Below are 46844 nucleotides of genomic sequence, written 5' to 3'. Positions count from 1 at the left end.
CGGGCGCCTCAAGGACTGGCGGCGCGTCGCTACCCGCTACGACCGCTGCCCGATCGTCTTCTTCTCCGCGGTCGCCCTCGCTGCCACCGTCATCTTCTGGCTGTGATCAACGAGTCCTGATCCTAGGGCGATATGCAGCGGCATGGCTTCCCTCGCAAGCAGGGCCAGAATCCTCATCGCTTTTCTATCTTTTGCGGAGCCAACATCTTCTGCGCGGCTGCGCGTTCAGCAGGCATCCTTACATGAGCAGCGTTGTCAAACGTCCTCGCATCCTTTCCGCCCCGCTTTTTCGCACTGAGCGCCAGTTGTTCGAGATAGCTGGCACGTCGTAGATATATCTCGTCGTTCAGAACGGCCTCGTAGCGGGCGTTTCCTCTGCCGACCTTGAGGTCGGTGTTTTGTACTGCTTCGGCGATGAACGTCGGCGCGTGATGGTGCTGAACCGCGGCGGAGAACACCGTCTCTCTCAAAGCGTCGCTGTGCGCGCTGAGATCGAAGCCGGCCGGATCATGGGCCGTCACCTCGCGCCATTTCACGGCGAACGCGGGCGATCCCGGTTGAAGGTGCGCGAACGCTTGAGCATATCGAGCGGCTTCGGGTGAGGCGACGAACGCCTTCGCCATCCCGGCCTTCGTCGAGATCTGGAAGACGCCGTAGGACACGCCGCCGGGATCGTACCGCCCTGACGATACCGTGCCCATTTGTAGTGCCTCGAGCTCCCCTGCCAAAGTTCCCGTCGGCAGCCGCCGCGGCGCCGCAACGCGCCGCGCACCGGGCATGCTCGCGCGCGACACGGCACGCGCACCCGCGGGCCCGGACGTGAAGCGTCCGTTCGCCGGATCGTGGTCGGGGTTGAACTTGAGTTCGGGCGGCGGCTCCTCGGTAAAGAACGACTCCGTGACCCGCTGCCCCGTGCGAATATAGTGGAGGAACGCCCGGCTCTCCGGTGAACGCTCGTTTCCCTGCCGCATGCTGCCGCCCTCCGCGCTGACGACAGGATCGTACCTCAGCTGACGCGGCGCAGGACATAAGGGGAACGGACCGGCTCGCCGTTATGGGTCAGCTCGCGGCCAAGTTTCCGGCGCGGCGGGGGTACTACCGCCCTCGCTGGAGCTCAGAGTAACCGCGCGCAGCACCGGCGACCCTTGGGCTCCTGCCCGCGCAGGAGCACGGCATTCCGACGGCCCCCCCGCGCCCAATCAGCGCGGCGGCAGCAGCTTCGCCCATCGCGCGTCGAGCCGCGCCTGCGCGCTGGCACGCGGCACGCGCGTCACCAGCGAGAGCCCGCGCAGGCTGATGCTGTGGCCGCTGAACAGATGGCCGCTGATCGAATAACCGATGTCGTAGAGCGCGACGTCGTCGTGCGGCGCGCCGTCGACGAGGTAGCGCGTGACGATCGCGACCGGCATCTGCTCGTCGCCGCGACTGTCGTCCGGCCGGTGCGCCGCCGCGCGCGCCTTCTTCAGTGCGCCTTCGAACCAGTCGCCCTCGATCCGCGGCTCGCCCGTGGTCTCCACTGGGTCGAGCCCGAGCGCGGAGGGGAACAGCAGGGTCTGGCCCTGCACCGACTGCGCGTCCGAGGCCGGCCGCAGCGTGATACGGTCCTTGGAGGCCGCCGACGCCACCAAGGTCAGCGTGGTCGCGCGCGAGGTGGCGCGCGTCGATTCTGCGGCCTGGGCGACCTTGTCGTCGCGCCGGTCGCTCCAGTTGCTCCACAAGGTCAGCGCCGAGATCACCACCGCGACCAGCGCCAGCACCTCACCCAGGGTGACCCAGCGGCGTCGGATCGCCGCCGCCTCGACCGCGCGCTTCTCGGCGCGGGTGCCGGCGTCATTGTTCTGGCTCGGTGGCAGCTCGCTCATGCCTCGCCTTCGATCATCGCGCGCGGCGCGGGTCAAGCCGGCTGGCATGTCGAAGCGGCGAGAACGCGCGTCCCCACGCGATGCGCGGCACGGCGCGAGGCGTCCCTGCCCCCTGCACGCACGGCGCTGGGCAACCTCCCTGACATCTGGTAAGGCCAATGCCGATCGGCATAGCCGGCAACCATGGGAGGATGAGGATGGCACGGTCTCGGCACGGCATGTGGTCGCTGCTGGTCTCGTCCACGCTGGTCGGGCCGCTCGCGGCGCAGACGCCGGCATCGCTTGCCTGGATGACGCCCGCGCTGGTCAAGGAGCAGCGCACGGCGCGATCGGACGAGGCGCGCGAGGCAGTCGCCCGTGAGCGGGCACATGCCCTGGTCCGCGCGATGACGCTGCCGCAGAAGATGCAGCAGCTCACCGGCAGCAAGCCTTCGGTCTTGCCCGAGCTGCCGAGCTGCTTCGGCGCGCGCCACGTCGACGGCATCGCCGCGCTGGCGATCCCCACCTTCCGCATCACCAACGGCCCGGTCGGCGTCGGGCAGAACGACTGCGTCTCGCTCGCCGTGCGCGATGCCATGACCACGGAGCGGCGCTCGATGTACCGCGCCTACAGCGATCCCAGCTCGGCCAAGGCGACCGCGCTGCCGTCCGCCATGGCGGTCGCCGCCTCGTTCGACCCGCGAGTCGCCGCCGATTTCGGCGCGGTCATCGCGCGCGAGATGAACGACCTCGCGCTTCACGTCTTCGAGGCACCGGGGATGAACCTGGCGCGGCTACCGATCCTGGGGCGCAACTTCGAGTATTTCGGCGAGGACCCGTACCTCGCCGGCACGATGGCGGTGGCCGAGATCCGTGCCGTCCAGGCCGCCAACATCATCGCCATGGCCAAGCATTTCGTCGCCAACGAGCAGGAGACGAACCGCATGACCATCCAGGAGAGCGTCGACGAGCAGGTGCTGCGCGAGTTGTACCTTATTCCGTTCGAGATGAGCGTGAGGGACGCCAAGGTCGCCGCGGTGATGTGCTCCTACAATTTCCTCAACGGTCTGCAGGCGTGCGCCAACAAGCCGATGCTGACGGGCGTGCTGCGCGACGACTGGGGTTTCACCGGCTATGTCCAGACCGACTTCTTCGCGCAGAAAAGCACCGCGGCCGCGCTCGACGCCGGGCTCGACCATGAGATGCCGACGCCGATCCACTGGGCGCCCGACAAGCTGACCGCTGCGCTCGCCGAGAACGCGATCGCGCCCGCGCAGATCGATCGCGCGCTGGAGCGCCGCTACACGCAGATGTTCAGGGCGGGGATCTTCGACCGCGCGCTGCGTCAGACGCCGATCGACTATGCCGCGGGCGCGCGAGCCGCGCGCGCGATCGGGGCGCGCGCCGCGGTGCTGCTCCAGAACAACGGCGCCCTCCCGCTCGCCCGGGCCGCGCGCACGATCGCGCTGGTCGGCAAGGCCAGCCAACCCTATGCACAGCAGGCGATCGCGGGCGGCGCTATCCTGGGCAAGCCGATGGGCGCGGGTGGCGGCAGTTCGGACGTGGTTCCCGCTTACACGGTCACGCCCCTCGAAGGCCTTCGTGCCGGGCTCCGCGACATCGGCCGCGCCGATGCCACCGTCAGCTACATCCTGGTCGACGATGGCAATCGAAACGCGACGGTCGACGGCCGCGCCGTCACGTTCGAGCAGGCGCTCGTGCGGATCACGGCGGCGGAGGCGGTCGTGGTGATGGCGGGAACGAACGCCGAGGAGGGCGCCGATCGCGCCAGCTTCACGCGCAAGGACGGACACGAGCTCGCCCAGCCGGCCTCTGCCGGCCTGTCGCTCGACTGGTACGTCGCCAAGCCGAGCGCGATCGCTACCGCCGATGGCGAGACGGCGAATCCCGCCCACTCGAGTGAGACGGTCGCGATGCTGACCGCGATCCTGTCGGCGCGCTCCACCACCGCGGCAGCGATGCCGGCCAAGACCGTGCTGGTCCTGAAGGACAATGCCAGCGTCGCGCTGGATCCGGCGCTGCTCGGCCCTCATGGCCCGTCGATCCTCGAGGTGTGGTTTCCCGGGCAGGAGGACGGCCATATCGTCGCCGACGTGCTGCTCGGCCGCGCCGAACCGAACGGGCGCCTGCCCGTCACCTTCCCGATCAAAGGCCGCAGCTTCCTCGACTCGATCGCACCATCGCAGTTCCCCGGCATCCCCGCCGGCGACGGCAGCACGCAGACGGTGACCTACAGCGAGGGGCTAGAGATCGGCTACCGCTGGTACGATTCGCACTGCGGATCGACGCCGTGCGTTGCTTTTCCCTTCGGTCACGGCCTGTCGTACACGCGTTTGGTCACGAGCGAGGCACGCCTCGAGCCCGTCGGCGAGGACAAGGTGCTGCGTGCGAGCGTGGCGGTGCGCAACACCGGCTCGCGTGAAGGGACGGAGGTAGTGCAGGCCTATCTCTCGCTGCCGCCCGGCGCCGACGTTGGAGGCGCGCGCCAGCCGCCGCGCCGACTCGTCGCCTTCGAGCGGGTCACGCTCGCCCCTGGCGAGTCGCGCCGGGTGACGATCGCGATTGATCCGGCGGCAAGCCACCATCCGATGAGCGTGTGGAACAAGGCGCAGCACGCCTGGGTGACGCCGCACGGTCGCTACGTGCTGCGACTCGGCACCTCGTCCGCGCTGCGCGACCTGATCGAGGCGGGCAGCGTCACGCGCTGATTCGTCCAGAAACGAGAAGGAGGACGGCGCCGCGAGACGCCGTCCTCCCTTTCACCAGGATCGGCGGCCGTGCCGCCGACGCCGGTTAGATCGCCTGGCTGAAGCGCACCGCCGTGCGGCGGCGACGCATCGCATAGCCGACCACGCCGAAGCCCATGATCATCATCGCCCAGGTCGCGGGCTCAGGCACCGCCGCCGGGGTGAAGGTCGCCTGGCCGCCGTACGCGCCGTTGCCGCGCGACACGCCGTTGACGACGAGACGGTTGAGCTGGCCCGCGATGATCGGCACGTTGTTGATGAAGGCCACCTCGAACGCGCCGCCCGCGGTCTTGGTGATGTCCGCGGCGAAGCCGTTGATCGTCACCGAGGTGAAGTCGAGGTCGTTGACCGAGCCGAGCGCAGTGACGCTGGTCGTCACCGTGCCGCTGCCCAGGCCATTTGCCGGCAGCGTGAAGGTGAAGGTGTCAGTGAAAACGCCCGCACCGATGCCGGTGTTCTTGAAGGCGCCCGAGAAGGTGCCGCCGGCGCCCGCGGTCGCGGTGAAGTTGGGCGAGCCGACCGGGAAGGTGGCTGCTTCGGCCGAGACGGCGCCCAGCGCCGCGGCGGCCGCCATGGTGATGGCAACGAGGCTTTTCATAAGAACTCCCTTTGATTCGAGTCGGCCTGATTTCATCTGCCTGCCCGGCGTATGACACGCCTCCCCTGAAGGATGAACAAAAAATTAACGATAGCTGCTCCCATTCGGGGCAATCGCCCTGCAACAAAAAATCGTTGCGTTGCGGAACTTCGGCGCGGCCGTTCCGAACGTCCATCCGAGAAATCGCACGACTCACCTTTCGGCGCCTCGGACCGACTAGGACCTGTTAACTAAATCTGCTCTAGCGAGGATGCCGTTACGAACTCGCTCAACGTGCTGATGAAACACGAACGATAAAACCAGGGGTCCAATCTAGTTCTGACGCGGATCAGTCGTGCGCCTGTCCTGGCGCCGACTGAGAGGATTAGCTTGTCAGTGATGTACGTACGGCATCTGGCATCACTGCTGGATACCGCGCGGGATAGTGTGTCTGCGGCGATCATCGCGTCCGCGGCGATGAGAGCGCATGTCCTAAGTCCAACTGTCGAAACGGTTCCTCGATCCAAAGGTGATGTATGCCTCCACGTTCACTTGACCTGGGCCGACACATCGACGGCTCGTCTTCTTCTCTGCTTGAGAGCGCGCTGGCTCCACTGCGCCAAGCATTTCATTTCTCGACCATGATCACCGGCAATGATGGCCAGAATCACGCGCTTGTGATCAAGGTCGCCGCCGGCGAGGCCGACCGCGCCGCAGCACGATCGCTGCTCAACAAGCGGTACGGCTGGCGCGGCTATGGTGAGACGCACAGCATCCCGACCAGCGCGACTCACTCGACCTTCACCGCCTACATCGACGGTGCGCTGGTCGGCACGCTCACGCTCGGGGTTGACTCAACCGCGGGCATGGAGATCGACCACACCTTCCGCAACGAGCTCAACACCTACCGCCGCGTGCCCGGCGCGCAGCTGTGCGAGCTCACCAAATTCGCGTTCGAGACGTCGGTGCAGTCGAAGGCGATCCTCGCTGCCTTCTTCCACTTCATCTTCATCTACGGCGAGTGCCGCTACGACTGCACCGACCTGTTTATCGAGGTGAACCCGCGTCACCGTCGCTTCTACGAGGCGATGCTCGGCTTCGACCGGGTCGGCGGGCTGAAGGAGAACGAAGGGGTGGGGGCGCCGTCGCAGCTGATGCACCTGGAAGTCGCGCAGATCCGCGCACAGGTCGACGACTATACGCGCGCCGCCGGCGGCGTCAGCGAGCGCTCGCTCTACCCCTTCTTCCTCTCGGGTGAGATCGAGAGCGACGTACGGTCGAAGATGGAGCGCGGCGGCCTCTCCGCCTCGCATCTTCATCGCGCCGCGACGATCGCGAATCAGCGGCAACCGAACGCGAACGACGCCGGCGTGACGGTCGGTCACGCCTGAGGCTCCCGGCCTGCCCAGGCGCCGGTGACGCGGTGGAATGAGGCTGGCCCGCACGCTCGATCCCGACAGGGCCGCGCGCTAGATCGTGCGCCGGTCCAGTGAGTCGGAGGAGGAGAGTTGGCGCTTCACACCTGGTGGCTGTTCGTCGGCGCGGTGTTCCTGCTCTCGGGCACGCCGGGGCCGAACATGCTGCACGTCATGTCGCGCTCGGTTCAGATGGGGCTGCGACGCAGCGTCGCGGCGATGGCGGGGTGTCTCGCCGCCGTCGTCTTGGTACTCGCCGCCTCGGCCGCGGGGCTCTCCACGCTGCTGCTCGCGGTGCCCGGCGCGTTCGCGGTGCTGCGCTACACAGGCGCCGCCTATCTCGTCTATCTCGGCATCCGGGCGTGGCGCGCCGAGGCTACGCCGCTCGATGTCGGCGCGGGCGAGCTGGTCGCGCGGCAGTCGCGCGCCGCGCTGTTCCGCGGCGGCTTCGCGATCGGCATCAGCAATCCCAAGCTGATTCTGTTCGCCGCGGCCTTCCTCCCGCAGTTCGTCGATCCAGCGGGGCCCGAGCCACCCCAGTTCCTGCTGCTCGTCGTCACCTTCGCGGTGATCGAGGCGGGCTGGTACATGGCCTATGCGCTCGGCGGACGCTCGCTGGCGCGCTGTCTGACACGCCCGGCGATCCGCCGCGCCTTCGAGCGGCTGACCGGCACGATCTTCATCGGCTTCGGCCTCGCGCTGCTGCGCGTCCGGCCGGCTTGATCGGCAGGGCAGCGGCATCCTAATCGTCGGTGAGGGGGCGACAAGCATGACGGACACGATCGGGGTGGGACTGATCGGCTACGGCCTCGGCGGCCGCGCCTTCCACGCGCCCTACATCATGACCTCAGCCGCGCTGGAGCTGCGCGGCATCGTCTCGCGTGACCCCAGCAAGGTTCACGCCGACTGGCCAACGACGCGCGTCGTGCCCGACGTGGCGGCGCTGCTCGACGACGGGTCGATCGCGCTGGTCGTCGTCTCCAGCCCAGACCATCTCCACGCCGAGCACGCCCAGGCCGCCCTGGCGGCGGGCAAGCACGTCCTGATCGACAAGCCGTTCGCCACCTCGTTGGCCGAGGCGCGCGCGCTGATCGCGGCGGCCGATCGGGCCGGGCGGCAGCTCACCGTTTTCCACAATCGACGCTGGGACGCCGACTTCCGCACCCTGCGCGGGCTGATCGCGGACGGCGCGCTGGGCGAGGTGGTGAGTTACGAGAGCCGGTTCGACCGCTGGCGGCCCGTTCCCGCGGCGACCTGGAAGGAGGCGCGCGCGGGCGGCTCGTGGCTCGACCTCGGGCCGCACCTGGTGGATCAGGCGCTACTGCTGTTCGGCCGCCCGAGCGCGATCACGGCCGACATCGCGACGCTGCGCCGCGACTCGCCCGCGCCCGACTATTTCCACGCGACGCTGCGCTACCCCGACAAGCGCGTGACGCTGCACTCGAGCAAGCTCGCCGCGGATCACCGCTTGCGCCTCGCCGTCCACGGCACGCGCGGCAGCTGGGTCAAGCACGGGCTCGACCCGCAGGAGGCAGCGACGATCGCCGGTCGGCGGCCGGGTGGCGACGACTGGGGCCATGATCCGCTGGAGGGAGTGCTCACCCCAGGAGCGCCGGGTGCCACGTCGACTCGCGCGCCCAATCGCCGCGGCGACTATCGCCTGTTCTGGTCGGCGCTGGCGACGGCGATCCGCGGCGAGGGCCCGAACCCGGTGCCGCCGCATGAGGCGCTGGCCGTGATGGAGGTGCTCGACGCCGGGCTGCGCAGCGCGGCGGAGCGGCGCGAGCTCGCACTCTGACACGTCGCCGGGCTTCTCTCGCTGACGCGCGCTGCTAGGCTGGCGCGAAAGGAGGAGACAGATGCGCACGGTCCTACTCTCGGCGACACTGGCGCTCGCGGTCGCTGGAGGCGCGGTCGCGAGACCCGCGGCCGATGCCCGATCGCCGGCAGCGTCCGTCCGGCTGGAAGGCCCGTTCCAGCTGCAATCGCGCGTCTACCCTGGCACGGTGCGACGGTACTGGGTCTATGTCCCGCCGCATTATGATCGGGCGAAGCCCCCCAACCTCCTGCTGTTCCAGGACGGTCAGCGCGCGACCAACCCGACCGGTTCGCTCAGGGTGCCGGCGGTACTCGACAGCCTGATACGCGGCGGCACGCTGCCGCCGACGCTCGGGATCTTCGTCACGCCGGGCCATCGCGCCGCGACCTATCCGACCGATCTCGGCATGCAGAACCCCGATCATCGCGTCGAGGAATACGACTCGCTCTCCGATGATTACGCGCGCATGACCTTGGACGAACTGCTGCCCGCGGTGGCGCGGCGCTGGCGCTTCGCCGACGACCCGCGCCTCCGCGCGATCGGCGGCACGTCGAGCGGCGCGATCGCCTCCTGGACGGTGGCGTGGCGACACCCGGAGGCGTTCGGCAACGTCATCAGCTTCATCGGCAGCTACACCTCGATCGGTCTTCGCCTCGGCGCCGATGGCGCACCCGTCGCGCTCGGCGGCGACCTCTATCCCGGGCTGATTCGCAAGTCGCCGATCCGCCCGATCCGCGTCTTCTTCCAAGACGGCAGCGCCGACCTCGACAACGAGCACGGCAGCTGGTTCCTCGCCAACCAGCAGATGGTCAAGGCGCTCGCCTGGGCCAACGCGCATGCCGACGCACAGCATCAGCCCGGCCCGCGCTACGACGTCCGCTACCAATGGACCGCGGGCGGTCATTCGGACGCGGATGGCGGCGCGCTGCTGCCCGAGGCACTCCGCTGGATCTGGCGCGATCGGCCCACCGCCCGATGAACGCGGCGGCAGGCGGTGAACGATCCGCCGCGCGGATCATTGTGCGGCGGTTCACCCCCTCGCGACTCGGAGCGACCCGACCATGAAGACCAGCGGCAACACGATCCTGATGACGGGCGGCGGCAGCGGCATCGGCGAGGCGCTCGCGCACCGCTTCCACGACCGCGGCGACACCGTCATCATCGCCGGGCGCCGGCGCGACGCGCTCGAGCAGGCTGCGGCCGGACGCGAGCGGATCCACACCGTCACGCTCGACGTCGAGGACCCCGCCGCGGTCGACGCCTTTGCGCGCCGGATCGTCGCCGACTTCCCCGCGCTCAACGTGCTGTTCAACAATGCCGGGATCATGAAGTTCGAGGATCTGACCGCGCGCCGCGACCTCGCCGACGCGGAGGCGACGGTGGCGATCAACGTGCTCGGCCCGATCCGGCTCACCAACGCGCTGATCGATCACCTTAGCGCCCAGCCCGACGCCGCGATCGTCACCGTCACCTCGGGGCTCGCCTTCGTCCCGCTGGTGGCGGCGCCGACCTACTCGGCGACCAAGGCCGCGATCCACTCCTACACGATCTCACTCCGCACGCAGCTGGCGGGCAAGGTCGAGGTGATCGAGCTGGCGCCGCCGGGCGTGCAGACCGATCTCACGCCGGGCCAGGCCAACCGTCCCGGCTATATGCCGCTCGAGGCCTTCGCCGACGCGGTCGCGGCACAGTTCGCCCAGCAGCCGACCCCGCGCGAGATCCTGGTCGACGAGGTGCAGTTCCTCCGTCAGGCCGAGCGCGAGGGTCGCTTCGACGAGACGCTGAAGACGCTCACCGAGCGCGCCGCCCAGCAGCGCGCCGCGGGCGGCTCCTGATCACACCGGGCAGCATGGGCCGGTGCGCTCACCAGCCCATGCTGCCCAGCACGCCTTTGAACGGGCCCACCACGTCGGGCGTGATCCAGCCGCCGTAGAAACCGCCCGGCTGCGGCGTCACCACCGCCTCGTCCACGGTGCAGCGGTCCAGCGGCGCGGCATAGAAGGCGAGATGATCGCGCAATGGCGCGAAGCCGGGCGTCGGGTCGGGGTAGCTCCATGCCACGTCCCGCAGCAGCGCGTCGCCGAGCGCGAGATGCCAGTAGACTGCCTCCCCCTTCCACTCGCAGAAAGAGCGCCGCGTGGAGGCCCGCAACAGCTCACGCGCTACGTCGGCCGGCGGCAGGTACCAGCTCGGCGGGTGGCTGGTCTCCAGCGTGCGGATCGCTGCGCGCGTATCCGCCACCGTCACGCCGCGATGGACGATGCGGACGTGGCGGCCGCTCGGCTCCGCCACGGCCGGGCGCGGATAGTCCCACACGCTCTCCTGCCCCGGCTCCGCCCGCTCGCGCACCGGCCTCACGCCACACCCCGCCCGGCCCAGCGCTGCAGCCGCGGACGCACCCGGAGGAAGACGAGGTAGAGTCGCTCGAGCAGCGCCAGCACCACCGGGTGGCGTGCTACCAACCCGAGCGGGCGCAGCAACGGGATCGCGCGCCACAACGCCGCGAACGCCGCCGCGCCCGAGACGATCGGACCGCCCTCCTCCTGCGCGTGGAAGCGCGCGAGCATCCCCGCGCGGTCGAGCGGGCAGGTCGCCGCCGTCGCGTCGACGAAGTGGATGCGGCCGCGCCGATCGAGCCGGCGCATCAGCGCGATCTCGCGCTGACACAAGGGGCAGGCACCGTCGTGCCAGACGGTGACCCGGCTCATCGGCCGCGCGCCGGATTGTCGCGGCGGATCCGCTCGGCCAGCAGCGTCGCGAGGCCGAGCCAGCCGACATAGGGCACCGCCGTGGCCGCGGCGGTACGGTCGACACGCGCCGCGGTGGCGACGAGCGCCACGCCCGAGGCGAGCATCGCGCCCGACACCGCCGCGCTCGCGCCCAGCTGCTTACGGCGGAAGAACAGCTCGCTCCACCCGCCGATCATCGCGCTATTGGCCAACCACAGCGCGACCGCGGCGTTCCGCCGCTGGCTCGCGGGACGTCGCATCAGCCGGTAGCCCCCGACCGCGAGCCCTGCCTCGAGTGCGGGCCATACCGCGCCGAACACGGCGTCGGGCGGCGTGAAGTCGGGCTTGTCGAGCCCCCGATACCAGCGCCGGATCGTCGGGTGCGTACGGTCGGGCGCGTTGCGGCGCCCCAGTACCGCGCTCGCGCCGAGCACCAGCCCGACGAGCCCCAATGCGGCGCGGGGCGACCGACCGGCGGAGCGCACCGCCGCGGCGTCGGCCGGTTCCGGTGCCGGCGGGGCCGGCGCCACCGCCGACGCCGGATAGGCCGACAGGTCGGGCCTGGTCTTGCCTCCGTCGCGGAAGAGCCGCCCCGTCAACGCGGTGACCAAGGGCTGGCTGGCGAGCGCCATGGCCGCGTGCAGCGCTCGGATGACGGCGCGGCTGTACGGGTCGGCCAGCCGCTTCGATTGTTACCGGCGACGCTCGCGCCGGTGATCAGGACCCTGCTCGACACCCACTCTTCTCCTTCACGCCGCCAACGCGGCAGCGCGCGAAAGGGGCCGCGGCGCGCGGGCGAGATCGGAGCGCTGTCCCGCCGATGTAAGATTCGCCGCCTAGGGCGAGCGCATGGTCGAGGGCACGACATGAGCTGGTTACGCGACATCGATCGCTGGTTCATGGCCGAGGTTCTACCGCACGCGGCCGCCTATCGCGCGCGCGCCGCGCACCTGTGCGGCGCCGACGAGGCCGATGATCTGGTGCAGGAAGCCTATGCCCGCGTGCTGGGCAGCCAGAATCACCAGGCCATCCTCGCACCGCGCGCTTTCACGCTCACCGTCGTCCATCACCTCGCGCTCGAGCGGTTGCGCCGCGCCCAGGTCGTGCGGATCGAACTGCTCGCCTCGATGCAGCTGCTCGAGGTGGCGGACAGCGCGCCCGACGCCTTCGCGGTCGCGGCGGGCCGGTCCGAGCTGCGGCGCCTCGAGCAGCTGATGGCGACGCTGCCGCCGCAATGCGCGCGCGTTCTGCACATGCGCAAGGTACAGGGGATGGCGCCCGCGGCGATCGCCGAGGCGCTGTCGATATCGCTCTCGACGGTCGAGAAGCACATCGCTAAGGGCCTCGCCCTCATGATAAAGGCGCGTCGCGCCGATGAGGCGCAGGCGGAGGAAGCGTGTCCGGTCGTTCCCCCACACCGCAGCCGAGCGCTGACCTGATCGAGGAAGCCGCCGCGTGGCTCGCCGCGCTGGACGCGGGCACGGCGTCGGACGCAGCGTTCGCGACATGGCGCGACGCCGACGCGCGCCACGCCGTCGCCTTCGCCGAGGTCGCGTCGACGTGGCGGGATCTCGACGCGCTGCGCCTCGTCGCCGGTGAGCGCGACTCTCTTCCCACGGCCGCCGCCGCTCCGACGCGTCCGGGTCGACGCCACGTGCTGCGCGCCGCCGCCTCGGTCGCCGCGGTGATGGCGGTGGGGGGCGGGTTGGCCTATCGCGGCGAGGCGCGCGAGACGATCAGCACGCGCGTTGGCGAGCGCCGCAGCGTCGCCGCCGCGCCCTCCATCACGCTGGACGTCAACACCGACAGCGAGGTGCGCTGGCGTGCGGGCCGCCCCTTTCGCCTGTGGCTCGAGCGCGGCGAGATGGCGATCCGACTGGGGCGCGGCGAACAGGCCGCTCTGTGTGTACCCGCCGGCACCTTTCGGCTCGCGCCGGGGCGCTACAACGCGCGGCTGCGCGGCGAGAGCTGCGAGCTGGCGGTGATCACCGGCGCCATCACCGACGCGGCGAGCGGTCGGCTGGGCGCCGGCGAGATCGCGCTCCTCAGCGGCGACACGCTCGGCGCGGTCGTGCCCAGGGCGGCGGACCTGCCGCGCGTGACCGCCTGGCAGCGCGACACGCTGATGCTGTCGGGCGAGAGCCTCGACTATGCGCTCGCCGAGATGAACCGCTATCTGCCGCACAAGATCGTGATCGGCGACCCGGCGCTGTCGCGGCTCCGCCTCGGCGGCACCTTCGCCACCACCAGTCCGGCGGAGTTCCTCCGCGCCCTCCACGCCTCGTTCGGGATCGAGGCCACCACCGGCCGTGGCGGCGGGATCGTGCTCACCCGCGCCTGATTATTTTCACGGGCGCATGGCGGTTTTGCCGCGCCCATCCATCCTCCCTGCGACAATCGTGTAAAGCGGGGACATCTCTCATGGTTCGTTACCTCACGTCGGTCGCCCTGGTGGCGATCGCGCTGCCCGCGGCCGCGCCCGCGCGGCCCCAGGCCGCCCCGATCGCCTTCGCGATCCCGGCCGCGGACACCGCCGCGGCGCTCAACAGCTTCGCGCGGCAGGCCGGGGTCCATCTCATCTTCCCCTACGACGCGGTCGCCGGGCGCCGCGTCGCCGGGCTGCGAGGCCGCTTCACCCGCGGCGAGGCGTTGCGCCGGTTGATCGCGGGGCAGGGGCTAGTGGTCGCGGAGGAGACCGCGACGATGATCTCGCTCAAGGCCGCCCCCATGCCGGACCCAGCACCGACGCCGGCGGAGACCGCGACGGCCGCCTCCCCTGACGTGGTCGTGCTCGGACAGGGACAGTCGCGCCAGGTGCAGACGGTGACGAGCCGCGCGACGCGCAAGCTCACTCCCGGCACGTCGCCGCTGCGAGCGCTCGGCCGCCTGCCCGGCGTCAACTTCGACTCGTCGGACGCGCGCGGCACCTATGAGGCCGCCACGCAGCTCGCGATCCGCGGCTTCCTCACCGACCAGATGGGCTACACGCTCGACGGCGTGCCGCTCGGCAACATGCAGTATCGCAACAACAATGGCCTCTCGATCAACCGCGCTCTGCTGAGCGAGAACAACGGCGCGGCGACGCTGTCGCAGGGCAGCGGCGCGCTCGGCACCGCCTCGACCAGCAACATCGGCGGCACCGTCGACTTCACCTCGATCGATCCCACCACCACCATCGGCCTCGACCTCGAGCAGAGCTACGGCAGCGCCGACTCATGGCGCAGCTTCGTGCGGCTCAACAGCGGCGAGCTGCGCTGGGGCGGTCGGCTCTCGCTCTCCTACGCGCACGATCGTCAGGGCAAGTGGCGCGGCTGGGGCAACCAGAACCAGGACCAGCTCAACGCCAAATACATCCAGCCGCTAGGCGGTTCGGTCACTTCGACGACGTTCCTCAACCTGATCCACCGCCGCGAGGACGATTACAACGACGTCTCGCTCGCGCGGCTGCGCACCTATGGCTGGCGCTTCGACAACATCCGCGATTTCGCCCTGGCGGAGCAGCTCGCGCGTCTGACGCAGAGCGGCGGCACCGCACCTGCACCGTTCGCCGCCCCCGACGACACGATCTACCAGGGCGGTGGGGTGCGCCGCGACCTGCTCGGCTATGAGAAGCTCGACTATCAGCTCTCGCCGCGCCTCTCCGGCGTCACCACCGCGTACATCCATCTGGACAAGGGCATCGGAACCTACGCCAGCCCCTATGATCCCACGCCGGCGGCGTACGGAGGCTCGCCGATCTCGGTGTCTGCGCTGCGCTACGACATCGATCGCAAGGGCGTGATCTCGCGCCTGATGCTATCTGCCGGCGCGCACAAGATCGCGGCCGGCGTCTGGTACGAGCGCAACGCCTTCGACCAGGGCTCGTACCTGTACGGCCTTCAGGCCGGCGTTGCCCCGCGCGACTTCCAGCGCTTCTACACGAACCCGTTCCGCACCACTTTCTACAACGAGTACCGCACCGAGACGCTGCAACTCGACGTCGGCGACACCTGGCAGGCGAGCGAGCGGCTGCGGCTCAACGCCGGCGTGAAGGGCGTGGTGTCGACGAACCGCGCGCGCAGCATCGTCAGCACCAAGCCGATCAACGGCTCGATCAAGGCGGAGAACTGGTTCCTGCCGACTGCCGGCATCCTCTACACGCTCGACCAGAGCAACGAGCTGTTCGCCGACTACACCCGCAACATGGCGGCGTTCGTCGCCTCGACCTCGAGCGGCCCGTTCTCGAGCAGCTCGCAGGCCGGCTTCGACTATATCCGCGGCGATCTCAGGCCGGAGATGACCGACACCTTCGAGGGCGGCTATCGCTATCACGGAGGCGCGCTGCAGCTCTCGCTCACCGGCTATTACGTCAAGTTCACCCATCGCCTTCTGGCGTCGTCGATCAGTGCGACGGTGGTCGGCAATCAGAACGTCCTCCAGAACGTCGGTGGCGTGTCGTCGCTCGGGGTCGAGGGGGCCGCGAACTGGCGCTTCCTGCCGCATTGGTCGCTCTACGGCAGCTGGGCCTATAACGATGCCACCTACGACGACGACGTTCGCCCGCTCGGCGGCGCGGTCGTGCCGATCCGCGGCAAGCAGGTCGTGGCCTCCCCCAAGCAGGTCGGCACCGTCGAGCTCACCTACGACGATTCGGTGCTCTGGGGCGGCGTGAACGCGCACTATCGCAGTCGCCGCTACTACAGCTATCTCAACGATGCCGAACTGCCGGGGGCGGTGAACGTCAACCTCATGGCGGGCTATCGCTTCAGCCGCACGCTGGACGTGCAGATCAATCTCACCAACGTGTTCGACAAACGCTACATCGCGTCGACCGGCACCGCCGGCTTCGTCACCTCGGATCCGAACGGCACCTATACCACGCTGCAGCCCGCCGCGCCGCGTCAGGTGTTCGGCACGGTGCGGCTGCACCTGTGAGCGCGAGGTGATGATGCAGCGACGCCATCTCCTCCAGCTCGCCGCGGGTGCGCCGCTCGCATCCGCGGCCGCCGCGACGCGACTCCCCGGCGCGGGCGGCTCGTTCCGCCTCGCGCTGCTGGGCGACTGCCACATCCGGCCCGAGTTCTCCGCGGCGCGCGCCTGCGCGATGTGCTTCGAGCAGGTCTCCGCCTCGTCGGTCGACTTCGTCATCCAGGCCGGTGACCATATCGAGGATGCGCTGGAGGTCGGCCGAGCGCGCGCTGCATCACTGATGGACTTGTACCAGCGGATCGAGCGCCAGCACCTGCGCAAGCCGGTGCGCCACGTCATCGGCAACCACGATTGTCTCGGGGTCTTTCCGGCCAGCGGGATCGATCCGTCCGCGCCCGATTACGGCAAGGCCTTCTATGTCGAGCGCTTCGGCCCGACCTATTATGCGTTCGACCACAAGGGCGTGCACTTCGTCGTGCTCGATTCGGTGGGGATCACCGCCGATCGCAGCTACGAGGGGCGGATCGACGCCGCGCAGCTCGACTGGCTGCGCGCGGACCTCGCCGCGCAGCCGCGCGGCACGCGGATCATCGCGGTCACGCACATACCGCTGATCACCGCGATGCGCTGCTACGAGCCCGAGTCGTGGCTCGACACGCCGCACAACTGGACCTTCGTCAGCAACGCGCGCGAGGTGCTGCGGCTGTTGCGCGACCACGACGTGATCGCCGTGCTGCAGGCGCACAGCCACGTCTACGAGCAGATCGAACTCAACGGCATCCGCTTCATCACCACCGGCGCCGTCGCAGGCGCCGACTGGCGCGGCTCGTTCCTCGGCACAGCCGAAGGCTATACGGAGATCAGCGTCGACGGCCGGTCGGTGGAGAGCCGCTACCGCACCTACGGCTTCCGCAGCATCGACCCGGCGGACGTGCCGATCTGAGCGCCCGGCGCCTCGCCGTAACGCCCCGACCGGCGCGCAGCGGAGCCGTCCCCTCGTGCGTTATGCTCGTACGAGAGGAGAGATCGCATGTCATCGATCGATCGGCAGAAACGTCTTCACTTCGACATGGTCAACGTCGGCCTGCGCGCGCAGGCCACGGCGGTGGGGCTGGTCCAGCTCTGCGTCGAGCTGCGCGACGCCGGCGTGCTGCCGGACGCCGCGCTCACCCGGATCAAGGACGTGATCGCCGACGAGGTCTCGGTCGCCGGACCGCGCCGGCGCGGCCAACAGGACTATCGCCGCGAGGTGCGCGACCGGCTCGATCAGCTCTTCGCCGGCGAGGCGAAGGTCGGCCCGGCCGAGGCGCTCTCCTTCGGGGAACAGCCCGAGCCGTGACCGCCGAGCGCGGTCGCCGCCGTCGCGCCGGCCGCGCCGCGCCTCAGCGGAGCCCGAGGGCGGGCACCACGGCGAGCAGCATCGCGTAGAGCACGCCCGAGAGCAGCGTCGCCGCGGGCAGCGTCATGATCCAGGCCAGCGCGATGTTGCGCACGGTGCTGCGCTGCAATCCAGCGCCAACCGCCACCATCGTCCCGGCGACGCCGCTCGACAGGATCTGCGTGGTCGAGACGGGCATACCCTTCACCTGCGCGAGCAGGATCGTGCTCGCCGCGACCAGCTCGGCCGCCGCGCCCATGCCATAGGTGAGATGCGCCTTGCCGATCTTCTCGCCGACGGTGACGACGATCGGCCGCCACCCGATCATCGTGCGGAGCCCCAGCGACAGCGCGACCGCCACCTTGACCCAGGTCGGGATATAGCGTGTGCCCTTCTCCAGCAGGTGCTCGTAGTCGCTGAGCGCCTTCGCGCCGCCGCCGGGGAAGCGCTGCACCGACGCATCCTTGTCCTCGCCGAGCAGCCGTAGCGTGTCGTACACCAGGTACATGTCGTCGCGGACGTTCTTGGTCTGCGCCGCGGGCAACTTGCGGAGCGAGCCGTAGGTGCGCAGGTCGGTAGCGACCTCGGTGGAGACGGTGTTCAGCGCGGCATATACCTTCGGCCTGTCGGTCGTCTTGGTGCGCAGCGCGTCCTGCAGCACCGCGTGCGTTCGCTCGGGCGCGACCTGGGTGCCCGCGGCCCTGGCGCGGAACACGCGCTGCGCGCTCGTGGCGGACTGGGTGAACGCAGGGGTCGAGCTGTCGGGCATGGTGCGGTTGAGCGCATAGGCGGTCGGGGCCACGCCGATCAGGATCAGCATGATCAGCCCCATGCCCTTCTGCCCGTCGTTGCTGCCGTGCGCGAAGCTCACCGCGGTGCAGGTGAACACCAACAGCGCGCGAATGTGGAGCGGCGGCGGGCGCTGCTCCTCGGGCTCCTCGTACAGCTGGCGGTCGGGCAGCAGGCGCTTCATCGCCCAGAGCAGCAGCATCGCGCCGAGCAAGCCGATCACGGGGCTGACCAGCAGGGCGAGCAGCACGCTCTCGGCCTGGCTCCACTCCACGCCCGCGGCGCCGGCCCGACGAGAGCCATCGGTCGGCGACGCCGACGCCGACGCCGAGCCGAGCCGATCAGCGCGTGGCTCGACGAGTTGGGCAGGCCAAGCATCCAGGTGCCGAGATCTGCGTGCCAGGGCCGAGATCATAGCCGCGGCTGTCGATCAGCTCGGCGCCGATCGCGAGCGGCCCCGGCCCATATTCGACCGCGACGCCGGTGCGGAGCAGAACCGCGTCCTCCGCCGTCGCCTCCATCGGACGCGGTCGGCCGTCGACTGTCTCATAGCGTAGCCGGCTCGAGGCAGTGACGATCAGCCCGCTCAAATCCTCCTGAGGCGCGGTCTTCTCCTTGCCGGGCTTCTCGACCCACGAGGCGGGCGAGGCGGGGAGCGACTGCGCCGTCGCCGTGGCGGTGCTGGCGAGCAGCGCCGCGAGCGCGAGGAGCCGTGGCGTGAGGACCATCAGACATGTTCGGAAACAATCAACGTCGTTTAATGACACTTGCCTGATTTTCTCGGTCACGTCGCAACGATGTGAGGAGAAGCGCTGGGACAACGCCTCAACGCCCGCGGTGATCGTCATCGGCGAAGCGAAGCGTCACGCACAGCCCGGGACGTGTGTTCTCGATCTCGACCGTCGCGCCGAGCCGCTGCGCCGCCGAGCGCACGATCGCCAGGCCCAGTCCGCTGCCGTCCTGCCCCGCGCTGGTCGTCAAACGCACGAATCGCTCGCCCGCCCGCGCGATGTCGACCTCCGACAGGCCGGGACCGTCGTCCGCCACCGAGAGGGCAACCCCGCCCGCCTCGCGTTCGATCGTGATCATCACGGTACCGCCGCGGCGATGGTAGCGGATCGCATTGTCGATCAGGTTGGAGAGGATCTCGAACAGCAAGGTGCGGTGGCTGGCGATCGTCACACCCGCGGGGGGCGCGCGCAGATCGACCTCGACTCCCGCCTCGATCGCCTGCGCGATACGGCGGTTGAGCACCACGATGGCGAGCGCGCGCAGCTCGACCGGCTCGAGCGGCGGCGAGCTGCCCGCCTCCTCCGCACGCGCGAGCGCCAACAATTGCGCGACGAGATGCTCGAGCCGGTCGGCGGCGTCGGCGATCTCGGGCAGCGCCGCGGGATCGCCGCGCCGCGCGAGCGCCACCTGGATCTTGAGCACCGCCAAAGGCGTGCGCATCTGGTGCGAGGCGTCGGCGGTGAAGCGGCGCATGCCGGCGGTGGCCGCGTCGAGCCGCGCGAGAAGGTTGTCGAAGGCGCCGGCCAGCGGCAGCAGCTCCGCGGGGAGCGGGCCGGGGTTGAGCGGGGAGAGATCGGGCGTGGCACGCGTGTCGCGCGCGGCGACGGCGCCGCGCAGCCGCGACAATGGGCGCAGGCTCCAGGCGAGCGCGGGACGGATCAGCAGCAGCGCCACGCCCACCAGCACCGCCTCGCCGCCCAGCAGCGCGCCGAGCAGGCGGCGGCGCAGCGCGGCGCGGCCGTCCAGCGTCTCGGCCACCTGCACGATCACCGGCGCGTCGACGCGCGGCAGCTCGCGCCGCACCTCGGCGATCCGAACGCCCTGCCCGCGGAAGCGCGCGTAGCGGAAGCGCGGGGTATCGGCGGCAAGCTCGTCGGCGCGCGGCGCGGGCAGGTCGCCGTAGCCCGTCAGCACCCGCGCGCCGACCGCGATGCGGTAATAGACGTTGTCGCGCTCGTTGTTCTCCAGCATGCCGAAGGCGGCGGCGGGAAGGTCGAGCGTCACCTCGCCGCGCTCCACCTGCACCGTCTCGGCGATGGCGCCGAGCGCGCCCCCCAGCACGCGATCGTTGGTCCGCCGCACCACGTCGCTGATCAGCGCAGCCCCGGCGAGCCCCAGCAGCACCGCGATGGCGAGCAGCGGCGCCAGCAGTGCGGCGAGCAGCCGCGTGCGCAGCGCCACCGCGCGCGGCCGGTCATCCGGCATCCAATATATATCCCACTCCCCGGACCGTGCGGATCGCGGGCCCCTCGGGTGCCAGCTTGCCGCGCAGGCGCGTGATATTGACCTCGAGCGCGTTGGGTCCGACCGGCTCGTCGAAACCGAACACTTCCGCCAGCAGCGTCTCGCGCGGGACGATCTGGCCGGCGCGGGTCGCCAGCGCGTCGAGCACCGCCCACTCGCGCCGGCGCAGGTCGAGCGTGCGGCCGGCGACCTGCGCCTCGCCGTTCGAGCGGTTGAGCACCAGCGCACCGACCACGAGCTCGGGCGTGGGATCGCCGCCGCGACGTCGCCCGAGCGCGCGAACCCGAGCCTCCAGCTCTACCGGCGCGAACGGCTTGCGCAGATAATCGTCGGCGCCGAGATCGAGCCCGCGCACGCGGTCGTCGAGCGCGTCGCGCGCGGTCAGCATCAGCACGGGGACTCGCTCGCCGCGTCGCCGCAGCGCCTGCAGCACCGCGAAGCCGTCCTGCCCCGGCAGTCCGACGTCGAGCACGACCAGCGCGTATGGCTCGCCCGCGGTGACCATCAGCGCGTCCTCGCCGGTGGCGACATGGTCCACCGCGTGGCCGGCGCCGCGCAGCAGCGCCACCAGGCTGCGCGCGAGCGCCGCATCATCCTCGACGATCAGGATGCGCACGACGGGCACGCGCGCTGAAAGGTTGCTGACAGGTAAAGGACGTAGCCCATGATCCCAGAGCTTACCCGAACGCAGAGGCGGGAAGCGAGAGGAGCTTCGAGATGCGCGTGGTGCTGTTCATCCTGTATCTGTCAGCGCTCGCTGCTCCCGCCGCGGCACAGCGCCCGGCCGGCTATCCGCGCTCCTATGACGCGCTGATCGCCGAGGCTCGCGTCGAGCGCGGCGTGCGTGTCTACGGCAACGCCGATGCCGCATCGATGGAGGCGGTGATCGCCGCCTTCCGCCAGCGCTACCCCGGCGTGATGGTGGCCTATCACGACCTGGAATCCCGCGAGATCTTCCGCCGCGTCGTGACCGAGCGTCGCGCCGGCGCGGCCCGCGCGGATCTGATCTGGTCCTCGGCGATGGACCTCCAGGTCAAGCTCATCAACGACGGCTACGGGCAGGCCTATCAGAGCCCCGAGAAGCCAGCGCTCCCCGCCGCCGCGGTGTGGAAGAACATCGGCTACGGCGTCACCGCCGAGCCGGTCGCGCTGGTGTACAATCGCCGCCAAGTCGCGCGCGCCGACGTGCCGCGGACGCACGAGGCGCTCGAACGCTTCCTTCGCGCCGATCCCGGCGGCCGGCGCGTCGCCACCTATGATCCGGCGCGCTCCAACGTCGGCTACCTCTATCTCGCCGAGGACTGGGCGACCACCAATGACACGCGCTCGCTGCTCGGCGCGATCGCGGCGACCCGGCCGCTGCTGGCGGCCACCGCCAGCCCGACGCTCGATGCGGTCGCGGACGGGCGCGCGGCGATCGGCTACAATGTGGTAAGCGCCTATGCGCTCGCCCGCGCCCAACGCGACGCGCGGCTCGGCGTCGCTTTCTTCCGCGATTATTCGATCATCGCCTCGCGCGTCGCCTTCGTCGGTCGCGACGCCCCGCACCCCGCCGCGGCGCGGCTGTTCCTCGACTTCCTGCTGTCGCGTACCGGGCAGACGCTGCTGGCGCGCGCCTGGCTGCTGCCTGTCCGCAGCGATGTCCGCGCGCCGCGGCTCAACCCGGCGCAGGTCCGCACGATCCGCGTTGGTCCGCAGCTGCTGGTCAACCTCGACACCATCAAGCGCCGGCGATCCCTTGCCGAGTGGCGCACCACCCTCGCCCAGGAAGCTCCCCGCCCGTGACGACCTTCGCCACCGCCAGCGCGCTCGTCGCCCTGCTCGCCGCCGCACCCGCCCTCGCACAGACCACGGGCCAGACCGAGCTCGAGGCGCTGGTGCGCGCCCAGGCCGCCGAGATCGCCGGGCTCAAGGCACGGCTCGACCGGCTCGAGGCCGGTCAGACCGCGAGCGCCAGCCAAGTCGCGCCTCCGTCTGCCGCGCCGGCTACCCCGCCATCCACACCGACCCAGCTCGCGCAGCTTGACCGGCCGGTCGTCACCTCGCCCTATGCGCCGCAGCTGGTGCCGCCCGGCCCGGCCGAGCGCGACGTGGCGCGCGCGCGCGAGGCGAACGAGGCGGGCGTCACCACCGAATGGGGCTCTGGCCTGCCCGTCTTCCACTCTGCCGACGGCATCTACACGTTCAAGCCGCGCGGGCGTATTCTCGCCGACGTCAGCTCGTCGTTCGGCTCGCGCGACGCGGCTCGCAACATCACCACCACCGGCATGCGCGCGTTGCGCCTCGGCATCGAGGGCGGCGTCGGCACGCACTTCTTCTACCAGTTCGAGACCGACTTCTCGGAGAACGAGGTCGACATCGTCACCGCCTTCATCGGCTGGCGCGACCGGATCGTCCCCGGGCTCGATTACGACGTGCGCGCCGGCCATCTGTTCAACGACCGCGCCTTCGAGGGCTCTACCGGCTCCGACTCCACGCCCTTCCTCGAGCGCAGCACGGTCTCCACCGCGATCATCCCGCAGCGTGGCTTCTACGGCATCGGCATCATGCCGCGGCTGTTCTGGAAGTCGGGCCACGCCTCGCTCACCGTCACCGGCGATCGCGTCGACGGCAACCAGTCGGTCAGCGACAGCCGCACCGTGCTCGGCCGCGCGCATTGGAACCCGCTCAAGAGCAGCACCGGCGTGCTTCACCTCGGCCTATGGGGCTTCGACGAGGGACTGTCGTCCGCCGCCACGACGCTGACGCGCAACACCGTGATCGGCGGCCGCTTCAACGGCGCGCTGCGCGTCTCCACCGGGCCGCTCACCGGCGGCACCGGCACCACCGGCTATGGCGCCGAGCTCGGCGGGTATCTCGGCCCGGTGTGGCTGATGGGCGAGGCCGGCCAGCGCCACGCCCGGCTCGACGGCGGCCGGCCCGACTTCGTGAGCAAGGCGTACAGCCTGTCGGGCGGCTGGTTCATCACCGGCGACCTGCCGCCGTACAACCCGCGGCTGGGCAGCTTCGGCCAGCCGCGCGTGCTGCGCCCGATCTTCGAGGGTGGCCCCGGCGCGATCGAGCTGACCGCGCGCTACGAGAATCTCGACTATAAAGATCTGGCGACCGGCGGCCGCGGCTGGGCCGCGACGCTGGGCGCCAATTGGTACCTCAACAGCTTCACCCGCATCCAGGTCAACGCGATCCACTGGGACACCGACAACCGCGCCGGCGCGGTCACCGGCGCCGACGACGGCGAGACCGTCAGCGCGCGCGTCGCCGTCACCTTCTGATCGCCCGCACACAGGACTTCCCCCGCGATGAACCTCGCTCTGCTCGGCTTCCTGATGGTGGCCACCTTCATGACGCTGATCATGACCAAGCGGATGACCCCGCTGGTCGCGCTGATCGTCGTCCCCACCGCCTTCGCGCTGCTCGCCGGCTTCGCCGCGGGGCTGGGCGAGATGATGATCGACGGCATCAAGAATCTCGCGCCGACCGGCGTGATGCTGCTGTTCGCGATCCTGTTCTTCTCGACCATGACCGACACCGGCCTGTTCGACCCGCTGGTCAACCGGCTGCTGCGGCTGGTGCACGGCGACCCGCTCAAGATCCTGGTCGGCACGGTCGCCTTGTGCGCGATGGTGAGCCTCGATGGCGACGGCTCGACCACCTACATCATCACGATCGCCGCGCTGCTGCCGCTGTACAAGCGCTACGACATGAACCGGCTGTACCTGTGCTGCCTGCTGATGACGACCAGCGGCATCATGAATCTGACGCCCTGGGGCGGCCCGACCGCGCGCGCCGCGAGCGCGCTCAAGCTCGATCCGGCGACGCTGTTCCTGCCGCTGATCCCGGGGATGATCGCCGGGCTCGCCGGGCTGGTCGCGCTCGCGGTCTATTTCGGCCGCAAGGAGCGCCGCCGCATCGGCCAGCTGCACGCCGAGGCGCCGACGAGCTTCACCGGCATGGCGGTGTCGCAGTTCCCCGAGGCGCGGCGGCCGCGGCTGCGCTGGTTCAACGCCGCGCTGACGGTGGCATTGCTCGCCGGGCTCGTCTCGGGCGTGCTGCCGCTGTCGGTGCTGATGATGCTGGCCTTCGCGGTGGCGATGATCGTCAACTACCCGCAGGTGGCCGAGCAGAAGGAGCGGATCGCGGCGCACGCGGGCAATGTGCTGTCGGTGGTGTCGCTGATCTTCGCCGCGGGCATCTTCACCGGCATCCTCTCGGGCACCGGCATGGTCGAGGCGATGAGCAAGGAGGTGGTCGGCGTGATCCCGCCCGCGCTCGGGCCCTATATGGCGCCGATCACCGCGGCGCTCAGCCTGCCTTTCACCTTCTTCATCTCGAACGACGCCTTCTATTTCGGCATGCTGCCGATCCTCGCCGAGGCGGGCGCACACTATGGCGTCGAACCGATGGCGATCGCGCGCGCCTCGCTGATGGGCCAGCCGGTCCACCTGCTCAGCCCGCTGGTGCCCTCGACCTATCTGCTGGTGAGCCTGGCCGGGGTCGATCTGGCCGACCACCAGCGCTTCACGCTCGTCCCGGCCGCCGCGGTCTGCGCGCTGATGACGATCGTCGGCATGCTGGCGCTCGCCTTCCCGCTGGTCGGCTAATCCCCTCCCCTCGTCGTCCCGCATCGGAGATCCGATCATGACCGCCAAGCCGATCCCGCTCGTCCTGCTGCCGGCGATGGGGTGCGACGGCCAGCTCTGGGCGCGCCAGGTGACCGATCTCGCCGACCTCGCGCATCCCGAGCTGGGCGACCTGACCGTCGACGACACACTCGAGGCGATGGCGGCGCGCGTGCTCGCGCACGCCCCGCCACGCATGGCGGTCGCCGGGGTCAGCCTCGGCGGCTATGTCGCGCTGGAGATGATCCGGCAGGCGCCGGCCCGCGTCGAGCGGCTCGCTTTGTTCGGCACGCGCGCCTCGATGCGGCTGCGGCCGCGCAGCGTGCGCGAGCAGGGCTTGCTCGCCACCGCCCCGCACGCCGATCCGATGCTCACGCCGATCGTCAGCGGCCCGGTGCAGGCGATGGCGGAGCGCGTCGGGACGGCGATCTTCGAGCGTCAGCAGCGCGCGCTGCTCGCCCGTCCCGATATCGCGTCCGCGATCGACGCGGTGCGCGTACCGACACTGGTAGCGGTCGGTGACCGCGACCGGATCTGCCTGGCCGAGGACGCGCATGCGCTCGCCGAGAGCATAGCCGGCGCACGCTTCCATACCATCCGCCACTGCGGTCACCTCGCGCCGATGGAGCGGCCGGGCGAGGTGACGATGCTGCTGCGCGAGTGGCTGCGTCGCTAGCCGCGCTCGCCGCCCGCGTTCACGAGATACCAGACGCCGTCCACCAGTCGCACGCTCGTGGAGGCCGCTGCCGGCCCAGCTATCGCCAGCTGACGCGGCATAACCGCTACCTCGATCTCGAAGCGCTTGATCAGCCGGTACAGCGTCGTCCGCCCGACTCGCAGCTGGCGCGCGGCGTGGGACATGTTGCAGCGATTGTCGCGCAGCGCGGCCTCCACCGCCGAGCGCTGCGCGAACGCCATCGTGCCTTCGATCTGGCATTCCTTCATCGTGACGCTGTTCCTTGCTTGCTGTCACCAGGCCGTCGGATACGGTTCACCACGGTGGCGGGCGTGTCCGCCTGCGCCAGACGTTCATTCCAGCAGCATGTGTCGGCGTGGCCAGGCATCGTGGCGCCGCGGCACGGCGGGCTGTTGACGATCGTCGCGGCGCCGGTGCCCACGCAGAGCAGCACACCGCCGCGTTCCAGATAGCGGCTGGAAGAGGTCGTCTGATAATCGCACCGGGCGCTAGCCTCAGCGACCTCGGCGCCCGGGCATCCCACGCGCTCTCCCGCGCCTCAAGGCGTCATGTCCGCTATCTCGCCGTCGCGGACAACGGCGACACGCAGGTCGGACACGGCGTGGTGCGCGTCCGCCTGCGTCTCGTAATTGGCCGAGGCGATGCGCGGCATCGTCCCTGCCGCTCGCCTTAGCGCACCGTGCCGCGGCGAAAGAGGTTGACGATCCCGAGCAGCACGACCGCGCCGAGCAGCGAGACGAGCACCGACTGGATGCTGAGAACACCGCTGGTGATCGGTGCGCCGCCGATCAGCGGGGTGACGACGAAGCCCGCGAGCACCGCGCCGACGATGCCGACGACGACGTTGAGGAAGATGCCCTGCTGGCCATCGGTGCGCATGATCACGCTGGCCAACCAGCCGATCACGCCGCCGACGACGAGAAGTACGATGAGACCCATGGCGATTACTCCGTTAGTAGATTGGTACCGCATCAACGGAAGGCGCCGACGACAAGTTCAGCCGGCGTGGGGTGCGCTCGTTCGCGGACTAGTGCGAGCGCACTAGGTTCGCTGATGCTGCGCCGGGAACGGTACGGGGGTGGCACGGTTGATGGCGGATGCCGCGCGCCCCGCTTCTCTCCGCCCAGCCGACGCTTCGTCACCTCGAGCAGCTGATCGCGCAGCTACTCGACGGCGTGATCCTGCTGGACCCGAGCGGGACACTGCTCACTGCCAACAACGCTGCCTTGGCGATGCACGGCGTCGGCGAGGTGAGCGAGCTGGGAGCGACCGCCGACGACTATGCGCGACGTTTCACCATGTGGGACACCGAGCACCGGCAGCTCCGTCATCGCGAATACCCGCTCTTCCGCGTGCTCGCGGGCGAGGCGATGCCGGACTTGATCGTCGAGGTCGCGCCGGCGGGGTGCGACGAGGCGCGCTGGGTCCACCAGGTGCGGGACGTCGTGATGGACGTCGACGGCGGCGAGCCGGACTATCTCGCGGTGGTGCTGTGCGACGTGTCGAAGCGCTTCGACGCGGAGGCGCGCTTCCGCGCGATGTTCCGCGCCAACCCCGCGCCGGCGCTGATCGTGCGCCAGCGCGACCTGAGGATCGCCGACGCCAACCCGGGCCTCCTCGCATTGACCGGTTTCGATCGGGAGCAGCTGGCCGAGCGCTCGCTGTTCGGGCTAGGGCTGCTCGGCGGCCTGCCGAGCCGCGCCGAGGTGCGGAGCCTGATCGACGCCGGGGACGTGATCCCGCAGACCGAGGCCGAGCTGCTCTGCGCGGATGGCAGCCGGCGTCTCGTCATCTTCGCCGGCCAGCCGATCGACGTGACCGACGAAGACGTGCTGCTGCTCACCTTCGCCGACCTGCAGCCGCGCCGCGAGGCGGAACGGTCGCTCGCGGTGAGCGAGCGCAACCTCGAGGCTGTGTTCGACATGGCGCCGGTGGCGATGGTGATCGCCGACGAGACGCATCGCGTGCTCCGCGTCAACGCCGCCTTCCGCGCGCTGTCGGGCATCGCGGTCGCACCGGGCGCCGACGTACCGGTGGACGCGCTCGGCTGGTGGCAGGACGACGCGGCGCGCGTTACGCTGGAGCGCGAGCTGGCGGAGCACGGCGCCCTTCACGCCGGAGAAGCTGAATTCGTCGCGCGCGACGGCAGCGAGCTGCGCTGCAGCGTCGCGGCGGAGAGGATCCACCGCGACGGGACGACGCGGGTGATCTGGGTCTATCAGGACGTCACCGAGCGCCGCCGCAGCGAGGCCGAGCTCGCCGAGGCGATCGACGAGGTACTCAAGGACACGAGCTGGCTCAGCCGATCGATCCTCGACAAGCTCGCGACCTTGCGTCGACCCACAGCACAGCTGGCGCCCGCCGACCTGACCGCGCGCGAGCGCCAGGTGCTCGATCTGATCTGCGACGATCTCGACGACGCCGCCATCGCCCAGCGGCTGGCGATCACGCGCAACACGGTGCGCAACCATGTCGCGCGGATCTACGAGAAGACCGGCGCCACCCGCCGCAGCGGCGCGGTGGTCTGGGGTCGCGAGCGCGGCATGGGGACGCATCGGGCATGAAGGGAAGTTCGTTGGGCACGATCTGGGACGAGCATGCGGTCGCATCGGTCATGGGGATCGACGGCTTCAGGGTCATCGTCGACGAGGGTCCGCTCGACCGCGTCGTCGACCGCATCGTGGCGAACCGCCAGAATCCGCGCGATATCCGGATCTCGTTACCCAACCGCCAGTGCCGCCCGTCGAGCTTCGTCGAGGGCGAGCTGGCCGATCTGGTCAGGCGGCGCCGCGCCGCGCTGGCCGAGCGCGCGCGCGCCGGCTGAGCACGCCGCGATCCGGCGCAACTAACCTTCATCAATCTCGTTCGAGGCGGACCTTATCAGGAGCGCGATCATGACGGAGAAGAAGGGCAACGGCAGCGCGACGGCGCAGAAGGCCAACGCCAAGGCGGCGAAGGACGGTGAGAAGAACCCGCGCAAATCTTCCGCGGCGCAGGCGGAGCTGGGCAAGAAGGGCGCGAAATCGAAGAAGTCCTAGGCCGCTGACCGCCGCCCAACCCCCTACCAGTCCCCAGGAGCGCTCATGTCCGACGACCCCCGCGATCGACAGCCCACCAGCTTCTCCGACGAACCGCAGCAGCCCCGCCCCGGCCTGACCACCGCGATGCGCACCAAGCCCGATCACGGCGAGGAGAGCTACGTCGGTAAAGGGCTGCTCGCCGGCAAGGTCGCGCTGATCACCGGCGGTGATTCGGGGATCGGCCGTGCGGTAGCGATCGCCTACGCGCGCGAGGGCGCGGACGTCGCCCTGTCCTACCTTGCCGACGAGCAGCCCGACGCCGAGGAAACGCGCGCCTGGGTCGAGAAGGCCGGCCGGCGCGCTCTGCTGGTGCCGGGAGACCTCCGTGACCGCGACCATTGCGCTCATCTCGTCGAACGCACCGTCGCCGAACTCGGCGGCCTCGACATCCTGGTCAACAACGCCGCCGCGCAGACGATCAACGCGGGGTTGGACACGATCGACGACGACGAGATGCAGGGCGCCTTCGCCGCCAACGTCTTCGCCATGATCCGCCTGGTCAAGGCAGCGGCACCCCATCTGCGTCCGGGCGCGGCGATCATCAACACGACGAGCGAGCAGGCCAAGGTCGCGGACAAGACCATGATCGTCTACGCCGCCACCAAAGGCGCGATTTCCACCCTTACCGTCGGCTTGTCGAACCTGCTGGCGCCGGACGGCATCCGCGTCAACGCGGTCGCGCCCGGGCCGATATGGACGCCGATCCAGCCGATCGCCAAGTCGCCCGAGCAGCTGGAGACGCTCGGCCACGACACTCCGCTGGGGCGTGCGGGCCAGCCGGCCGAGCTCGCGCCCACTTATGTGCTGCTCGCGTCGGCCGAGGGTAGCTACATGTCGGGCAACGTCGTCGCGGTCACCGGAGGAGTGCCGATCTCCTGAGCGGCAACTCCCCTGCCCCGTACGCGGGTATCTCCGGCAACGACGATCTCGGCGAGATGTCGTCCTGGAACGTCCGATCCGCCTTGATGCTCTAGCCACTCCATCCAGGACGGGCCGAGCTGGTGATCGGGAGCCGGCTCTCCCCGCGGGCGACCGTGACACGGCCCGGCGGCGCGCGCCTAGTGATCGCGGCACGCGGCGCGGCGCGTCGCTCGAGATGGTCATGGCGCGTCCACCCGATCGAGGCTGGGCGAGCGGGACCACCCCGCCGAGCTTCGGACCTGGCGGCAGCACGGGGCCGAAGCGATGACGTGAGCGGCGGCTCCGGCGCTAGCTTTACCGGATCGGCACCGTTGTGCCCTCAAAGCCGCAGTGTGTTTCGAAAGAGATCGGCAAAGTAAGTATTTGGTTAACCTTCTGCGACGCGAGTGGCAGGGACGCGCGCTGCGGCCGAGAGCCGCTTTCACGACGATAAGACGTAAGAGGATCGCGAATGAAGAATCTTGTAGCGCTCGCCCTGGCGGCGGCCGCGGCGACCGGCGCCGCCTCCTCTGCTGCGGCGGCCACCTTCCCGGTCGGCTCGCGCAACTTCACCGCGACCGAGGGCGCCGGCGGCTCCTTCTCGGGTGCCTTCTTCAACCGCGGCATCCGCGCGGGTACGTTCACCGACACCTTCATCTTCACCCTGCCGATGGATGGCCTGGGCAGCGGCACGGTGACGACGAGCGTGACCGACCTCGGTTCGGTCAGCGACGTCGATTTCACCTCGGTCTTCATCAACGGTGTCGCCGCGCAGATCACGCGCACGGCGGGAGGCGCCTTCGAGGTCGCTTTCGTCAACAACGTGCCGATCGTCGCCGGTCAGCTGAACCGTCTCGTCGTCAATGGCCTGTCGCGCGGGAACGGCGCGTACGGCGGTCAGGCGACCTTCACCCCGATCAACTCGGCGGTGCCCGAGCCGGCGACCTGGGCGATGATGATCATGGGCTTCGGCGTGGTCGGCTACGCGATGCGTCGCCGCCGCGTGGTGTTCCGCCCGCGTCAGGCCATCTGATCGCGGCCGGCCCGTTCACCTATAGCGGGCCTCTTGAGGCGGGAAGGACGCGCGGCGAGCGGCGTCCCTCCCGCCTTTCGTTCGTATCGACTCGCGCGATCTCGCTGGCGTCACCCTTCGCTCTCGTCCAGCTTCCCCGCCACTGCAAGATTTTCGTCGCGCGTGCCGGCCCGGACGTCGAGAATCGCCGTTCACCAGATGGTACGCGCCGACACTCTCGCTAGAAGCCGCGCCATGATGGACGGGATCGGAGACCTGGAACTTCGGCACGGCGCACGCCGCGCGGGCGCTTACGCGCGGGCCGAGCCGGTCATCCGCTGTATCGAGGCGACCACCCGCGATCATCGCCGACGCACCGGCACGACCGATACCTACCCCGAGACGAGCGATCTGGTCACCGCGTGCAGGGAACGCGGGCTGATCGCACCGCGCGGCGGACCTGTCACGCGCGGCACCGTGCTCCGCGCCTTGCGGTTGATGGGGCTGCGGTGATGAGCGCGCCGCTGTGTCGTCGGTGAGGGGGAGCATCGACCCGCGCTAAGGCCTGACCGCGCCCGCGCCCGCGCCGCTCAGAAGGCGTAGCGCACCGTGCAATAGGGCAGCGCCTCGCTCAGCCAGGCGAGGAAGCGGTCGAGCCACTGGCGCTTCCACGCCGCCTTGTAGCGCAGGTTGCGCATGCCCGACTGGCTCCACTTGCGCTCCTGCAGGTCGGGCCGCCACAGCCATTCCTCCGCGCGCGGGTGCCACAGCAGGTTGAGGTCATGCAGCGCCTCGTTGTGGGTGAGGAAGATGACCTCGCACTTCAGCTGCGCGCGCGCCGCCGGCGACAGAGCGGCGTCGAGCTCGGCGAACAGCGCCTTCCACTCCGCCTCCCAGCCCTCGTGGACGATCACGGGAGAGAAATTGACGTGTACCTCGTAGCCCGCGTCGACGAAGTCGTTGATCGCGGCGATCCGCTCGCTCATCCCCGAGGTGCGCACGTCGACGATCTTGGCGATCGCCTCGGGCATCAGGCTGAACCGCACGCGGGTGCGTCCGCGCGGATCATAGTCGAGCAGGTCGCGATTGACGAACTTCGTCGCGAACGAACCCTTTGCGTTGGGCAGATCGCGGAAAGCCGCGACAAGATCGCGCACATTGTCCGACAGCGACGCGTCGACCGAGAGATCACCGTTCTCGCCGAGATCGTAGACCCAGTCGACCGGGTCGATGCTGTCGGGCACGGGCTTCGGACCCAGTCTGGCGACGTGCCGGCCGATCGCCCGCGCGATCGAGTCGATATTGACGAAGATGCTGATCGGATTGGCATAGCCCTTGCGCCGCCCGACGTAGCAATAGGCGCAGGCCATGGCGCAGCCGTTCGACGAGGACGGCGCGATGAAGTCCGCCGATCGCCCGTTGGGACGCATCGCCAGGCCCTTCTTGACGCCGAGCACCAGGATGTCGCGCTTGACCCGCAGCCAGTCCCCGGCGAGCGCCGGGTCGGAGAGCTGCGGGATCTGCCAGTGGCTCGCCACCTCGACCAGCTCCGCGCCAGGGAAACGAGCGAGCACCTCTCGGCCCCGGGGGTAATCGCGGGCGGCGGCCTCGAGATAGATGAGTTTGGGATCGATGAGCGTCCGCGGCAGCGCCATGCGTGACATATGGGAGCGCGGCGATGCGGTGCCAGGCCGATCTTGGGGGGCGGCGTGCATGACCCGCCGATCAGGCTTCCGCTCACGATGTCTTGGCGGGCCAAGCGGGCTGGCATCGGGTGTCGGAGCACGCGCCTGGCCCCTCACTCCCGCATGTGCCCGTCGCTGGCGGAACACGCTCGACGGTGCGTATAGCGCTGCGACATGTCGAGCACGGACGATCAGGCGCCATCGTGCGACGGTCTCCGCGACGAGAGGGAGGAGCGAATGATAGGTTCAAACAGAACCGCCGTCGTCACCGGCGGCAATGACGGTCTGGGACGCGAGATGGTGCTGGCGCTGGCGCACCGTGGCTGGGACGTGGCGTTCAACTACCTGACCGGTGAGGATCGCGCGGACACGCTCGTCGCGGAAGTGGAGGCGCTCGGACGACGCGCGCTCGCGAACCGATCGGACGTCGGCGTGAAGGTAGAGGTCGACGCCTTCTACGCTGCCCTCGCCGACTGGGGAGGAACGCCCGACGTCCTGGTCAACAATGCCGGGGTGCAGACCTGGTCGCCCCTCCTGGAGCTCGCGGAAGAGGACTGGGATCGGGTGATCCGCACCAACCTCAAGGGCTGCTTCCTGCACACCCAGACGGCTGCCCGTCGGATGGTCGCGGCGGGCACCGGCGGCGCCATCGTCAATCTCGGGTCCGGGTGCAACCTGCTCGCCTTCCCGCGCCTCGTCGACTACACCGCCTCCAAGGGCGGCATCGAGCAGCTGACCAAGGTGTCGGCGCTCGAGCTAGGGCCGCACGGCATCCGCGTCAACTGCGTCGCACCGGGCGCGATCGAGACCGACCGCACGCGCGCCGAGGTGGACGATTATGCCGGCCGCTGGTCGCCGATCACTCCGCTGCGGCGGGTCGGCACGGTCGCGGATGTCGCCGCCGCGGTGGTCTGGCTGGCCGGACCCGAGTCCGCCTTCGTCACCGGTCAGACCCTGCTGGTCGACGGCGGCGTCTTCTCGCAGGCGGTCTGGCCAGAATATGGTACCGCCGGGTAGCGCGTGCCGTGACGTTCGGCGTGGTCGCTAGCGTAAACTAAAGAGAGAAAGGCCGGACCACCGTTAAGCGGTCCGGCCACTTGTCTCGTCAAAGGCGAATCAGCGCTCGGGCCGAAAGCGACTCACCGCGGCCCCTCACTCGTCCTCGTCGTCAGCATCCTCCTGCACCAGCAGCTCGTCGACCGCCTCACCGAGCAAGTCCATTTGCTCCAGGCTTGCCACCAGCTCGAGCGCTTCCCCCTCGTCGCTCTCGATCAGCAGCAGATATTCGTCGCCGTTGGGCTCAATCGTGAACTTCGCCAGTCTCGCCATGTCCGTGCTCCTTGATCCAGCCGCAGCCTAACGCGGTCCACGCTCCCGAGATCCTGTCCCCGCTGTGTTCGCCGCCGGGGAGCCGGTAGTGTGAGGGCAACTCGCCCATGCCTCGGCGGTTGAGCGATCGAGGAGACGATCGATGCCCCATGTCAGCGATGTGGTCGAGTGCGCCGGGCCCGACAGTCCGCACGCCTTCGACATGATCCCGCTGCAGCCACGCAATGGTGCACTCGACGCGCGCTGCCCCGTCTGCCGCGGTCACGGCCAGTGGAACGTCGAGATCGACCTCGTGAGCTTCCGCTGCAAGCGTGCGATCTGCCAGCGGTGCCTCGGCGCCGGCTGGGTGGAGACGGGCAGCGATCCGGTCGGTCATCCCGACATCGTCATGAGCGCCGACGGCTATCCCGAGTGGGTAGTGGCCTATGAGCCGGCCGACGCGGCCGGCCCTAGCAGTCCGTCGCCCGGCCCCCTCGCGACGGGATGAGGCGGCGCTCCCCGGCGCCGCCTCGACTGTCACCGCGATCCTAGCCGCGCAGGCTGTCCGGCACCACGCCGCCATTCTCCGCGAGCTTCGCCATCACCGCTTTATGCAGCGCGATGTTCTGCTCGGCGCTGCCGTCCGCGCCGGCGTGGACATCGAGCTCGGCTCCCAGCTCCTTGCGCGCGTCCAGGCTGGAATCGAGGTCGAGCAGCTTGAGCAGGTCGACGATCGACGACTGGTAATTGCCGCCGCCGCCTTTGAGCGACGCCATCTCCGACAGGACCGCGCCGACGTCGACGCTTGCCGCCGGCGCGATGTCCGGCGCCTGCGCCGGTGCCGCTGCGGCCGGAGGCGCCGCTGTGGTCGGCGAAGACGCCGCGCCGACGTCGCCCTGCGGAGCTGGCGTGGCGGATTTGTGGTGGAAGATCTTGCTCATGATGTTGCCGAAGATGCTCATGCTCGATTGCTCCTCACGAGGAATGACGGCTCGCTGCCGCACCCGCCCATAACGACGCTGACGCGCGATCGGGCTCGTTCTCGGAACGTTGCACGCGCGCGGGCGCTTACGCTGCGAAGCTTCGGAGAGGACCGACACCATGAGCCTTCGTACGACGATTCTCGCTGCCAGCGCGGTACTGGCACTCGGGGCGTGCAGCCGCGGGAACGACACGACGCAGACCGGCGCGGCGAACGGCAGCGATCTCGGCGCGACCGGTATGGCGACCGCCACGCCGACCGCCACCGCGCCCGCCAGTGGCGGCCAGAGCTTCGCCAACACCGCGGCCGCGAGCGATGCCTTCGAGATCGAGACGTCGCGCCTCGCGCTCACCAACGCCTCGTCGCCCGCGATCAAGCGCTATGCTCAGGCGATGATCGACGCGCACGAGGCCTCCACCGCCAAGCTGAAGACCGTCGCCGCCGGACTGTCGCCCGCGATCCAGCCGGTCGCGACGCTCAGCGCCGACCAGCAGCAGACGATGGAGAGCCTGCGCGCCGCCAAGGGCAGCGCGTTCGACAGCGCCTATGTCGCGGCGCAGTCGGCGGCACATCAGCAGACGCTCGACGTGCTCAAGGCCTACGCGGCCTCTGGAGACGTGCCCGCGCTCAAGACCTTCGCACAGGGTCTGGTGCCGACCGTTACCGCCCACCTCAACATGGCCAAGGGGCTCAAGGCCTAGGTCAGGTGGCGCACGTCTCTCCCGCGCCGCGACGCACGGGCGACGTGCGTGCGCGGCACACCGACGCCCGCGAGACTCTACGTCGCGGGACTGGAAACGACAAAACGCCGAGAGCCCGCTCGCTCCCTCGGCTCTGTTCGGTCGCCACGTCCAACAATCTGATTGCCGGAGATTAGCTCCTGGCGAGCCACCTTGCCGAACCGATGAGTCGCGACGGTGCCGGCGCGTTCGACTGGCTAGTCGACGCCGGTGCATGTCCCGCTAGGTTCGCTCGCCCCGCCGATGGTCCGCGTTCGCGCGGCGCCCGGCTCGCCTTACTTCGTCACCGAGGAGGGCGCGCCTTGGACTCCGATCGGGCACAATGACGCGATCACCTGGCCCGACCTCGCGCCGCTGTTCCGGCGGCGAGACCTCGCGGTGGTGGAGCGGCACCTGCTCGAGCTGCGCGCCCATGGGGTCACCGTCATCCGGCTGATGCTGGAATATTGCCATGGCGAGCATCGCTATCTGGAGCGTCCCGCCGGACGCTTCGTCCCCACGATGGTACGTCTGTGGGACGATCTGTTCGGCCTGCTCGAGCGAGTCGGGTTACGGGTGCTGCTCACGCCGTACGACACGTTCTTCATGTGAATCCGATGGCAGCATCACCCCTATGCGCGCGCGAACGGCGGGCCCAGCGCCGGTCGCGACACGTGGCTGACCTGTGCCGAGACGCGGCGCGCGATCAAGCAGCGGTTGGCCTTCGCGAGCGAGCGATGGGGCGGCAGGCCCGCGCCTCGCGGCTCCCTTCAGAACTTGAAGCTGAACCCACCCATGTACGTCGTGCCGCTCTGGGTCTGGTTGTAGAGGTACCGGTTCTGCCCCCAGAATTGCGTCTCCTTCTGGTTGGTGAGATTGATGGCGTTGAAGGTGAGCTGGACGCCGGCGGTCAGGTTCACGAAGGCCGCCGCGTCGACATAGGTGGTGCCGTCGAAGCCGCGCGTGCCCGCGTTCATCACCTCGTCGCTGCGCCCGGTGTAATAGCGCGTGCGATGACTCACCGCACCGCGCACGCCCCAGCGGTTCGTCTCATAGTAAAGCGTGGCGTTGTAGCTGCCGCGCGAGATCCCGGTGATGTCCTTGGGCGCGTCGACGAACGTGTAATTGGCGACGACACCGAGCCCGTCGAGCGGCTTGGGGAGGAAGCTGAACTGCGCCTGCGCCGCCAGCTCGACGCCGGTCAGGCTCTTCGTCCCCGACACATTCACCGGCATGGAGAACTCCTTGACGATCGTGTCCGCGGTCGCGCCCGGAATCGTGGAGAAAGGGATGCCGGTCTGGCTGAACGGCACGTTCTCGAGGTTCACGTTGCCGATGAAGTTGGTGATCCACTTCTGGAACACGCTGGCCGAGAGCAACCCCACCTTGCCGAAATAATATTCGGCCGAGACGTCGAGCGTGGTGTCCTTGTACGGCTGGAGCTTGGGGTTGCCGCGCGACGCCGTGATCTCGCCGTTGTCGTCGTTGCGGAAGGCGCTGCCTTGGGCCGCGATCGATGACAGACCGGGACGGTTGAGGTTCTTGGTCGCGGCGAACCGGAGCAGCATCTCGGGCGTGAGCTCCAGCACGGCGTTGAGCGCGGGCAACACGCCGGAATAGCTGCCTTCCACGTCGGTCGTTCCGAGATAGGCGTAGCTGTCACCCTGAATCCAGCCGGTGCTCTCGGTCTGGGTGTGATAGCCGCGCGCACCGACATTGCCGCGCAGACGCTTGCCGAACAGCTCGGTGTCCCAGTCGAGCTGGAGATAGCCGGACTCGGTCTCCTCGGTCGTGGTGTAGACGTTCTCGATGTCCTGCAGCGCGCCGCCCGAGCCATCCACGTTCGGCCCGAGCCGGTGATACTCGTTGTACTTGGCGAAGCCCTTGGCATAGTCGCCGATCAGCCAGGCACCGAAGGGGTTGCGGAACACGTCGGTGATGTCGGAGACGCTCGTGCCGCGCGCCTTGGCGCGCGTGCCGTTGACGTCGTCGTCGTAGAACAGATCGATGCCGTCCTGTTCGAAGCGATGATAGGCGATGCCGGCGCGCAGCGTCAGTGCCGGGCTGACCTTGAAGCGCAGGTTGCCCACGCCCTCGCGCAGCTCCGACTCGTTATTGAACGAGCGATAGTAGAAGGAGTCCATCGCGTAGTTGGCGGGATCCGTGGGGTTCCAGCCGGGATAGTCGAACGCGGCCGAGCGCCCGTCCTCGCCGTAATCCGCGATCAGATTGCCTGTCGCCCGCATATAGAACTTGTCGTCGTAGGGCGTGCGATAGGTCGACTTCTGATAGCCGACGTGGCCATCGATCGTCAGCGCGTCGTTGGCGTCCCACGTTCCGGTCAGCTCGATCGAGCGGAACCGGGTCTTGTTAAGCGAGCGGCGGTTCTCGCTGCCGAAGGTGGTGCCGGTGACGTCGGTGCGGGTGACGTAATCGCTGCTGTCCCAGCGCAGGTCGTTGATCGTCGACGCGGTCTGGAACGCCGCGGGCCAGGGATTGCCGGCCGGCGTGTCGAAGGCGACCGAGCCGTCGGACTCGAGCGGCCGCGTCGCCAGGTGCAGTTCTTCACGCGCGGTGGTGAGCCGCCCGTAGAGCCCGTCGAGCGTCAGCAGCAGGTTGGCGGCCGGACGCCACTGCACCGCCGCGGTGATGCCGAGCCTCTTCTGCCGCGCGTTCCACGACGACAGGCGATTGCCGTCGGCGAAATACAGGTCGCCGGAGAGAAACTTGCGCTGCTGCACCGCGCTGAGCGACGAGATATCGAGACCCTTGTCGACCAGGTCGCGCAGCGTCCCCGCGTCGGGCCGATCGTAATTGTAGGTGTTATGGCCCTGTTCGGTGGTGCGGCGGCGCGACCAGGCGGCGGAGACGAGGACGCCCACCTCATTGTCCCAATTGTAGCTCAGCAACCCGGCGACGCGCGGCTGCGCATCCTTGGTGTATTGGTTGGTGCCCAGCCGTCCGACCAGCGCGCCCTTGCTGCCCGGCGCATAGTCGAACGGACGGCCGGTGAAGAGCCCGACCGTGCCGGCCATGCCGCCTTCCTTCTGCGCCGCCTGGAAGGTCTTCTCGACCTCCACCCGCGAGAAGAGTTCGGAAGCGAAGATGTTGAAGTCGAAGGCGCGATCTCGGGTTCGCTGGCCGCGGCTGTCTTGCGCGGAGTCGACGTTGCCGAGCACCTCCATGCCGTTGAGCTGGACGCGCGCGAAATCGGGACCGAGACCCCGCAGCGAGATGCGCCGGCCCTCGCCGGCCTCGCGCGTGATCTGCACGCCCGCGACCCGCTGCAGGGACTCGGCGAGGTTGAGCTCGGGAAATTTGGCGATGTCCTCGGCGACGATCACATCCTTCTGGATCACCGAGTCGCGCTTGATGTCGCGCGCGTCGCTGAGCGAGCGGCGATACCCGGTGACGACCACCTCGTTCTCGGGCGTGTCACCGCCGACCTGCGCCTGCGCGTGGCGAGGGTACAGGGTGACGAGCACCGCTGCCGTCGTGGCCAAGAGAAGCCCTCTCAGCTTCGAGCGAGTCCCCCCGCGCTGCTGCGTCGTCGTCATACCTACCCCCGTAACTGGTCTGTACCACTGAGGACTAAGCAGATCGTCGCGACAGCTTCGTGACAGCTCCGCACCGCGTATCGCACACGAATTGTCATCGCGGTGACTTGCTTCTGGTCCAGTCCACCAGCATGGACAGCCTGTCGCGATCGAACATACCGTCCGTCACGCACCGCGGCTACGCAGCGACGGCACTCTACGGCCTCGCCGCCTTCGGTGCGTATTTCGCGATGTATGCCTTTCGCAAGCCGTTCGCCGCGGCGACCCTCACCGATGTGCGAGGATGGCATCACGCGCTCGATTACAAGAGCGCGCTGCTGATCGCCCAGGTGGTCGGCTATGCCGTGTCGAAGCTGGTCGGCATCCGCATCATCGCCGAGTTCGGGCGGGTCGGGCGCGGTGCGGCGATCCTGCTGCTGATCGCCGCCGCCTGGGTCGCGCTGGTCGGCTTCGCGCTCACGCCGGCGCCCTGGAACATCGCTTTCCTGTTCCTCAACGGACTACCGCTCGGTCTGATCTGGGGTCTGGTGTTCAGCTATGTGGAAGGGCGTCGCACCTCCGAGCTGATCGGGGCGATCCTCTGCGCGAGCTTCATCGTCTCCTCGGGCGTGGTCAAGAGCGTGGGGACGCTGGTGCTCGACGCCGGGGTCAGCGCAGCATGGATGCCGGCGCTGACCGGCCTGCTCTTCGCACCGCTGCTCGTCGGCTGCGTCGCGGTGCTCGAACGCATGCCCCCGCCCGACACGCGCGACGTCGCCGAGCGGCGCGCGCGGCTGCCGATGTCGCGGACGGCACGATCCGCCTTCCTGCGCGCGCACGGGACCGCGCTGGCGCTGCTGATCGCGGGCTATGTTCTGCTCACCGCGCTGCGCGACGTGCGGGACAACTTCGCCGCCGAGCTGTGGCAGGCGCTCGGCGCGCGCGGCGACGCCGCGATCTTCTCGCAGAGCGAGCTGCCCGTCGCCGCGGTCGCCCTCGCGGGTCTCGCCGCGCTGATCGCGGTACGGGATAATCGCCGGGCGGTGCTGGCGATGCACGCGATCATCCTGGGCGGCGCGCTGCTGCTCGGCGTGGCGACCGTGGCGTTCCAGCTCGGCTGGCTGAGCCCGCTCGGCTGGATGATCCTCGGCGGCGCCGGGCTGTACCTCGCCTACACGCCCTATAACGCGATGCTGTTCGATCGCATGGTCGCCGCGGTGGGCCAGGCGGCGAACGCCGGCTTTCTGATCTATGTCGCGGACAGCTCCGGCTACGCCGGCAGCGTCGCGCTGTTGGTGTACCGCAGCGTCGCCGCGCCGACGGTGGCGTGGCTCCGCTTCTTCGTCGCGGCCAGCTACGCCACCGCGATCGCGGTGGCGGTGATGACGGCCCTGTCGGCGCTGCACTTTCGACGCACGACCCGAACGGAAGCGATGCCATGTACGACGTGATCGTGGTCGGCGCGGGGATCGTCGGGCTGGCGCACGCGCTCGCCGCGGCCGAGCGCGGTGCGCGTGTGCTGGTCCTCGACCGCGACGCGCGCGCCACCGGTGCGTCGGTCCGCAACTTCGGCTTCGTGACGGTCTCCGGTCAGGCGCGCGGGGACGTGTGGCAGCTGGCACGGCGCAGCGCGGCGGTGTGGCGCGCGGTCGCGCGCGCCGCGGGCATCGCGATCGTGCAGGAGGGGCTGACGCTCGTCGCGCGCCGGCCCGAGGCCGCTGCGGTGCTCGAGGCCTTCATGGCGACCGAGATGGCGGAGGGATGCGAGATGCTCGCCTCTGGATCACTTTCCGCGACGCTGCCCGCGCTGCGCCCCGGCGCGATCGTCGCGGCACTGCGCAGCACGCGCGACCTTCGCGTCGAGTCGCGCGACGCGGTCGCGCTGCTCGCCGACTGGCTGGCGCGCGCGCACGGCGTCACCTTCCGTCGCGGCGTCGCGGTCGCTGAGGTGGTCGCGGGCGGCGTGATCACCGCGGAGCGCAGCTACACCGCCGCTGCGGTGATCGCCTGCCCCGGCGACGAGGGCGCCGCGCTGTTCCCGCACGCGTTCGCCACGAACGGCGTGCAGCGATGCACGTTGCAGATGCTGCGCCTCGCCGCGCCCGGCTATCGATTGGCCACGCCGGTGATGAGCGACCTCAGCCTGGTGCGCTACGCCGGCTTCGCCGACCTGCCCGAGGCGGCCGCACTGGCGACGCGGCTGGAACGCGAGGAGCGCGAGGCGATCGCACACGGCATCCACCTGATCGCGGTCCAATCCGCCGACGGCACGCTGGTGGTCGGCGACAGCCATGTCTACGGCGACTCGGTCGCTCCCTTCGCGCGCGCCGACATCGACGACGCCATCCTGGCGCAGTGGAGCGCGCTGTTCGGCACGGCGCCGCGCGTGATCGAACGCTGGATCGGCAGCTACGCCTCGATCGCAGGACGCCACAGCCTGGTCACCGTGCTCTTCCCCGGCGTGCGGCTGGTCGTGGTGACGAGCGGTACCGGCGCGTCGACCGCCTTCGCGCTCGCGCAGGATGTGATCGCCGGACTGGCGGCGGAGGGACATTGCCGATGATGGCGCTCAAGGCCGTGGTGTTCGATTGGGCGGGCACGATGATCGACTTCGGCAGCCGCGCACCGGTCATGGCGCTACGCCGCGCCTTCGCCGGGCGCGGCGTCCCGATCGAGGAGGACGAGGCGCGGGCCGACATGGGGCTGGCGAAGGGCGACCATATCCGCGCGCTGCTGCGCGCGCCGCGCGTGGCCGCTGCATGGCGGGCGGCGCATGGCGCCGATCCCGCCGCGGGCGAGGCAGACGCGCTGCTCGACGCGCTCGAACCGATGATGCGCGCGGCGGCGCGCGAGACCGCGACGCTGATCCCGGGCGCCGCCGCCACGGTCGAGACGCTGCGCGCCGCGGGCGTGCGGATCGGTTCGTGCACCGGCTACACGCGCGCGATGATGGCCGACATCCTGCCAGCGGCCGCGGCGCAGGGCTATGTGCCCGATCATCTCGTCTGCGCCGGGGAGACGCCGAGCGGCCGCCCGTCGCCGCTGATGGTGTGGCACAATCTGATCGCGCTCGATGCTTGGCCGGCGAGCGCCTGCGTCAAGGTCGACGACGCCGCGGTCGGCGTCGCCGAAGGGCGCGCAGCCGGCGTCTGGACCGTGGGCGTTGCCGTCAGCGGCAACGCGATCGGGCTCGACGGCGCCGCGCTATGCGCGCTGTCGCCCGCCGAGCGCGATGCCCGCGTCGCCGCGGCGACGGCACAGCTGCACGCTGCCGGCGCGCATGTGGTGATCGACAGCGTCGCCGATCTGCCCGCCGCGCTGGCGTCGCTGCCGATCGGCTGAGCCGCTCAGTCGCGGACGCTCAGGTCGACGTGGACGCGCACCGCGTCGTGGCGCCAATATTCCTCGTCATATTCCACCACGCGGCCGCCGGCGTCGAAGCTCGTGCGCACCACCAACAATCCCGGCGTGCCTGACTTGGCGCCGAGCTCGTCCGCGATCGACTTGATCAGCGCGCAAGGCCGCATGTCGACCCGGTTGCGCGCGACGGTGATGCCATAGACGGTGGTCAGCACGCGCGTGAGCGAGCCGTCGAGCGGATGATCGAGCAGCCCCGGCGCGAGCGTCGGATCCACCATGATGCGCTCCACCAGCACGGGCCGTCCGTCAATCGATCGCCGCCGTCGCAGCACGTGGAGCGGGCGGCCGGGCACGAGCCGGAAGATATCTGCCACGCCGGATGAGGCCGGCGCCGTCTCCAGCGCGAGCACCTCGGTGGCCGGCGTGCGCCCCTGCTCGGCGACATAGGTCATGAACCCGGCCCAGCGCGTCGGGTCGTAGGTCACCGCCGGCGGGGAGACATACCAGCCGCTCCGGTCGCGCCGGTAGATCAGCCCCTCGGCCTCGAGCTGGGACAAGGCCTCGCGCACGGTGCCGCGCGCCGAACCGGTGCCGAGCTGGAGCTGACGCTCGGACGGCAGCCGCTCGCCGGGCGCGATCTTCCCCATGCCGATGCCCAGCGCGATCTGGTCGCGCAGCGCGATATAATGCGGTGAGCCGTCGAGCGCGGGGGGCGCGATCCGCAGCGCGTCGGCGAGGCTGGTCGTCGGCATCATCCATCCGTCTCGGCTGAGGCGACGGCATCGCGGCGGGAAGGATGCGGGTCAAGCCCGCGTCGCCGGGTCAGGCCGTCAGCGACGCATCGGCGCGCACCACCATGCGCTCGAGCAGACCGCGGTATGAGGCGAGATCGGCGTCGTCGGCATCGGTCGCCTTGCCGCCGTCATCGAAGCGTCGCAGCGTCACTGCCTCAACGAAGAAGGGTTCGCGCTCGAACGCGGCACGTTCCGCCACGTCCATCGCGCCGCCTTGCAGGCTGAGGCTGAGGTGGGACGCGGCGCTGAGCGTCGCGGCATAGTCGGGATCGACCGCGCAGAGGTAACGCTTGGCGGCGACGTGGAGGCGGATCGGCTCGACCACCGCGGTGGGGAAATGCGCCGCCAGCATCGCGTGGCCGAGATCCTCGTGACGCGCGTCGACCCCGCGCCGTTCGGCGAGCAACCCCGCGTCGTCGACGAACTGGCCGATGTCGTGCAGCAGCGCGGCCGCCACGAGCGTGTCGGCGCACCCGCTCGACCGCGCCAGCGCGGCACATTGCAGCGCGTGGCTGAGCTGGGTCGTGTCCTCGCCGTAGCGGTCGAGGCCGTGGCGCTCGAACAGGTTGAAGATGAGATCGATCACGTCGGCCATGCTGCATCACCCGAGACGACACCATCACACCAGTGTCGTAATTGGACTATACCAGTGCTATTAGCGGGATCGGCGCTGGGAGGCAAACATGAACCGGACGACGCGACGCGGCTTCATCGGTGGCGCGGCAGGAGCGGCGGCGCTGCTGCCCGGCATGCTCGACCGCGCGCTGGCGATCGCTCCGAGCGGACGCACCGGGACGATCCGCGACGTCGAGCATGTCGTGATCCACATGCAGGAGAACCGCTCTTTCGATCACTATCTCGGCTTGCTCAACGGCGTCCGCGGCTTCGGCGACCCACGCCCCGCGCGCCTGCCGGGCGGCCGCACGATCTGGGCCCAGCCGTCCCATCAGCACCCCGACGGCTATGTGCTACCGTTCCACGGCGACTCGACGACCACCCGCTCGTTCAAGGTCGACGGTGGTGACCAGTCGCACCCGCATCACATGCACATCCTCGATCAGGGGCGGTGCGATCGCTGGGGCGCGAGCGAGGAACTGCATCACCGCATGCTCCATTACGGCCCGGGTGATCTGCCGTTCTACTACGCGCTCGCCGACGCCTTCACGGTCTGTGACGCCTATCACGCCTCGACGCTGACGCAGACCTATCCCAACCGGCTTCACCTGTTCTCCGGCTGCAACGGCGGCGGGGCGGTCGGCGGCGAGCCCGAGATGAGCAACTACGGCGAGGACGAGACGCCCAGCGCCGACATGCGTACCGATAAGCCGTTACGTCCCGACGCCTATCGCTGGACCACCTATGCCGAGCGGCTGGAGGCCGCGGGCGTGTCGTGGAACGTCTACCAGGAACACGACAATTTCGGCGACAACCTGCTCTCGGTCTTCCCCGCCTTCCGCCCCTGTGCGCGCGACACGTCGCTGTACCATCGCGGTCGCGGCTGGGTCAGCGAACAGGCCAGCGGGGCCGACCGCACCCGCTCCGACGGCGAGCAGCTCGTCGCGGCCTTCCGCGCCGACATCGCCGCCGGACGACTGCCGCAGGTATCGTGGATCGTGACCGCGGCGGACCTCTCCGAGCATCCCAGCGCCGAGCCGGCGAAGGGAGAGCACGTCACCGCGCGGCTGATCGAGGCGCTGGTCGATCATCCCGAGGTGTTCGCGAAGACCGCCTTCCTTTTGATCTACGACGAGCCAGGCGGCTTCTATGACCATGTGCCACCGCCGGTGCCGCCGATCGGCGCCTGCCGGGGTCACAGCACCGTGCCGCTCGACGGCGAGGCCAAGACCTATCCCGCCGATGCCCAACCTGCGCCGGGAACGCACCCGATCGGCCTCGGCATCCGCACCCCCACGATCATCGTCTCGCCGTGGACCCGGGGCGGGCACGTCTGCTCCGAGCTGTTCGACCACACCTCGGTGCTCCGCTTCCTGGAGAAACGGTTCGGCGTGCGCGAGCCCAACATCTCGACGTGGCGCCGTGCCGTCTGTGGCGACCTCACCTCGGCGTTCGACTTCCGTGACGGTGGCGCGCGCGACGTACCGCCGCTGCCGTCGGTCAGCGACTTTCGCGAGCGGGTCGCGCGCTCGGCGGCGGGCACCGCCTGCGCGATCCCGGCGATCCAGCGCCCGACGTCGCAACTGCCGGGACAACGCGGCGCTCGCCCGCTGCCTTACGCGATCGACGTCGTCGGGCTGGTGAGCGGAGCGGGAAAACTCACGCTCGAGATGATCAATCGGGGGCGGCAGGGAGCGATCTTGTGCGTGCGCGACAATCGCGACCGGGAGGCCCCCTGGCATTTCACCATCGGCGCGGGAGAGCGCCACGCGCACGACCGCTGGACGGACGACGACGCCTATGATCTGACGCTCAGCGGTCCGGACGGGTTACACCAGCGGTACGCCGGCGACGCGGCCGCCGGCGCCGACGTGCTGCTGAACCGCCATGTGGCGGCGGGGGCAGCGGTGCTGACGCTGACCAATCGGGCGGCGACGGCGCGTACCTTCGTCGTGACGCTCGACCCCGCCTATCCCGGTGCGGAGCGTGAGCGTCGGCACCACATCGCCGCGGGGGCATCGGTCGACGATGTCTGGAAGTTGCAGGCCAGCGACCTGTGGTACGATGTGGTCGTGCGGATCGAGGACAATACGACTTTCGCGCGTCGGTTCGCGGGCAGGATCGACAGAGGCGAAGCGGGCCGAACCGATCCGGGGATCGGGACGATGCGTCTGACGGTCTGATCGGGCGCTCGCTGATCCTGACCTCTCTCGCCGTCCTGCGATCGGCGGGACAGGCGCTCCGCGCGATGGGGCTGCAATCGTGCTGCAGCGTGAGTATCGTCCGGTCCCCGATGGCCGCAGGACAGAGGAGCCGATGCCCGTGATCAACATGCCGGCGCTGCGCCCGACAGGCCTGCCGGAAGCGCTCGTGATGCCGCTGCCCGGACGCGGCGACCAGATCGACATGCGCGCGCACCTGCTGGGCACGCGGATCGACATGCGCGCGCTCGCCGGGTTCGGCGACCCGGAGCTGGTCGAGCTGGGGGGATCGTGCGCCTTCGTGTTTCGCTACGGCGCGGTCGTCCTCGTCGGCGCGACGTCCGAGGAGGAGGCGCGGATCCTGGCGCAGGTCGCGCCGCACGCGGTCGACCCGCCGACCAGCCCCGAGATCGAGACCGCCCGGGTCGAGCTGCGCGACGACGGCGACGAGACCGTATCCGCCGACGGGCGCATCCGACTGCGCGAGGCCACGCCCGAGCGGCTTCTGCTCGCCGCCACCGTGCTGGCGCGCTCGGTCGTCCTCGCGCGCGACGAGATGCGGATCGAGGACGCCTTCGACCGGATCGAGCCACTTCTCGTCGATATGCGCGAGCACGGTCGTGCCCACCTTCCGATCCGCCAGATCATGCGCCAGATCGGCAGCGTCCTCTCCGCTCAACACCGCGTCGTCGGACGCGCGCGGATAGGCGAGAAGCCGGACCTGCTATGGGAACATCCCGAGCTCGACCGCCTCTACGGCCGGCTCGAAGCCGAGTACGAACTGGGCGATCGCACGCGCACGATCGAGCGAAAGCTCGAGATGCTAGGCGACTCGGCCGAGTGGCTTCTCGACCTT

Annotated in this window: 48 protein-coding genes and 1 pseudogene (1 of these 49 running past the window's edge); 31 read left to right on the top strand and 18 right to left on the bottom strand. The window is 69.7% G+C overall.

Going from position 1 to position 46844, the window contains the following annotated elements; all coding sequences use genetic code 11:
- Positions 1-106 (top strand): annotated as a pseudogene (locus K7957_RS12110) (IS5 family transposase); the annotation flags it as partial.
- A gap of 67 nt (positions 107-173) precedes the next feature.
- Here the strand turns inward: K7957_RS12110 and K7957_RS12105 are convergent.
- Both K7957_RS12105 and K7957_RS12100 read right to left on the bottom strand, forming a co-directional pair.
- On the bottom strand, positions 174-971 hold the full coding sequence (locus K7957_RS12105; protein ID WP_223012228.1) for a VgrG-related protein: 798 nt from the start codon (positions 969-971) through the stop codon (positions 174-176).
- A 228-nt stretch (positions 972-1199) separates the two neighbouring features.
- Positions 1200-1862, bottom strand: a complete 663-nt coding sequence (locus tag K7957_RS12100; protein ID WP_223012227.1) for a hypothetical protein — start codon at positions 1860-1862, stop codon at positions 1200-1202.
- A 197-nt stretch (positions 1863-2059) separates the two neighbouring features.
- Between K7957_RS12100 and K7957_RS12095 the strand changes: the two genes are divergently transcribed.
- Complete coding sequence (locus K7957_RS12095) at positions 2060-4570, top strand: beta-glucosidase family protein (protein ID WP_223012226.1); 2511 nt, start codon at positions 2060-2062, stop codon at positions 4568-4570.
- A gap of 85 nt (positions 4571-4655) precedes the next feature.
- Here the strand turns inward: K7957_RS12095 and K7957_RS12090 are convergent, their stop codons facing one another.
- On the bottom strand, positions 4656-5207 hold the full coding sequence (locus tag K7957_RS12090; RefSeq protein ID WP_223012225.1) for an FxDxF family PEP-CTERM protein: 552 nt from the start codon (positions 5205-5207) through the stop codon (positions 4656-4658).
- Between the two features lie 656 nt (positions 5208-5863).
- Here K7957_RS12090 and K7957_RS12085 point away from each other — a divergent pair.
- From K7957_RS12085 to K7957_RS12065, 5 genes are all read left to right on the top strand, one after another.
- Complete coding sequence (locus K7957_RS12085; protein ID WP_223012224.1) at positions 5864-6577, top strand: N-acyl amino acid synthase FeeM domain-containing protein; 714 nt, start codon at positions 5864-5866, stop codon at positions 6575-6577.
- Positions 6578-6694: 117 nt separating this feature from the next.
- Positions 6695-7324, top strand: coding sequence for a LysE family translocator (locus tag K7957_RS12080; RefSeq protein ID WP_223012223.1), 630 nt, complete (start codon positions 6695-6697; stop codon positions 7322-7324).
- Between the two features lie 46 nt (positions 7325-7370).
- Positions 7371-8399 carry an oxidoreductase gene (locus K7957_RS12075; RefSeq protein ID WP_223012222.1) on the top strand — a complete coding sequence of 343 codons (1029 nt, stop codon included), beginning with the start codon at positions 7371-7373 and terminating at the stop codon, positions 8397-8399.
- Between the two features lie 61 nt (positions 8400-8460).
- The gene (locus K7957_RS12070) at positions 8461-9399 is read left to right on the top strand and encodes an alpha/beta hydrolase (RefSeq protein ID WP_223012221.1); all 939 of its coding nucleotides are present in this window, start codon (positions 8461-8463) and stop codon (positions 9397-9399) included.
- Between the two features lie 82 nt (positions 9400-9481).
- Positions 9482-10255 carry an SDR family oxidoreductase gene (locus K7957_RS12065; protein WP_223012220.1) on the top strand — a complete coding sequence of 258 codons (774 nt, stop codon included), beginning with the start codon at positions 9482-9484 and terminating at the stop codon, positions 10253-10255.
- A 28-nt stretch (positions 10256-10283) separates the two neighbouring features.
- On the opposite strand, the gene K7957_RS12060 is transcribed toward K7957_RS12065, so the two are convergent.
- From K7957_RS12060 to K7957_RS12050, 3 genes are read right to left on the bottom strand one after another with little or no spacing between them, the layout of a single operon-like run.
- Positions 10284-10778 (bottom strand): DUF427 domain-containing protein, encoded by a 495-nt coding sequence (locus tag K7957_RS12060; RefSeq protein ID WP_223012219.1) that lies wholly within the window; start codon positions 10776-10778, stop codon positions 10284-10286.
- Complete coding sequence (locus tag K7957_RS12055) at positions 10775-11128, bottom strand: thiol-disulfide oxidoreductase DCC family protein (RefSeq protein WP_223012218.1); 354 nt, start codon at positions 11126-11128, stop codon at positions 10775-10777. The genes K7957_RS12060 and K7957_RS12055 overlap by 4 nt, the downstream gene beginning before the upstream one ends.
- Positions 11125-11781: a TspO/MBR family protein gene (locus tag K7957_RS12050; protein WP_223012217.1), complete on the bottom strand. Its 657-nt coding sequence runs from the start codon at positions 11779-11781 to the stop codon at positions 11125-11127. The genes K7957_RS12055 and K7957_RS12050 overlap by 4 nt, the downstream gene beginning before the upstream one ends.
- Positions 11782-12015: 234 nt before the next feature.
- Between K7957_RS12050 and K7957_RS12045 the strand changes: the two genes are divergently transcribed.
- From K7957_RS12045 to K7957_RS12025, 5 genes are all read left to right on the top strand, one after another.
- Entirely contained in the window at positions 12016-12588 is a 573-nt protein-coding gene (locus tag K7957_RS12045; RefSeq protein WP_223012216.1) for an RNA polymerase sigma factor, read from the top strand.
- A complete protein-coding gene (locus K7957_RS12040; protein WP_223012215.1) occupies positions 12546-13490 on the top strand; it encodes a FecR family protein in 945 nt (314 codons plus the stop codon). Before K7957_RS12045 ends, K7957_RS12040 begins: the two co-directional genes overlap by 43 nt.
- An 80-nt stretch (positions 13491-13570) precedes the next feature.
- Positions 13571-16063: a TonB-dependent receptor gene (locus K7957_RS12035; RefSeq protein ID WP_223012214.1), complete on the top strand. Its 2493-nt coding sequence runs from the start codon at positions 13571-13573 to the stop codon at positions 16061-16063.
- Positions 16064-16073: 10 nt separating this feature from the next.
- Entirely contained in the window at positions 16074-17000 is a 927-nt protein-coding gene (locus tag K7957_RS12030; RefSeq protein ID WP_246616990.1) for a metallophosphoesterase family protein, read from the top strand.
- A gap of 87 nt (positions 17001-17087) precedes the next feature.
- Positions 17088-17396: a hypothetical protein gene (locus K7957_RS12025; RefSeq protein WP_223012213.1), complete on the top strand. Its 309-nt coding sequence runs from the start codon at positions 17088-17090 to the stop codon at positions 17394-17396.
- Between the two features lie 43 nt (positions 17397-17439).
- Here the strand turns inward: K7957_RS12025 and K7957_RS12020 are convergent, their stop codons facing one another.
- From K7957_RS12020 to K7957_RS12005, 4 genes are all read right to left on the bottom strand, one after another.
- Positions 17440-18498: an inorganic phosphate transporter gene (locus K7957_RS12020; RefSeq protein ID WP_343228390.1), complete on the bottom strand. Its 1059-nt coding sequence runs from the start codon at positions 18496-18498 to the stop codon at positions 17440-17442.
- Positions 18499-18565: 67 nt separating this feature from the next.
- Positions 18566-18952, bottom strand: coding sequence for a hypothetical protein (locus K7957_RS12015; RefSeq protein WP_246616988.1), 387 nt, complete (start codon positions 18950-18952; stop codon positions 18566-18568).
- 97 nt (positions 18953-19049) lie between these two features.
- Entirely contained in the window at positions 19050-20441 is a 1392-nt protein-coding gene (locus K7957_RS12010; protein ID WP_223012212.1) for a sensor histidine kinase, read from the bottom strand.
- Positions 20431-21096 carry a response regulator gene (locus K7957_RS12005; RefSeq protein ID WP_223012276.1) on the bottom strand — a complete coding sequence of 222 codons (666 nt, stop codon included), beginning with the start codon at positions 21094-21096 and terminating at the stop codon, positions 20431-20433. Before K7957_RS12005 ends, K7957_RS12010 begins: the two co-directional genes overlap by 11 nt.
- A 101-nt stretch (positions 21097-21197) precedes the next feature.
- On the opposite strand from K7957_RS12005, the gene K7957_RS12000 reads away from it, so the two are divergent.
- From K7957_RS12000 to K7957_RS11985, 4 genes are read left to right on the top strand one after another with little or no spacing between them, the layout of a single operon-like run.
- Positions 21198-22265, top strand: a complete 1068-nt coding sequence (locus K7957_RS12000; RefSeq protein WP_223012211.1) for an ABC transporter substrate-binding protein — start codon at positions 21198-21200, stop codon at positions 22263-22265.
- Positions 22262-23752 (top strand): OprO/OprP family phosphate-selective porin, encoded by a 1491-nt coding sequence (locus K7957_RS11995; RefSeq protein ID WP_223012210.1) that lies wholly within the window; start codon positions 22262-22264, stop codon positions 23750-23752. Before K7957_RS12000 ends, K7957_RS11995 begins: the two co-directional genes overlap by 4 nt.
- Before the next feature lie 27 nt (positions 23753-23779).
- Positions 23780-25081 (top strand): CitMHS family transporter, encoded by a 1302-nt coding sequence (locus K7957_RS11990; protein ID WP_223012209.1) that lies wholly within the window; start codon positions 23780-23782, stop codon positions 25079-25081.
- Positions 25082-25118: 37 nt separating this feature from the next.
- Positions 25119-25775, top strand: a complete 657-nt coding sequence (locus tag K7957_RS11985) for an alpha/beta fold hydrolase (RefSeq protein WP_246616987.1) — start codon at positions 25119-25121, stop codon at positions 25773-25775.
- Here K7957_RS11985 and K7957_RS11980 read toward each other — a convergent pair.
- Both K7957_RS11980 and K7957_RS11975 read right to left on the bottom strand, forming a co-directional pair.
- Positions 25772-26044 carry a helix-turn-helix domain-containing protein gene (locus tag K7957_RS11980; RefSeq protein WP_223012208.1) on the bottom strand — a complete coding sequence of 91 codons (273 nt, stop codon included), beginning with the start codon at positions 26042-26044 and terminating at the stop codon, positions 25772-25774. The genes K7957_RS11985 and K7957_RS11980 overlap by 4 nt on opposite strands.
- A gap of 421 nt (positions 26045-26465) precedes the next feature.
- On the bottom strand, positions 26466-26735 hold the full coding sequence (locus tag K7957_RS11975) for a GlsB/YeaQ/YmgE family stress response membrane protein (protein WP_223012207.1): 270 nt from the start codon (positions 26733-26735) through the stop codon (positions 26466-26468).
- A 158-nt stretch (positions 26736-26893) separates the two neighbouring features.
- Here K7957_RS11975 and K7957_RS11970 point away from each other — a divergent pair, with 158 nt between their 5' ends.
- From K7957_RS11970 to K7957_RS11945, 6 genes are all read left to right on the top strand, one after another.
- A complete protein-coding gene (locus K7957_RS11970) occupies positions 26894-28360 on the top strand; it encodes a PAS domain S-box protein (RefSeq protein WP_223012206.1) in 1467 nt (488 codons plus the stop codon).
- Between the two features lie 11 nt (positions 28361-28371).
- A complete protein-coding gene (locus K7957_RS11965) occupies positions 28372-28620 on the top strand; it encodes a hypothetical protein (RefSeq protein ID WP_223012205.1) in 249 nt (82 codons plus the stop codon).
- 70 nt (positions 28621-28690) lie between these two features.
- A complete protein-coding gene (locus tag K7957_RS11960) occupies positions 28691-28834 on the top strand; it encodes a hypothetical protein (protein WP_223012204.1) in 144 nt (47 codons plus the stop codon).
- A 45-nt stretch (positions 28835-28879) separates the two neighbouring features.
- Positions 28880-29755, top strand: a complete 876-nt coding sequence (locus K7957_RS11955; RefSeq protein ID WP_223012203.1) for an SDR family oxidoreductase — start codon at positions 28880-28882, stop codon at positions 29753-29755.
- 493 nt (positions 29756-30248) lie between these two features.
- Positions 30249-30809, top strand: a complete 561-nt coding sequence (locus tag K7957_RS11950; protein WP_223012202.1) for an FxDxF family PEP-CTERM protein — start codon at positions 30249-30251, stop codon at positions 30807-30809.
- Between the two features lie 234 nt (positions 30810-31043).
- Positions 31044-31301, top strand: coding sequence for a hypothetical protein (locus K7957_RS11945; protein WP_223012201.1), 258 nt, complete (start codon positions 31044-31046; stop codon positions 31299-31301).
- A gap of 77 nt (positions 31302-31378) precedes the next feature.
- On the opposite strand, the gene K7957_RS11940 is transcribed toward K7957_RS11945, so the two are convergent.
- Positions 31379-32443, bottom strand: coding sequence for a spore photoproduct lyase family protein (locus K7957_RS11940; RefSeq protein WP_223012200.1), 1065 nt, complete (start codon positions 32441-32443; stop codon positions 31379-31381).
- A 267-nt stretch (positions 32444-32710) separates the two neighbouring features.
- Between K7957_RS11940 and K7957_RS11935 the strand changes: the two genes are divergently transcribed.
- Positions 32711-33490, top strand: a complete 780-nt coding sequence (locus K7957_RS11935) for an SDR family NAD(P)-dependent oxidoreductase (protein ID WP_223012199.1) — start codon at positions 32711-32713, stop codon at positions 33488-33490.
- Positions 33491-33625: 135 nt separating this feature from the next.
- Here K7957_RS11935 and K7957_RS11930 read toward each other — a convergent pair whose 3' ends face one another.
- Positions 33626-33802, bottom strand: a complete 177-nt coding sequence (locus K7957_RS11930) for a hypothetical protein (RefSeq protein ID WP_223012198.1) — start codon at positions 33800-33802, stop codon at positions 33626-33628.
- Between the two features lie 142 nt (positions 33803-33944).
- Between K7957_RS11930 and K7957_RS11925 the strand changes: the two genes are divergently transcribed.
- Positions 33945-34289 (top strand): hypothetical protein, encoded by a 345-nt coding sequence (locus K7957_RS11925; RefSeq protein ID WP_223012197.1) that lies wholly within the window; start codon positions 33945-33947, stop codon positions 34287-34289.
- A gap of 40 nt (positions 34290-34329) precedes the next feature.
- On the opposite strand, the gene K7957_RS11920 is transcribed toward K7957_RS11925, so the two are convergent.
- Positions 34330-34743 carry a DUF3597 family protein gene (locus tag K7957_RS11920; RefSeq protein ID WP_223012196.1) on the bottom strand — a complete coding sequence of 138 codons (414 nt, stop codon included), beginning with the start codon at positions 34741-34743 and terminating at the stop codon, positions 34330-34332.
- Positions 34744-34882: 139 nt separating this feature from the next.
- On the opposite strand from K7957_RS11920, the gene K7957_RS11915 reads away from it, so the two are divergent.
- Both K7957_RS11915 and K7957_RS11910 read left to right on the top strand, forming a co-directional pair.
- The gene (locus K7957_RS11915; protein ID WP_223012195.1) at positions 34883-35464 is read left to right on the top strand and encodes a DUF4142 domain-containing protein; all 582 of its coding nucleotides are present in this window, start codon (positions 34883-34885) and stop codon (positions 35462-35464) included.
- A 282-nt stretch (positions 35465-35746) separates the two neighbouring features.
- Entirely contained in the window at positions 35747-36094 is a 348-nt protein-coding gene (locus K7957_RS11910) for a hypothetical protein (RefSeq protein WP_223012194.1), read from the top strand.
- Between the two features lie 158 nt (positions 36095-36252).
- On the opposite strand, the gene K7957_RS11905 is transcribed toward K7957_RS11910, so the two are convergent.
- On the bottom strand, positions 36253-38985 hold the full coding sequence (locus K7957_RS11905) for a TonB-dependent receptor (protein WP_246616986.1): 2733 nt from the start codon (positions 38983-38985) through the stop codon (positions 36253-36255).
- 185 nt (positions 38986-39170) lie between these two features.
- Between K7957_RS11905 and K7957_RS11900 the strand changes: the two genes are divergently transcribed.
- Genes K7957_RS11900 through phnX form a run of 3 tightly spaced genes read left to right on the top strand, consistent with a single transcriptional unit; the run spans position 39171 to position 42360 of the window.
- Complete coding sequence (locus K7957_RS11900; RefSeq protein ID WP_223012192.1) at positions 39171-40469, top strand: DUF5690 family protein; 1299 nt, start codon at positions 39171-39173, stop codon at positions 40467-40469.
- On the top strand, positions 40457-41581 hold the full coding sequence (locus K7957_RS11895; RefSeq protein ID WP_223012191.1) for a TIGR03364 family FAD-dependent oxidoreductase: 1125 nt from the start codon (positions 40457-40459) through the stop codon (positions 41579-41581). Before K7957_RS11900 ends, K7957_RS11895 begins: the two co-directional genes overlap by 13 nt.
- On the top strand, positions 41581-42360 hold the full coding sequence (gene phnX / locus K7957_RS11890; RefSeq protein WP_246616985.1) for a phosphonoacetaldehyde hydrolase: 780 nt from the start codon (positions 41581-41583) through the stop codon (positions 42358-42360). Before K7957_RS11895 ends, phnX begins: the two co-directional genes overlap by 1 nt.
- Before the next feature lie 5 nt (positions 42361-42365).
- Here phnX and K7957_RS11885 read toward each other — a convergent pair whose 3' ends face one another.
- Both K7957_RS11885 and K7957_RS11880 read right to left on the bottom strand, forming a co-directional pair.
- Positions 42366-43130 carry a UTRA domain-containing protein gene (locus tag K7957_RS11885; RefSeq protein ID WP_223012189.1) on the bottom strand — a complete coding sequence of 255 codons (765 nt, stop codon included), beginning with the start codon at positions 43128-43130 and terminating at the stop codon, positions 42366-42368.
- A gap of 70 nt (positions 43131-43200) precedes the next feature.
- Positions 43201-43767 (bottom strand): HD domain-containing protein, encoded by a 567-nt coding sequence (locus K7957_RS11880; protein ID WP_223012188.1) that lies wholly within the window; start codon positions 43765-43767, stop codon positions 43201-43203.
- 88 nt (positions 43768-43855) lie between these two features.
- Here K7957_RS11880 and K7957_RS11875 point away from each other — a divergent pair, with 88 nt between their 5' ends.
- Both K7957_RS11875 and K7957_RS11870 read left to right on the top strand, forming a co-directional pair.
- Positions 43856-45970, top strand: coding sequence for a phosphocholine-specific phospholipase C (locus tag K7957_RS11875; RefSeq protein WP_223012187.1), 2115 nt, complete (start codon positions 43856-43858; stop codon positions 45968-45970).
- A gap of 133 nt (positions 45971-46103) precedes the next feature.
- A protein-coding gene (locus K7957_RS11870; RefSeq protein WP_223012186.1) for an RMD1 family protein crosses the window boundary here: on the top strand, positions 46104-46844 show its 5' portion. 105 nt of this gene lie beyond the right edge of the window; the window shows 741 of its 846 coding nt (coding positions 1-741); it begins with the start codon at positions 46104-46106; its stop codon lies off the right edge, out of view.

This window comes from Sphingomonas yunnanensis (genome assembly GCF_019898765.1).
GTDB lineage: Bacteria > Pseudomonadota > Alphaproteobacteria > Sphingomonadales > Sphingomonadaceae > Sphingomonas > Sphingomonas yunnanensis.
Note: the sequence above shows the minus strand (reverse complement) of the source record. Positions and strands in the feature narration are given on the sequence as shown.

Coding starts and splice junctions, on each gene's coding strand:
- K7957_RS12105 (WP_223012228.1), bottom strand. CDS start 971: ATGCGGCAGGGAAACGAGCGTTCACCGGAGAGCCGGGCGTTCCTCCAC.
- K7957_RS12100 (WP_223012227.1), bottom strand. CDS start 1,862: ATGAGCGAGCTGCCACCGAGCCAGAACAATGACGCCGGCACCCGCGCC.
- K7957_RS12095 (WP_223012226.1), top strand. CDS start 2,060: ATGGCACGGTCTCGGCACGGCATGTGGTCGCTGCTGGTCTCGTCCACG.
- K7957_RS12090 (WP_223012225.1), bottom strand. CDS start 5,207: ATGAAAAGCCTCGTTGCCATCACCATGGCGGCCGCCGCGGCGCTGGGC.
- K7957_RS12075 (WP_223012222.1), top strand. CDS start 7,371: ATGACGGACACGATCGGGGTGGGACTGATCGGCTACGGCCTCGGCGGC.
- K7957_RS12070 (WP_223012221.1), top strand. CDS start 8,461: ATGCGCACGGTCCTACTCTCGGCGACACTGGCGCTCGCGGTCGCTGGA.
- K7957_RS12065 (WP_223012220.1), top strand. CDS start 9,482: ATGAAGACCAGCGGCAACACGATCCTGATGACGGGCGGCGGCAGCGGC.
- K7957_RS12055 (WP_223012218.1), bottom strand. CDS start 11,128: ATGAGCCGGGTCACCGTCTGGCACGACGGTGCCTGCCCCTTGTGTCAG.
- K7957_RS12050 (WP_223012217.1), bottom strand. CDS start 11,781: ATGGCGCTCGCCAGCCAGCCCTTGGTCACCGCGTTGACGGGGCGGCTC.
- K7957_RS12045 (WP_223012216.1), top strand. CDS start 12,016: ATGAGCTGGTTACGCGACATCGATCGCTGGTTCATGGCCGAGGTTCTA.
- K7957_RS12035 (WP_223012214.1), top strand. CDS start 13,571: ATGGTTCGTTACCTCACGTCGGTCGCCCTGGTGGCGATCGCGCTGCCC.
- K7957_RS12030 (WP_246616990.1), top strand. CDS start 16,074: ATGATGCAGCGACGCCATCTCCTCCAGCTCGCCGCGGGTGCGCCGCTC.
- K7957_RS12025 (WP_223012213.1), top strand. CDS start 17,088: ATGTCATCGATCGATCGGCAGAAACGTCTTCACTTCGACATGGTCAAC.
- K7957_RS12015 (WP_246616988.1), bottom strand. CDS start 18,952: ATGGTCCTCACGCCACGGCTCCTCGCGCTCGCGGCGCTGCTCGCCAGC.
- K7957_RS12010 (WP_223012212.1), bottom strand. CDS start 20,441: ATGCCGGATGACCGGCCGCGCGCGGTGGCGCTGCGCACGCGGCTGCTC.
- K7957_RS12000 (WP_223012211.1), top strand. CDS start 21,198: ATGCGCGTGGTGCTGTTCATCCTGTATCTGTCAGCGCTCGCTGCTCCC.
- K7957_RS11990 (WP_223012209.1), top strand. CDS start 23,780: ATGAACCTCGCTCTGCTCGGCTTCCTGATGGTGGCCACCTTCATGACG.
- K7957_RS11985 (WP_246616987.1), top strand. CDS start 25,119: ATGACCGCCAAGCCGATCCCGCTCGTCCTGCTGCCGGCGATGGGGTGC.
- K7957_RS11980 (WP_223012208.1), bottom strand. CDS start 26,044: ATGAAGGAATGCCAGATCGAAGGCACGATGGCGTTCGCGCAGCGCTCG.
- K7957_RS11975 (WP_223012207.1), bottom strand. CDS start 26,735: ATGGGTCTCATCGTACTTCTCGTCGTCGGCGGCGTGATCGGCTGGTTG.
- K7957_RS11970 (WP_223012206.1), top strand. CDS start 26,894: ATGCCGCGCGCCCCGCTTCTCTCCGCCCAGCCGACGCTTCGTCACCTC.
- K7957_RS11960 (WP_223012204.1), top strand. CDS start 28,691: ATGACGGAGAAGAAGGGCAACGGCAGCGCGACGGCGCAGAAGGCCAAC.
- K7957_RS11955 (WP_223012203.1), top strand. CDS start 28,880: ATGTCCGACGACCCCCGCGATCGACAGCCCACCAGCTTCTCCGACGAA.
- K7957_RS11950 (WP_223012202.1), top strand. CDS start 30,249: ATGAAGAATCTTGTAGCGCTCGCCCTGGCGGCGGCCGCGGCGACCGGC.
- K7957_RS11945 (WP_223012201.1), top strand. CDS start 31,044: ATGATGGACGGGATCGGAGACCTGGAACTTCGGCACGGCGCACGCCGC.
- K7957_RS11940 (WP_223012200.1), bottom strand. CDS start 32,443: ATGGCGCTGCCGCGGACGCTCATCGATCCCAAACTCATCTATCTCGAG.
- K7957_RS11935 (WP_223012199.1), top strand. CDS start 32,711: ATGATAGGTTCAAACAGAACCGCCGTCGTCACCGGCGGCAATGACGGT.
- K7957_RS11930 (WP_223012198.1), bottom strand. CDS start 33,802: ATGGCGAGACTGGCGAAGTTCACGATTGAGCCCAACGGCGACGAATAT.
- K7957_RS11925 (WP_223012197.1), top strand. CDS start 33,945: ATGCCCCATGTCAGCGATGTGGTCGAGTGCGCCGGGCCCGACAGTCCG.
- K7957_RS11920 (WP_223012196.1), bottom strand. CDS start 34,743: ATGAGCATCTTCGGCAACATCATGAGCAAGATCTTCCACCACAAATCC.
- K7957_RS11915 (WP_223012195.1), top strand. CDS start 34,883: ATGAGCCTTCGTACGACGATTCTCGCTGCCAGCGCGGTACTGGCACTC.
- K7957_RS11910 (WP_223012194.1), top strand. CDS start 35,747: ATGGTCCGCGTTCGCGCGGCGCCCGGCTCGCCTTACTTCGTCACCGAG.
- K7957_RS11900 (WP_223012192.1), top strand. CDS start 39,171: ATGGACAGCCTGTCGCGATCGAACATACCGTCCGTCACGCACCGCGGC.
- K7957_RS11895 (WP_223012191.1), top strand. CDS start 40,457: ATGTACGACGTGATCGTGGTCGGCGCGGGGATCGTCGGGCTGGCGCAC.
- phnX (WP_246616985.1), top strand. CDS start 41,581: ATGGCGCTCAAGGCCGTGGTGTTCGATTGGGCGGGCACGATGATCGAC.
- K7957_RS11885 (WP_223012189.1), bottom strand. CDS start 43,130: ATGCCGACGACCAGCCTCGCCGACGCGCTGCGGATCGCGCCCCCCGCG.
- K7957_RS11880 (WP_223012188.1), bottom strand. CDS start 43,767: ATGGCCGACGTGATCGATCTCATCTTCAACCTGTTCGAGCGCCACGGC.
- K7957_RS11875 (WP_223012187.1), top strand. CDS start 43,856: ATGAACCGGACGACGCGACGCGGCTTCATCGGTGGCGCGGCAGGAGCG.